This window comes from Pseudomonas sp. GM74, assembly GCF_000282455.1.
GTDB lineage: Bacteria > Pseudomonadota > Gammaproteobacteria > Pseudomonadales > Pseudomonadaceae > Aquipseudomonas.
Genome location: NZ_AKJG01000040.1, coordinates 1 through 56,387 on the forward strand (window position 1 = coordinate 1; position 56,387 = coordinate 56,387).

50 protein-coding genes and 1 pseudogene are annotated in these 56,387 nt (G+C 59.2%); 15 read left to right on the forward strand and 36 right to left on the reverse strand.

The features are described 5' to 3' along the window. Positions 1–245: 245 nt before the first annotated feature. Together PMI34_RS21350 and ptrR are read right to left on the reverse strand one after the other, a co-directional pair. The gene (locus tag PMI34_RS21350; protein ID WP_008047597.1) at positions 246–2,450 is read right to left on the reverse strand and encodes an OsmC domain/YcaO domain-containing protein; all 2,205 of its coding nucleotides are present in this window, start codon (positions 2,448–2,450) and stop codon (positions 246–248) included. Between the two features lie 77 nt (positions 2,451–2,527). Beyond that, positions 2,528–3,406, reverse strand: a complete 879-nt coding sequence (gene ptrR, locus PMI34_RS21345; RefSeq protein ID WP_008047600.1) for a putrescine utilization regulator PtrR — start codon at positions 3,404–3,406, stop codon at positions 2,528–2,530. A 100-nt stretch (positions 3,407–3,506) separates the two neighbouring features. On the opposite strand from ptrR, the gene PMI34_RS21340 reads away from it, so the two are divergent. Both PMI34_RS21340 and PMI34_RS21335 read left to right on the forward strand, forming a co-directional pair. Then, positions 3,507–4,898 carry an aldehyde dehydrogenase family protein gene (locus tag PMI34_RS21340; protein ID WP_008047602.1) on the forward strand — a complete coding sequence of 464 codons (1,392 nt, stop codon included), beginning with the start codon at positions 3,507–3,509 and terminating at the stop codon, positions 4,896–4,898. A gap of 632 nt (positions 4,899–5,530) precedes the next feature. Next, positions 5,531–5,737, forward strand: a complete 207-nt coding sequence (locus PMI34_RS21335; RefSeq protein WP_008047604.1) for a hypothetical protein — start codon at positions 5,531–5,533, stop codon at positions 5,735–5,737. On the opposite strand, the gene PMI34_RS21330 is transcribed toward PMI34_RS21335, so the two are convergent. Further along, positions 5,724–6,095, reverse strand: a complete 372-nt coding sequence (locus PMI34_RS21330; RefSeq protein WP_008047606.1) for a hypothetical protein — start codon at positions 6,093–6,095, stop codon at positions 5,724–5,726. The two genes, PMI34_RS21335 and PMI34_RS21330, sit on opposite strands and share 14 nt — an antisense overlap. 56 nt (positions 6,096–6,151) lie before the next feature. Between PMI34_RS21330 and PMI34_RS21325 the strand changes: the two genes are divergently transcribed. Then, entirely contained in the window at positions 6,152–6,493 is a 342-nt protein-coding gene (locus tag PMI34_RS21325) for a hypothetical protein (RefSeq protein WP_008047607.1), read from the forward strand. Positions 6,494–6,560: 67 nt separating this feature from the next. On the opposite strand, the gene PMI34_RS29520 is transcribed toward PMI34_RS21325, so the two are convergent. Further along, positions 6,561–6,899 (reverse strand): excalibur calcium-binding domain-containing protein, encoded by a 339-nt coding sequence (locus tag PMI34_RS29520; protein WP_338009875.1) that lies wholly within the window; start codon positions 6,897–6,899, stop codon positions 6,561–6,563. A gap of 439 nt (positions 6,900–7,338) precedes the next feature. On the opposite strand from PMI34_RS29520, the gene PMI34_RS21320 reads away from it, so the two are divergent. Next, on the forward strand, positions 7,339–7,971 hold the full coding sequence (locus PMI34_RS21320; RefSeq protein ID WP_008047613.1) for a sulfotransferase family 2 domain-containing protein: 633 nt from the start codon (positions 7,339–7,341) through the stop codon (positions 7,969–7,971). Positions 7,972–8,034: 63 nt separating this feature from the next. On the opposite strand, the gene PMI34_RS21315 is transcribed toward PMI34_RS21320, so the two are convergent. The 25 genes and pseudogenes from PMI34_RS21315 to gtdA form a co-directional block, all read right to left on the reverse strand. Further along, complete coding sequence (locus tag PMI34_RS21315) at positions 8,035–8,217, reverse strand: hypothetical protein (RefSeq protein WP_008047615.1); 183 nt, start codon at positions 8,215–8,217, stop codon at positions 8,035–8,037. 423 nt (positions 8,218–8,640) lie between these two features. Further along, positions 8,641–9,978 (reverse strand): hypothetical protein, encoded by a 1,338-nt coding sequence (locus PMI34_RS21310; RefSeq protein ID WP_008003685.1) that lies wholly within the window; start codon positions 9,976–9,978, stop codon positions 8,641–8,643. A 10-nt stretch (positions 9,979–9,988) separates the two neighbouring features. Further along, positions 9,989–11,014 carry a ring-hydroxylating dioxygenase ferredoxin reductase family protein gene (locus PMI34_RS21305; protein WP_008047617.1) on the reverse strand — a complete coding sequence of 342 codons (1,026 nt, stop codon included), beginning with the start codon at positions 11,012–11,014 and terminating at the stop codon, positions 9,989–9,991. 196 nt (positions 11,015–11,210) lie between these two features. Continuing rightward, positions 11,211–12,614, reverse strand: a complete 1,404-nt coding sequence (locus PMI34_RS21300) for an amidase (protein WP_008047619.1) — start codon at positions 12,612–12,614, stop codon at positions 11,211–11,213. Further along, complete coding sequence (locus tag PMI34_RS21295; protein WP_008047621.1) at positions 12,611–13,474, reverse strand: alpha/beta fold hydrolase; 864 nt, start codon at positions 13,472–13,474, stop codon at positions 12,611–12,613. Before PMI34_RS21295 ends, PMI34_RS21300 begins: the two co-directional genes overlap by 4 nt. A gap of 55 nt (positions 13,475–13,529) precedes the next feature. Next, a complete protein-coding gene (locus PMI34_RS21290; RefSeq protein ID WP_008047623.1) occupies positions 13,530–14,867 on the reverse strand; it encodes a Rieske 2Fe-2S domain-containing protein in 1,338 nt (445 codons plus the stop codon). Between the two features lie 170 nt (positions 14,868–15,037). Beyond that, entirely contained in the window at positions 15,038–16,039 is a 1,002-nt protein-coding gene (locus PMI34_RS21285; RefSeq protein ID WP_008047626.1) for an AraC family transcriptional regulator, read from the reverse strand. Between the two features lie 244 nt (positions 16,040–16,283). After that, entirely contained in the window at positions 16,284–16,826 is a 543-nt protein-coding gene (locus PMI34_RS21280) for a cupin domain-containing protein (protein WP_238538768.1), read from the reverse strand. Between the two features lie 71 nt (positions 16,827–16,897). Next, positions 16,898–18,004 (reverse strand): alcohol dehydrogenase catalytic domain-containing protein, encoded by a 1,107-nt coding sequence (locus PMI34_RS21275; RefSeq protein WP_008047629.1) that lies wholly within the window; start codon positions 18,002–18,004, stop codon positions 16,898–16,900. A gap of 128 nt (positions 18,005–18,132) precedes the next feature. Next, the gene (locus PMI34_RS21270) at positions 18,133–19,401 is read right to left on the reverse strand and encodes a DUF1329 domain-containing protein (RefSeq protein ID WP_008047631.1); all 1,269 of its coding nucleotides are present in this window, start codon (positions 19,399–19,401) and stop codon (positions 18,133–18,135) included. Positions 19,402–19,421: 20 nt separating this feature from the next. Beyond that, positions 19,422–21,029 (reverse strand): DUF1302 family protein, encoded by a 1,608-nt coding sequence (locus PMI34_RS21265; RefSeq protein WP_008047633.1) that lies wholly within the window; start codon positions 21,027–21,029, stop codon positions 19,422–19,424. A gap of 65 nt (positions 21,030–21,094) precedes the next feature. After that, a complete protein-coding gene (locus PMI34_RS21260) occupies positions 21,095–23,467 on the reverse strand; it encodes an efflux RND transporter permease subunit (RefSeq protein ID WP_008047634.1) in 2,373 nt (790 codons plus the stop codon). Between the two features lie 35 nt (positions 23,468–23,502). Beyond that, positions 23,503–24,552 (reverse strand): YCF48-related protein, encoded by a 1,050-nt coding sequence (locus PMI34_RS21255; protein WP_008047635.1) that lies wholly within the window; start codon positions 24,550–24,552, stop codon positions 23,503–23,505. A gap of 198 nt (positions 24,553–24,750) precedes the next feature. Next, positions 24,751–25,602: a methyl-accepting chemotaxis protein gene (locus tag PMI34_RS29665; RefSeq protein WP_443216119.1), complete on the reverse strand. Its 852-nt coding sequence runs from the start codon at positions 25,600–25,602 to the stop codon at positions 24,751–24,753. A gap of 15 nt (positions 25,603–25,617) precedes the next feature. Beyond that, a pseudogene (locus PMI34_RS29670) lies at positions 25,618–26,724 on the reverse strand (HAMP domain-containing protein); the annotation flags it as partial. Between the two features lie 102 nt (positions 26,725–26,826). Then, positions 26,827–27,846, reverse strand: coding sequence for a 4-hydroxy-2-oxovalerate aldolase (gene dmpG, locus PMI34_RS21245; RefSeq protein ID WP_008047637.1), 1,020 nt, complete (start codon positions 27,844–27,846; stop codon positions 26,827–26,829). A 10-nt stretch (positions 27,847–27,856) separates the two neighbouring features. Continuing rightward, complete coding sequence (locus PMI34_RS21240) at positions 27,857–28,792, reverse strand: acetaldehyde dehydrogenase (acetylating) (RefSeq protein ID WP_008047638.1); 936 nt, start codon at positions 28,790–28,792, stop codon at positions 27,857–27,859. 32 nt (positions 28,793–28,824) lie between these two features. Then, on the reverse strand, positions 28,825–29,631 hold the full coding sequence (gene mhpD, locus PMI34_RS21235) for a 2-keto-4-pentenoate hydratase (RefSeq protein WP_008047639.1): 807 nt from the start codon (positions 29,629–29,631) through the stop codon (positions 28,825–28,827). 118 nt (positions 29,632–29,749) lie between these two features. Next, positions 29,750–30,619 (reverse strand): alpha/beta fold hydrolase, encoded by an 870-nt coding sequence (locus PMI34_RS21230; protein WP_008047642.1) that lies wholly within the window; start codon positions 30,617–30,619, stop codon positions 29,750–29,752. Positions 30,620–30,662: 43 nt separating this feature from the next. After that, on the reverse strand, positions 30,663–31,607 hold the full coding sequence (gene mhpB / locus PMI34_RS21225; protein ID WP_008047644.1) for a 3-carboxyethylcatechol 2,3-dioxygenase: 945 nt from the start codon (positions 31,605–31,607) through the stop codon (positions 30,663–30,665). Positions 31,608–31,989: 382 nt separating this feature from the next. Beyond that, entirely contained in the window at positions 31,990–33,189 is a 1,200-nt protein-coding gene (locus tag PMI34_RS21220) for a 3-hydroxybenzoate 6-monooxygenase (RefSeq protein ID WP_008047645.1), read from the reverse strand. A gap of 65 nt (positions 33,190–33,254) precedes the next feature. Beyond that, the gene (gene maiA / locus PMI34_RS21215) at positions 33,255–33,893 is read right to left on the reverse strand and encodes a maleylacetoacetate isomerase (RefSeq protein ID WP_008047646.1); all 639 of its coding nucleotides are present in this window, start codon (positions 33,891–33,893) and stop codon (positions 33,255–33,257) included. Between the two features lie 21 nt (positions 33,894–33,914). Next, the gene (locus tag PMI34_RS21210; RefSeq protein ID WP_008047648.1) at positions 33,915–35,282 is read right to left on the reverse strand and encodes an MFS transporter; all 1,368 of its coding nucleotides are present in this window, start codon (positions 35,280–35,282) and stop codon (positions 33,915–33,917) included. An 86-nt stretch (positions 35,283–35,368) separates the two neighbouring features. After that, a complete protein-coding gene (locus tag PMI34_RS21205; protein WP_008047650.1) occupies positions 35,369–36,067 on the reverse strand; it encodes a fumarylacetoacetate hydrolase family protein in 699 nt (232 codons plus the stop codon). Between the two features lie 30 nt (positions 36,068–36,097). Next, complete coding sequence (gene gtdA, locus PMI34_RS21200; RefSeq protein ID WP_008047651.1) at positions 36,098–37,147, reverse strand: gentisate 1,2-dioxygenase; 1,050 nt, start codon at positions 37,145–37,147, stop codon at positions 36,098–36,100. 174 nt (positions 37,148–37,321) lie between these two features. On the opposite strand from gtdA, the gene PMI34_RS21195 reads away from it, so the two are divergent. Beyond that, entirely contained in the window at positions 37,322–38,257 is a 936-nt protein-coding gene (locus PMI34_RS21195; RefSeq protein ID WP_007992557.1) for a LysR substrate-binding domain-containing protein, read from the forward strand. A gap of 706 nt (positions 38,258–38,963) precedes the next feature. Here the strand turns inward: PMI34_RS21195 and PMI34_RS21190 are convergent. From PMI34_RS21190 to PMI34_RS21180, 3 genes are all read right to left on the reverse strand, one after another. Beyond that, on the reverse strand, positions 38,964–40,073 hold the full coding sequence (locus tag PMI34_RS21190; protein WP_008047653.1) for an MFS transporter: 1,110 nt from the start codon (positions 40,071–40,073) through the stop codon (positions 38,964–38,966). A gap of 104 nt (positions 40,074–40,177) precedes the next feature. After that, positions 40,178–40,897 (reverse strand): alpha/beta fold hydrolase, encoded by a 720-nt coding sequence (locus PMI34_RS21185; RefSeq protein WP_008047656.1) that lies wholly within the window; start codon positions 40,895–40,897, stop codon positions 40,178–40,180. Between the two features lie 86 nt (positions 40,898–40,983). Then, positions 40,984–41,925, reverse strand: a complete 942-nt coding sequence (locus PMI34_RS21180; protein WP_008047657.1) for a LysR family transcriptional regulator — start codon at positions 41,923–41,925, stop codon at positions 40,984–40,986. Positions 41,926–42,422: 497 nt separating this feature from the next. On the opposite strand from PMI34_RS21180, the gene PMI34_RS21175 reads away from it, so the two are divergent. Continuing rightward, complete coding sequence (locus PMI34_RS21175) at positions 42,423–43,799, forward strand: MFS family transporter (RefSeq protein ID WP_008047662.1); 1,377 nt, start codon at positions 42,423–42,425, stop codon at positions 43,797–43,799. A 61-nt stretch (positions 43,800–43,860) separates the two neighbouring features. On the opposite strand, the gene PMI34_RS21170 is transcribed toward PMI34_RS21175, so the two are convergent. The 3 genes from PMI34_RS21170 to PMI34_RS21160 all read right to left on the reverse strand — a co-directional run bounded on the left by PMI34_RS21170 (position 43,861) and on the right by PMI34_RS21160 (position 47,336). Continuing rightward, a complete protein-coding gene (locus PMI34_RS21170; protein WP_008047664.1) occupies positions 43,861–45,315 on the reverse strand; it encodes an alanine/glycine:cation symporter family protein in 1,455 nt (484 codons plus the stop codon). A 152-nt stretch (positions 45,316–45,467) separates the two neighbouring features. Continuing rightward, positions 45,468–46,286 carry an alpha/beta fold hydrolase gene (locus PMI34_RS21165; protein WP_008047666.1) on the reverse strand — a complete coding sequence of 273 codons (819 nt, stop codon included), beginning with the start codon at positions 46,284–46,286 and terminating at the stop codon, positions 45,468–45,470. Positions 46,287–46,442: 156 nt separating this feature from the next. Further along, positions 46,443–47,336: a LysR family transcriptional regulator gene (locus PMI34_RS21160; RefSeq protein ID WP_008047670.1), complete on the reverse strand. Its 894-nt coding sequence runs from the start codon at positions 47,334–47,336 to the stop codon at positions 46,443–46,445. A gap of 105 nt (positions 47,337–47,441) precedes the next feature. On the opposite strand from PMI34_RS21160, the gene PMI34_RS21155 reads away from it, so the two are divergent. From PMI34_RS21155 to PMI34_RS21140, 4 genes are read left to right on the forward strand one after another with little or no spacing between them, the layout of a single operon-like run. Then, positions 47,442–48,110 (forward strand): RraA family protein, encoded by a 669-nt coding sequence (locus PMI34_RS21155; protein WP_008047671.1) that lies wholly within the window; start codon positions 47,442–47,444, stop codon positions 48,108–48,110. Further along, complete coding sequence (locus tag PMI34_RS21150) at positions 48,107–48,769, forward strand: RraA family protein (RefSeq protein ID WP_008047672.1); 663 nt, start codon at positions 48,107–48,109, stop codon at positions 48,767–48,769. Before PMI34_RS21155 ends, PMI34_RS21150 begins: the two co-directional genes overlap by 4 nt. After that, positions 48,769–49,407, forward strand: coding sequence for an RraA family protein (locus PMI34_RS21145; RefSeq protein WP_008047673.1), 639 nt, complete (start codon positions 48,769–48,771; stop codon positions 49,405–49,407). The genes PMI34_RS21150 and PMI34_RS21145 overlap by 1 nt, the downstream gene beginning before the upstream one ends. Next, positions 49,404–50,618, forward strand: a complete 1,215-nt coding sequence (locus PMI34_RS21140) for a pyridoxal phosphate-dependent aminotransferase (RefSeq protein ID WP_008047674.1) — start codon at positions 49,404–49,406, stop codon at positions 50,616–50,618. The genes PMI34_RS21145 and PMI34_RS21140 overlap by 4 nt, the downstream gene beginning before the upstream one ends. A gap of 56 nt (positions 50,619–50,674) precedes the next feature. On the opposite strand, the gene PMI34_RS21135 is transcribed toward PMI34_RS21140, so the two are convergent. Next, positions 50,675–51,979: a dicarboxylate/amino acid:cation symporter gene (locus PMI34_RS21135; RefSeq protein ID WP_008047675.1), complete on the reverse strand. Its 1,305-nt coding sequence runs from the start codon at positions 51,977–51,979 to the stop codon at positions 50,675–50,677. A 565-nt stretch (positions 51,980–52,544) separates the two neighbouring features. Here PMI34_RS21135 and PMI34_RS21130 point away from each other — a divergent pair. The 5 genes from PMI34_RS21130 to PMI34_RS21110 all read left to right on the forward strand — a co-directional run. Further along, on the forward strand, positions 52,545–53,084 hold the full coding sequence (locus PMI34_RS21130) for a thiamine pyrophosphate-binding protein (RefSeq protein ID WP_003174430.1): 540 nt from the start codon (positions 52,545–52,547) through the stop codon (positions 53,082–53,084). Continuing rightward, positions 53,072–53,668, forward strand: coding sequence for a thiamine pyrophosphate-dependent enzyme (locus PMI34_RS21125; RefSeq protein ID WP_008047681.1), 597 nt, complete (start codon positions 53,072–53,074; stop codon positions 53,666–53,668). Before PMI34_RS21130 ends, PMI34_RS21125 begins: the two co-directional genes overlap by 13 nt. Positions 53,669–53,734: 66 nt before the next feature. Continuing rightward, the gene (locus PMI34_RS21120) at positions 53,735–54,898 is read left to right on the forward strand and encodes an acyl-CoA dehydrogenase family protein (RefSeq protein ID WP_008047692.1); all 1,164 of its coding nucleotides are present in this window, start codon (positions 53,735–53,737) and stop codon (positions 54,896–54,898) included. 20 nt (positions 54,899–54,918) lie between these two features. Beyond that, the gene (locus PMI34_RS21115; RefSeq protein ID WP_008047694.1) at positions 54,919–56,121 is read left to right on the forward strand and encodes a CaiB/BaiF CoA transferase family protein; all 1,203 of its coding nucleotides are present in this window, start codon (positions 54,919–54,921) and stop codon (positions 56,119–56,121) included. Between the two features lie 37 nt (positions 56,122–56,158). Next, on the forward strand, positions 56,159–56,387 hold a 229-nt coding region (locus tag PMI34_RS21110; protein ID WP_008047697.1), incomplete at its 3' end, for an electron transfer flavoprotein subunit beta/FixA family protein.

A 56,387-nucleotide genomic window follows, 5' to 3' on the forward strand; every position in this document is an offset into this window, starting at 1 on the left:
TACCGCAATGACTGATTTTACGACTGCTTCGCAGCCGAACGCAGCCTCGCGGGCTCGGCAGCTGCTACAGATCGCATTACCGCTTGACTGACTGACATTAGCCCAAACGCCCTTCTATATAGAAGGGCCTCCTCATAGGCAGCAACAGCCCATGACAGAGCCAAAAAACGAGACCACCGCGTACAGGCGATTTGCCTGCCTCCAAAAAACAAAAAAGCACCCGAGGTGCTTTTTTGTTATCGCCATCAGCTGGATAAGGCCGTCACCCTCGCCCGCGCCATGTGCAGCTTTTTGTAGCTGTCGATCAGGCGAAGGTGCCTGTCGAGTCCTTCGAGATTCATGCTCGTCGGCGTCAGACCGTAGAAACGTACGCTGCCATCCACGGACCCTATCGCCGCGTCCATCCGTTCGTTGCCGAACATCCGGCGGAAGTTGACCTCGTAGTCGCTCAGTTCCAGATCATCGTCCAGCTGCATTTCCAGCACGACGTTCACGGCCTGGTAAAACAAGCCGCGCTCGACGGTGTTGTCGTTGTATTGCAAGAAGGCTTCCACCAGATCCTTTGCCTGGTCAAACTTCTGCAAAGCGAGATAAATCAGCAGCCTCAGCTCCAGGATCGTCAACTTGCCCCACGGCGTGTTGTCGTCGAACTCGATGCCGATCAAGGTGGTGATGTCGGTGTAATCATCCAGCTCGCTGTTTTCCAGACCCTGGGCCAGCGTTCTCAGGCCGACTTTGCTCAGGCTGTGCAGATTGAGGATGTCGGCGCGAAACTGCAGCGCTTTGTTGGTGTTATCCCAGATCAAATCTTCTACCGGATAAATTTCCGAGTAGTCCGGCACCAGAATGCGGCAGGCCTTGGCGCCGATGTGCTCATAGACCGCCATGTACACTTCTTTGCCCATGTCTTCGAGAATGCCGAACAAGGTCGCGGCCTCTTCGGCATTGGAGTTTTCGCCTTGACCGGAGAAATCCCACTCAACGAATTCGAAATCCGGCCTGGCGCTGAAAAAGCGCCACGAGACCACACCGCTGGAATCGATAAAGTGCTCGACGAAGTTGTTCGGCTCAGTCACCGCCTGACCTTCGAAGGTCGGCTGGGGCAGATCGTTCAGGCCCTCGAAACTGCGGCCTTGCAGCAGCTCCGTCAGGCTGCGTTCCAGCGCCACTTCCAGGCTTGGGTGCGCGCCGAACGAGGCAAACACGCCACCGGTACGCGGGTTCATCAAGGTCACGCACATCACCGGGAACTCCCCGCCCAGCGATGCATCCTTGACCAGCACCGGGAAGCCCTGCTCTTCCAGGGCCTGGATCCCCGCCAGGATGCCCGGGTATTTCGCCAGCACTTCCTGCGGCACATCCGGCAGGGCCATTTCACCTTCGAGGATTTCGCGCTTGACCGCGCGTTCGAAGATCTCCGACAGGCACTGCACCTGGGCTTCGGCCAGCGTGTTGCCGGCGCTCATGCCATTGCTCAGGAACAGGTTTTCGATCAGGTTGGACGGGAAGTACACCACCTCATTGTCCGACTGGCGCACAAACGGCAGTGAACAAATGCCACGCTGGGTGTTGCCGGAGTTGGTGTCGTACAGATGCGAGCCACGCAACTCGCCATCCCGGTCGTAGACCTTCAGGCAGTACTCGTCGAGGATTTCAGTCGGCAGTTCGTCCTTCGGGCCAGGCTTGAACCAGCGCTCGTCCGGGTAATGCACAAACGCCGCGTTGGCGATGTCCTCGCCCCAGAATTGATCGTTGTAGAAGAAGTTGCAGTTGAGTCGCTCGATGAACTCGCCAAGCGCCGATGCCAGCGCGCCTTCCTTGGTCGCGCCTTTGCCGTTGGTAAAACACATGGGCGAGTGCGCATCGCGGATGTGCAGCGACCACACATTGGGAACGATATTGCGCCACGAAGCGATTTCAATCTTCATGCCCAGGTCGGCCAGGATGCCCGACATGTTGGCGATGGTTTGCTCCAGCGGCAGGTCCTTGCCCACAATGTAGGTGCCCGCTTCGCCAGTCGAGTGCGGCATCAGCAACGCCTGGGCATCGGCGTCGAGGTTTTCGACCTCTTCAATCACGAACTCGGGCCCGGTTTGCACCACCTTCTTTACCGTACAACGGTCGATGGAGCGCAAGATCCCCTGCCGGTCCTTGGCGGAAATGTCCGACGGCAATTCGACCTGAATCTTGAAAATCTGGTTGTAGCGGTTTTCCGGATCAACAATATTGTTCTGCGACAGGCGGATATTTTCGGTGGGGATATTGCGGGTTTCGCAATACAACTTCACGAAGTACGCCGCGCACAACGCCGACGAAGCCAGGAAGTAATCGAACGGCCCCGGTGCCGAACCATCGCCCTTGTAGCGAATGGGTTGATCGGCAATCACCGTGAAGTCGTCGAACTTGGCCTCAAGTCGAAGGTTGTCGAGAAAGTTGACCTTGATTTCCATGCGTGCTTACCAGAATAACGAGCTATACGATTTGGCGGCCATTATCCGGTTTTTCAGCACAGACCGTTAACTTTCCACTATTTTTCGACCAACACCACCCCGCGCTCCTCAAGCAAGCGCACAAACATCGTCAGGCTCTGCGACACCGTCCCCCTGCGCCACACCAGCCAGGTGCGCAGATAGCGGAACGACTCCGACAACGGCCAGACGCTGACCGTCGTGCACCCGGGCATGCTTTCGAGCATGCTGCGGGGCATCAGCGCCAGGCCGGCACCGGCGCTGACGCAGGCCAGCATGCCGTGATAGGACTCCATTTCGAAAATCTTGCCGGGCACCGCCGCGCCGTTGGCAAACCAGCTTTCGAAATGATGGCGATAGGAGCAGTTGGAGCGGAAGGCATAGATGTTTTCGCCGTTCACATCCTTCGCTCGATGAATCGGCTCATGGTTGAGCGGTGCGATCAGGACCATTTCCTCCTCGAATGCGGGCACGCCCTCCAGTGCCGGATGCAACACCGGACCATCGACAAATGCAGCGGCCAGCCGCCCCGACAGCACCCCGTCGATCATGGTCCCGGAGGGGCCGGTGGACAGGTCCAGTTCGACCTTGGCGTGCTTCTGGTTATAGGCGGCCAATAGCTCTGGAATACGTACCGCCGCAGTACTTTCCAGCGAACCCAGGGCGAAGGCCCCCTGCGGTTCCTCACCCGCCACTGTCGCGCGCGCCTCCTGAACCAGATCGAGAATGCGTCGCGCGTAATCCAGGAAACTCCAGCCGGCCGGTGACAAACGCAAGCGACTCTTCTCGCGAATAAACAGGTCCACACCCAGGTCCAGCTCAAGCTGCTTGATTCGCGTCGTGAGATTCGATGGCACCCGGTGGATATGCTGGGCAGCCACGCTGATGCTGCCGTGCTCGGCGACAGCCTTGAAGATTTCGAGCTGAACCAGATCCAAGTCATTCTCCAAACGTGAACGTTATGCTCAGTATTATTCAGTTTCCAGAAAACATATAGCCCCATAACCTGAGCACATTCCTACCTCGCAGGACGGTGCCATGACCCACGTATCCAGCCTTACCCATGCCATTTCGATCAACCCGACCACGGGCGAGCAGATCGGCCAATACCCTTTCGAATCCGATTCGGCACTGCAGGCCGCGCTGACGCGGGCCGCTACCGGGTTTCGCGCCTGGCGCGGCAAACCGGTTGAACAGCGCGCGCAGCTGTTGATCAACCTCGGCCAGGCCTTGCGCAACAATGCGCAGGCCATGGCGAACATGATCACCCTGGAAATGGGCAAGCCGATTGCTCAAGCCTGCGGCGAAATTGTAAAATGCGCACAGCTCTGTGAGTGGTACGCCGAACACGGCCCCGCCATGCTGAGCCCGGAACCGACCCTGGTGGAAGGCGGCAAAGCACGCATCGAATATCGCCCCCTGGGCCCGATTCTCGCCGTCATGCCGTGGAACTTCCCCATCTGGCAAGTCTTGCGCGGCGCGGTCCCCACGCTGCTCGCCGGCAATACCTTCGTGCTCAAGCACGCGCCAAACGTCATGGGCAGCGCCTACCTGCTGCTGGAGGCCTTCAAGCAAGCGGACTTCCCCGAAGGTGTTTTCGAGGTCATCAACGTCACCCCGGAAGGTGTATCCCGGGCAATCGCCGATCCACGCATCGCTGCCGTCACCCTCACCGGCAGCGTGCGAGCAGGCATGGCCATCGGTGCTCAGGCCGGAGCCGCACTGAAGAAATGCGTATTGGAACTGGGGGGCTCCGACCCATTTATCGTGCTCGACGACGCCGACCTCGATGAGGCGGTGAAAGCCGCCGTGATCGGGCGCTATCAAAACACCGGGCAAGTCTGCGCCGCCGCCAAACGCCTGATTGTCGAGCAAGGTATTGCCCGGGAATTTACCCGCAAGTTCGTCGAGGCCACCCAACAACTGGTTGTCGGTGATCCACTGGTTACCACCACCTATATCGGCCCGATGGCTCGCTTCGATCTGCGCGACGAACTGGATCAGCAGGTGCGCGACACACTGGAAGAAGGCGCGACGTTGCTACTGGGTGGAAAGAAGGCGCAAGGCCCAGGTAACTACTATGAGCCCACCGTACTCGGCGACGTGACCAATCAGATGACATCATTCAAACAGGAGCTGTTTGGTCCTGTGGCTTCAATCATCACGGCCCGAGATGCCGCCCATGCACTGGAGCTGGCCAACGACAGCGAGTTTGGCCTCACCGCCACTATCTTCACGCGCAATGTCGAACTCGCCCGGCAGATGGCCGACGAACTTGAAACCGGCGGGGTGTTTATCAACGGCTATAGCGCCAGCGATCCGCGCGTCAGTTTTGGTGGCGTGAAAAAGAGTGGCTTTGGCCGGGAGCTCTCCCACTTCGGGGTGCGCGAATTCTGTAATGCACAGACGGTTTGGCTGGATCGGCGTTAAGGGCAGCGTGGAAGATCAGCTCGCAGTTCCTGCATGGTCAGCAATCCCTGTTTTCTGGGGTTACCGCACATCCAGCAGGAACATACCTTCCCATGATTTGCAAAAAGCCCGGCGTTTTTCTCGCTGGTTGACCAGCATTCGTAAGCGCGTTGCTTTGAATAAAATCGAGCCTTTATGCGGCGCGTATCGTGTCGTCGTTGAGCTCTAGACATATTTTTCTCCTAAGCCGAATGCGACGAAGCCCCGGCAGATTTCTCTGGCGAGGCTTTGTTCGGCTCATTCCTAAACATATAGAAATGAAAGGACTTAATTAAATTCTCTCATCCGCTCATTGATGTCAACAGGCATTCACGAGACCCGTTCGATCAATAACCCTCGACCTCCAGAGTCTCCCCTGACGTCCGAGCAAGGCCCGTGGAGATGAGGCCAGGCTCGTTTTTCCCTTTGCCCAACCAGCAATCATCAGTACCACACCCGCAATCCAATAACCCGGCCCGTCAGGCTCGCTGGATCGCCTCCCAATCGGGTTGCCTTGTTGTCATAAGTTGTCTCTGTAACCTAAAATAATGGCTGATTGCCGGTATCGGTGAGATTCCCCCATAAACACCGATTTGATTTTACAGGGAAGAACAATGCACAAGTACCAATTGAGCTATGAGCACATCAACGCACCAAAAACCAGAACCGGCGAAGCGCCTGAGCGAATAGATGCCCATGAGTTGCTGCTGGAAGTGCTGGGAGTGGGCGGTAAAGATGGCCCAGTTATCTTCGGAAAAAAGTCGCTCAAGGAATCGCTCGAACTCATGAAATTCAAAAACGTCCGAGTTACCTGGCTGTAGCACGATCGGCCACGAAGAGCGTCCGAACCACGCCGCCAGTTGAAGTATCCCGCTTCTGCGCCATCTCGCCTGACTCAGCCGCGGTGGCGCCCATCTCCATCGCGGTCATCGCGTGATCCTGACCGCTACCAATGACGTACGGCCTTTCGAGCCAGACTGGCGTTTTGCAAAGGCCATCCTTCTCGCCGTAAGCGGCATAGCAATGTTTCTCGCCGTCGAACACTAAGGCCGAACACTCAACCGTTCCAGCGACGGGCTCGCCGAACCGGGCACCGATCAGCTTCGAGTAATCGCATACATATCCAGTCAGGACGAAATCGACGCCCATCTCCTCAAGGAATTTGTCGTAAATAAGCACCGGGAACCCGCCTACACTGAGATGTACAGCGATTGAGAGAACATGGAGCTCCACGCATGCGGACCAGCGCCCTTGTGATACTCATTCTCAGCTATGCCGTGTTGGCGGTGGTTTTTTTCAAGCTAAATGCTCGAAACAATCGACGCCGCCGAGAAGGTCTTTACGAAGCCTTCGAAACTACAATGCGAGAGCATGGGATCAAGTCTTTCGAGATCCTCAAGGAGAGTATTTTTATCGGCAACAACTTTCGGTCGTCCGAACTGCACCGGATATTGCTAGACGATTCCGGGCACTACTTTCTTTATTTCCAGGCCAGTGGAACACAGCCAATTTTCATGCCATTGACCGAAGAGCGAGCGTTACAAGCTGCAGAGGGTGACATCGGAATTCAGGCATAGATCATCGCAACCGCTGATGCTGACCCGTGCCAGGGACACATGTAGCCTGCCGATGAGCGACGAGCAGTCACCGACACCACTGCTTCTCACAAGGTATCCCGTCGTAGTCGCCATCCATTTCCACTCCTGGGCAATTTTGCAGAAAGTCTGTGGCCTCTGCGCACGAGGTCATCTGCGAGCAATATTTGCGCCCATCGCATTTGACTGGAGCCGAAACAGGCTTTGGCGCAATCAAGACCGCAGAGATTATTGGGGGACTCGATGGCCGAGCCTCAACCCAGGACTGTAATTCAGGGGAAAACTTCCAAACCAACAGACCAACAACAAGCACAACCAAAATGAGTTTCATCTTGATCCATCCATGATGAGAGACCGTTTGTGTTCTCACGTTGCCTGCTTCCAGCATAACCCACTAATCCATGTACAGCCTGCCAGTGAGACCTCCCGTGTGGGCTGACCGCTCGCGATCAGGTCGGCGCGGATGCCATTTGCTGTGAGACCAAGTCGCCCTGGACGAACGGGCGCTTTGCCATCAGCACGCATATATGATAAAAATCACTGGGTCCAAAGCAGACAAGGATGTGTTACTGAGTACGATAGTGAGTCAGCTGTAACTTCTATTTCTACGCGAAAGCAATGCGCGCTGACTGCAAACAAACTATTTAAGCAAATAGCATTGATGTAGCTTACAAACAGACAATCACCAAGAAGGCAATATCACCCACGTCAACCCCCACAGAATCATATAAATAATACCCACTATTTTCACATCTAAATTCGTGTAAACCCCAGTCACGAATTGAGACTCCATCCGCGCAAGCAAAACATAATCAAGCCAAAACCATATGCTTTCAGAAAAAAACAATATTATTTTTGTGCACATACCAAAGTGCGGTGGAACATCAGTCGAGTCGGCAATTTGGGAAGATCATGAAAAGACCGAAGAAAACCTCTGGATGGGCTTTCTAGACAAATACCACAACAAATACCAAACCGGCGGCTTGCAGCACCTCAAAGCAATTCAAATCAGGCAACACATTGGGCGCTCAAAGTTTGATAACTTCTTCAAATTTTCCATCGTAAGAAACCCATTTGCCAGAATCGTGTCGCAATTCCTGTACATGGAGTCCAGGCCTGACCTCAGAGACTACATAGACATGAACGCCGATGACAGCCTCATAACATACCTACATAAAATTCAAAAAAGAAGCCATGTCCAATGGGAACAGCAAGTCTCATTTCTTTATGATTACAAAGGCAACCTACTCGTTGACAAAGTCATCCAGCTAGAACAAATAAACAGCTTGCCAGAAATACTAAAGAACAACACTCCAATCAGCATTGAAAGAATACCCCGAACCAACACAAACAAATTCAAGTATCACTACAAAGACTACCTGTGCACTGATTCAATCAGCATGATCACTGATCTTTACTTCGAGGATTTTGAGGCTTTTGGATACTCGACCTCTCCTTAAAATTTCGACAATTCAAACCTGACGACATTTGGTTTTCCCACGGTAGGGAGCAGGCTCACTAGATCACTGACACGCCATGTTTGCAGCCACCAGCTGTTTCTCGTAGCCCTGTCGCTGCTTGATCTCAGCCAGCAGCGCCCGGACCTTCGCCTCCAGCGGGTCCGGCTTCTTGAGCCCCGCAGTTAAAAAGGCCGGTACCGCCACCGGCGTTACCTTGCAGCGCACCGGCGCAGCGACCTCACCCATGGCAAGAAACTAGGCCACCATGTCTACCTCTCCCCCTTCGCCCCGCATTTCTTTCAGGAATTCAATGCAGCGGTCAACTAATTCCGGGTAGTTTTGCGCCAGTTTTGCGCGGGTTTTGCGCAGGCACAAAAAGGCCGATCTATCTGATCGGCTTAAGTGTCTGATTTTACTCAGTAAATATGGTCGTGACGGAGTGATTCGAACACTCGCCCCCTAGCCCCCCATCTCCTTTTGCATACTTCTTGAAAGACTCCAAAATTTCACCCTGGATTCTTCGAATCTAGTATTTACTTGAGCTCCAGCGGTGTTCAGCTCTACGAGTGTCCAGGAACACCCATCAAGAGCCGACGTTTTTTGTGGGGGGAAAAGTAGGGGGAGCCCATTTCATGGCCAAAATTACCATCAAAGAACTCGAGTCGCTGACTACAGGCCCAACTCGCTACGAGGCCGGGTCAGGGTGTCGATCAGTGCGTACATGATTTTCTTGGCGCACGGCAGCAGATCCGGAATGTAGGTCGCGCCCATGCCCCCAAGCCCCTCGGCGACCGGCAGCGGTGCACCTTCGGCCGGCCATGGCCAGCCGATGCGCGCAGTGGGGATGCCGAGACGACGCAGCGCGGCACCGTCGGTCTGCCCACCGAGCAGGTCGGCCTCGCCATGGGGACGCCGCTCGATATGCTCCCAGCCACGCCGGGCGGACTGCACGATCCAGTTCTGTGCGTCGGTGCTACCGCCGGCCACCGAGCCATACATCTCCCAGTCGAGGACCAGTTCCGGGCGTCGCGCCTGCAGATCGCGGACGAACTCGGCAAACTGCGTCTTGACCTCGGCGGGGCTGGTGCGCGGGTTGATCCGCACGTCGAAGAAGATCTCGGTAACCGCCGATGGAAAGGCCGGGCGTTCCGGATTGCCACCGCGCACCCCGGCGATCCAGCCATGCGGCTTGATCTGCCCGGACGTGTTGCGCTCGGCATACTCAATGATCCACTGCTCAAGGTCCTGGATCACCGTCGCCGCCGGCACCACCGAACTACGGAAGCCCGGCGTGCCACGGGGAACGCCGGCATAGCCGAGGGTTCCGTGCACGCGCAGCTTGAACCAGCCCATGCCAGGTTCCTCGTGATACACCCAGTTCCAAGGCTTCATCACGATAGCGAAGTCAGGCGCGCCGCCACGGTTGATCAGGTGGGTCACGCCATTGGACATACCGGCATGTTGGCGAGCGGAAATGTCCACCGGCATGCCGCCATCGGCCAGGCCGACCAGCAGGTCGCCAACCAGCGGTACTTCGGCCTCGATCAGTGCAGTGGCCACCTCGGTGAGGGTCGCGATCATGCCTTTGGGATTGGAAGCGCCAAGGCCGAAAACCCAGTCATCGATCTGCTGCGCCGATGGCTGCATGTCCGCTTCGTCGGCGGGACCGGTGAGGATCTTCTCGGCTTCGTCCAGCTCCAGATGGGTATCGATCGGTGAATACAAGAGAACGCTGGCGCCGCCGCCGCTGCCGCGCAGTTCGGCCAACACATTGCCACTGGTGAAACTCATTGGCTGGTAACGTGCGGCCATGCCAATGCTTTCGAGGTAGCCCTTCATGTGCTCGCTGGCTGCACGGGCCGCACCAGTAGGGCTATGGATGTTGGTGATGGTGTACAACAAGCTCTGCAGGCGTTTGGGGTCGATCCTGGCGCAGGCCTGTTCATACCACTTCATTTGCTCGGTGGAGAAGTTGACGGCCGCAGTGGATTGCATGGTGGATTGCATGGCGGGTTCCTTAGTGGCTGGCCACAAACTGTTCGGCGAAGATGTTCGCGGGATTGGCGCCCAGCTCGATCAGCCGCGTTGTAGCGGCATCGATCATCGGCTGCGGGCCACAGAGATAGGCGACCGTGTCGGCACTCACATCGCCCTCGCGCAGCGCGCTGACCGGGCTGCCCTGGTGCAGGCCGTCACGCGGCTCGCGATCGACACAGATCCGCGCCTCAAGGCTTGGCAGCCATTGCTGGCGCAGTTCAATGTCCTCGAGACAGAACAGCGCGTCCGGGACCGCGCAACCGAAGCTGAGCAGCATCGGCGGCTTGCGTCCGCTGCCTTGGCGCAAGGCATCGATCATCGACAGAATCGGCGCCAGGCCGGTGCCACCGGCGACGAAAATATGTGGCGCGCGACGTTTCTCCTCGCGCAGAAAAAACGCGCCATAAGGGCCGCTCAGCGTCAGCACGTCCTCATTCGTAGCCTTCTCTTCCAGGTAACCGGACATCGCGCCGCCTGGTAACAGGCGGACCAGGAACTCCAGCTTCGGCAGCTGCGCCGCGGTGCTCGAGGGTGAGTAGCTGCGCACCACGCCGTAACCGGGCACTTCAATCTGCATGAACTGGCCGGGTCGGAATTCCAGCCAGTCGCCATCGGCCAGCTCCAGGGTCAGGCGCATCACATTGCTGGCAATACGCTCGACAGCGTTGACGAAGACGTGCACTTGCTGCGCCGTGCTGGAGCCGACTTCGCTGCTGTAAGCGACATCGAAAGTGCAGTCGGACTGCGCTTGGCAAAGGCACAGCAGGCGCTGTCCGGCGCTGTACTCGCTGGCCAGCAGCGTCGAGCTGGCGCCCGGGCGGGTGCGCGCATCGCCGCCTGCGAGTTGGGCGATACAGCTTGAACAGCTGCCGGAACGGCATTGATAGAGCAATGGAATTTCCGCTGCGAGCGCGGCATCAAGAATGTTGGTTTGTTCGCCGACGCTAAAGCTACGGCTGACGCCATCGGAGAAATTGACAGTGACTTGGTGCTGTTTATCGTTCATGAGAGTTCGGCTCCCTGGCAGGCATCGGGCTACGGCCGTAAGCGGCCGGATTATTGACATGGGCCGATCATAGAAAGCCTTGGTGGGTGTCGGCGCTCCATTGGGCTACAGGCTTATCCCGAAAGCGCAAAATCCTGCTGGCACAACGCAGGAAAAAAAAACCCGTACCAAGTGGTACGGGCAAACCAAGGAGTCATCAGAGACCGGCAGGACGCCGTCGGTGCCAGTCGGTAACCTTTTGCACAGCCATACCTGCGCGACACAACACGGCCTCGCCGCCCCGGCCGGCAATGAACTGGCAGCCGATCGGCAGGCCATCGTCGGTGAAGCCGCAAGGCAGGCTGATACAGGGGTGTCCGCTGACGTTAAACGGTGCCGTGAACTGGATCAGCCGGCGATTGGCCTCCGGGTCCAGAGCCAGGCTGGCCAGCTGTTCGTGAGTCGGCGCAGCGTAGGGCTGTACCGGGGCGAGCAGCAGGTCGACGTCGTTCAGCACGTAGTCCAACTCACCGCTGAAACGCTGCGCGTCGAGCAATACGCGCTGGTAGTCCATGCCACTGAGCGCTCGCCCACCGTCAATCAGGCGGCTCAGTGCCGGTCCGTATAGCGCTGCACGTTGCGGGTAAGTGGCGGCGTGTGCAACGGCAGTCTGCACGCCGCAGTGAGCCTCCCAGTTGCCGCTCACCGCACGGGTGTCCGGCATACACACGCGCTGAAGCGTGCCACCGCCATCACGGACAATCGCCATGATCCGTTCCAGTGCTTGCTGAATCACCGGGTCGACACCATCGCTCAACCAGGCCTCGTCAATGCCGACGCGCAGGCCGCGGAACGAATCCTCGATGCCGGGCACCTCCAGGCAAACGCTGGGCAACGAAGTGGGGTCCTTGGGATCGTGGCCGGCGATGGTCGATAGCAGGAACAAGGCATCGCGTGCGCTGCGGGTGATGGGACCGATGTGGTCAAGGCTGGCGGCCAGCTCGAAGCAACCATGACGGCTGACCCGACCCCAGGTCGGCTTGAGCCCTGTGAGGCCATTGGCTGCGCAAGGGAAACGGATGGAGCCACCGGTGTCACTACCAATCGAGGCATAACACAGGCCCGCGGCGGTGGCCACTGCACTTCCACTGGAAGAAGCGCCGGCCCAATGGCCCGGATGCCAAGGATTGATCGGCGTGGGCAGGTCCGGGTGATGGATGGCGAAAGCACCCTCCGTCATCTGCAGCTTTCCAAGCAGCACACTCCCCGCCTCGCGCAAGCGGGTGACGACGGTGGCATCTTCCTGCGGGATGAATGCCTGGTGAATCGGCATGCCCGCTGCCGTGGGCACGCCGGCCGTGTGCAGCAAGTCCTTTACTGCCAACGGGATGCCATGCAGCGGGCTACGGCATTCGCCACGCGACAGTTCGCGTTCCGCCTCGCGTGCCTGGTCGAGCGCCAGCTGCGCAGTGACCGTGGCAAAGGCGTGCAACGTCCCGTCGAGCCGTTCGATTCGCGCTAACTGCGCCTCGGTGACTTCCACCGGAGAGAGCTTGCCGGTGCGAATCAGCAGTGACAGTTCGTGCAGCTCAAGATAGTGCAGATCGCTACTGCCGATCATCGGTAGCCTCCAAGGAAATTCAGTGCCAACGCGTTGAATTCGGCTGGCTGTTCGCTCTGCAGGTGGTGGGCAGCGTTGCCCATCACATGCAGGCGAGCATCGGCAAACTGGTTGACCATCAGCATCGGCACATCGATGCCACCAAACCAGTCATGCAGCCCCCAGAGGATCAAGGTCGGTGCCTGCACTCGAGCAAACAGCGGCATCAGGTCTTCCGGTTCACCGAAGGCACCGGACTGCTCGAACAGCGCACGCAAACCCGGGTTGCAACTCGCTTCATAGCGCAGGCGCAGGTTCTCCTCGTCGATTGCAGCGTCGTCGTGCAGCTCGTAGCGCTGGATCAGCGTGCGCATCTTGTCCTGACTCGGCCCGCCATTGGCGAAGAAGTAATCGCTCATCAGCATCGCGGCATGCTTGCTGGATAGCGCCAGCGGTTGCATCACACCGCGTGCTACTGGCTGCGAGCCGATCAGGACCAGGCGTGCGACCCGCTCTGGATGATCGGCCGCCAGGCGGATCGCCACGCAGCCACCGAACGACTGATTGACCAGGTGCGCCTGAGTGATGCCCAAGGCATCCATGAATCCCAGCAGCTTGCACGCATGCCAGCTGAATACCGGGCCGTCGACCACCACCATGTCCGAGCCACCGAACTGCGCAAAGTCGAGAAAATAACAGCGGTGACGCATCGCGAATGGCGTGGCGCTGAGGCGGAAATTGCTCCAGGCAGTACTGCCCGGGCCTCCGCCATGGGTAAAGATCACCGGCAGGCTGTCGTCCGGTCCGTCGACCTGACGGTAGTGCAGACGCACGCCGTCGACGGTGACCCAGCGGCAGGTGGAAGCGAATTCATTGTCCATCGAAAATACCCTCGCCTGAGGCTGTCCGGCAGCAGGCGCCGGACAGCTGAGCACATCACTCTTCGGCAATCTGCCGGACCTTGTAGCCCGGACGGTGACCGTCGGCGGTTTCCTTGAAGATCAGGCTGGTGTCCTTCACGGCGCCCTTCACACCACGTCCCGGCTTGGCGATACCGCGGTTCCAGCGCGAAGCCAGCTTGCGCCAGGTGATCGGAGAAATGTCGGTGGCCACCAGCTGCTCGTCGTCCCAGCCCGTACCGTCGGCATAGAAGTTCTGCATCGCCTCGCGGGCATAGATGTCGCAGTCGTTGAAGCCGTGCAGGCACAACGGCTTGTACACATGGTCAAAGCGGTGCTGGTGCTTCTGGCGCTCTTCAGGGGTGTCGCACACGCGTACGATGATTTCCCAGTACTCATGGGTATCATCGGTGATCGGCACATACCATTCGTATTGGGTCATGTGCTCGCCGGGCCAGTTTTCCACCATCAAGACACCGGGCAGCACCACCGAAGTGCGGTATGGGCGACCATTGAGCCCTTCCACTTTCAGGCCCAGTTCCTGGTTTTCCAGCACCGGCGCCCACTTGTCGGTGAACAGCCATTGCATCATGCCTTTCGGACCGTTCTCCTCCTCGATCACTTCAATGCAGTCATCGCTGGTCGGCAGCAGGCCGAGCGGAAGCACCCAGTCCATGGCGTGGACGATGGTGTTATCTTTGTGCACCAGGATGTGAGCGTTGTCGAAGCCGTTTTCGCAGGCGATCCGCCAGTTGCCGAAACCGGTGCGGTGCATGCCGAGCGCCACCGCATTGTCATCGAGCACGCCCGGCGAAGCCGGCCACATCGGATGCGGGAACTGCTCGCTGCGTTCTGGAAAACGGAACGGCAGGTCGTCAGCCAGCGGTGGTACATCCTCGTCGGGGAAGCTGTCCTCGCGGACGAAGACGAAGATCATGCCGTTGACCTCGTGCACCGGGTAGGTGGTGATACCGGTGGTGCCGATCAGCTTGTCGTCCGGGTTGGCGACGATGGTCACCAGCTTGCCGCTTTCGAGGTCGAAGGTGAAACCGTGATACCAGCAAGAGATGGTGCTCTTGCTAAAGCAGGTCGGTTTCTCCGACAGGCGCACACCACGGTGCAGACACTGGTCCTTGAGGGCATAAACCTGACCATTGACCCGGCGTAAAACGATCGGGATGCCGCAGATCTGGATGCCCTCGACCTGGTCTTCAGCCAGCTCGTTGCTGAACAGCCCCGGATACCAGTGGTTGACGAAGCCCCAGGCAGCATCCTTGTACGGCTGGTACTGGCTCTGGGTCTTGGCGTTGTTGGCGCGGGCATCGCTGATGCCGGTTTTAACCACGCGACGGCGAATGATGGGTTGCTCGGACATGTGGGGACTCCCAAAAGGCTGACAGGACATTGGCGTCGCACTACGGCACGCTTGACGGTCATCCTAGGAAGTAGAGACGCAGCTGACGCTCCCGAGACTGTGCGGCTTATCCCGCCAGCGCAGAAAATGCGCAGAGAGGTCAGAGGGGCGGACATCCCTGTCCATTGAAATCAGCGGGACAACGTCTCCGACGGGCTCTCGCCGAAGCGACGCTTGTAGTCGGTGGTGAAATGGCCGAGATGACTGAAACCCCAGCGGAAAGCCACAGTGGTCACTGTGACGGAACCAGGGCTCTGGCGCTGCAGCTCCTCGTGGACGTGGCGTAGGCGCACCTCCTTGAGGTAGAGCATCGGCGAGGTGTTGCGGTAACGGCGAAAGCCGGTGAACAGAGAACGGCTGCTGACCCCGACATGCTCGGCCATCTCGACGATCGAAATCGGCTCATGGGCATGATCTTCGATGAAGCGCTCCACGCGCTTGACGAACGATGGGGTGACAGAGGTTCGCGGGTCACTGCACAGCTCAGCGCTGTAGGTGTGCGGCTGGCACGTCAACAGCGTGTCGACCAGGATATTTTCGAACTGTGCGGTGAGCAGCGCCGGCATGTCCTCATCGACCGACAGGCTGTCGTAGAGCCAGCCGACCATGCGCATCCAGCGCCGACCCTCGGCGGTGTCCAGCGGCATCGACGGTTGAAACTCGATGGTGTTGCGTAACGTGCGGCCCAGGTGCTGCTGACAATGCCGCTCAAGCAAACTGCGCTCGACGCGAATGATCAGCTTCTCGGTACCGGGACAATGATGAATCTTGAACGGTGCATGGGTATTGAGAATCGACCCGAGCTGCGGTGTGGAATGCACCCGCTGATTGCCGTACTCAATCATTTCCTGACCACGGATGGGCATCTGAATAAGCGCGAAAGAATCGAGGACGCCAGGCTCGATGGTGATATCACCACCGTAGCTCATGCGACCGATACCGATGCCCCCCAATCGGCGATAGTAGATGCTGGTATTGACCGCCCCCTTGCTACTCATACTGCGCAGGCGATTCGCGCAGAAAATGCGCTCCCCCCATTGAGTGGCTTCTTCTATGTCCTGAGTGCGACATACTTCGAATCGGGACAGGACTGTTTCGGGCGGCGTTGTTGCCGCAAAAACCAGATTTTCCATTGCTTTTACCCTCCGCCCGATGCTGTGGGCAGACAACTTTGCTACTGCAAGACAAACACGCTTAATTGTTTTTTTCGGCTAATCTCGGGCGTGCAATGTGGTGTACTCCTGCTGGATCGCTGCGCATTTTCGCAAGGCCAGTTCGACGTGATGAAAAGGCAAGAAGCATGCCCTGAAAGCCAAGCGCCCCGCTGTTTCTGACAAACGCCACAAAAGCGTCCGAAACTCCGTGTTTTACGCCCTTTCAGACCGGGTTTGGCGACCGTGTACCCCCCACCAGAACGAACAGCAGGCGAGCCGGAGTGTTACCGGGGTTACGCCACGCATGACGAGTACCCATTTGCACCACGATATCGCCCTGGCGCAATCGGTTAGTGCACCCGTTATCGAGCTCCAGATCGACTTCACCTTCGAGCACTACGCCGTAGTCGATGGTGTCGGTGCAATGGAAACCCGGATGGTCCGCTTCGAAGCGTTCACCGAGTCCTGGTAGTCGGGCACAGAGCTCCAGCCCGGCGGCTACTGGATCGAAGTCGGCGATTCCGATGAGATTGTCTGGTGCAAAGGTGACCAGCAGCGCGCTGGTACCGCCCGGCCCCGGCACTACCGATACCACCTGCGGCGTCGGGTCGACCGGCCAATCGACGATGCGCGCCTGCGGTTCGGTCTGCCATATCAGTGCGGCAGAAAATCCGGGGGAATGGGTGAAGGATTCGGCGCCTGCGAGCGGGCCGTTGCTGATGATGACTGAACTGCCGGAACTGTCTCGGCCAGTCACGATGCGCATTGTTGTCATTGTCTGAATGCTTCCGAGTAAGTGTGAGGCCCACGCCGGTCTTCGCGGCGCGGGCAGGATATTCAAGCGTGAACAATATGGAAGTTGGTGAAGCCGTTGGCCTGGGTCTGGATATCCTCGAGTGCTTCGTTGAGCTGTTCGAGCGGATAGCGGCGCTCCTCCAGTAACGACAGGTCGACACTGCCGGCTTCGATCATGCGGGCCATCTCGTCACCCTCGGCGGTGGTGAACCACAGCGAGCCGATGTACTGCAACTGAGCGCACATGAACGGGTGCGGATCAATCGGAACGGGACCCGCGACGCCGCCGATCTGGATGATCCGGCCACCCCGTGCGACGGCTTGCATGGCATTCACCGACAGCGTCGCCGGCGCCTTGGCGCCCAAGGTATCGAGCATCACATCGACGCCCCCGGGAACCAGTTCACGCACGTGTTCCTGGATGTCGCTGACACCGATGCATACCGTGACGATGCGCTCAGGTGACAATTGCTTGAGCCTGGCCAGAGCGTCCTCGTCACGCGCCGCGACCACGATGCGTGCCGCGCCGAACGCCAGCGCGAGCAATGTGGCACCGACCCCGAGCGTACCGGACGCGCCGAGAATCAGGATGCTCTGCCCCGGCCGCAATGCTGACTTACGGATCGCCGAATAGGCCGTGCCCAGGTAGCCCAAGCGAGTCGCCTGGGCGAAGCTCAGCTTCTGCGGCAGACGCACCAGACTGGTCGACGGCGCAGTCATGTACTGGCTATAGCCGGCATGGGGATAGAGCTTGAAGATCGCCTGCGAGCCGGGGCCGAAACCGAAATAGCCCAGGAAGGTATAAGCGTCGCAGCGCGGCGCCTCACCCTGCCGGCAATAACAACACTCGCCGCAGCCGACGCCAGGATTGACGTAGACGCGGTCTCCGGGCTTGAACGCCGAGACCTTCGCGCCTACCGCGCTAACGGTTCCGGCACTGTCCAGACCGAAGACCGCCGGCAGCGTTGGCAGCGGCAGAAACGGGTACCACTCGGGGAAATGGGTGGTGACGTTCTTCAGATTGGGGATCACCCCGCTGGCCTCGACCTTGACCAGCACGTCGTGGTCACCGGGTATCGGCAGGGGGACTTCATCAAAGCTGAATCGACCGCCGATCTCGTGCAGGCGCGCGGCTTTCATCATCGACATGGTTAGGTTCCTCTGGTCGTGACACCCCGCATGGGGGGCATCCGACCGTTTGATCTGTGTGGGTTGGAGTGGGTGTGGAGCAATTCAGACGAGTGCCCGACCGCACGACGGCCGGGCGCGCAGGCGGACTAGCGCCCCGCCTTTTGCAGGGCCTGCAGGGAGAAGTCATTGGACTTGGCGTCGAAGTTGGTCTTCCAGGTCTTCGTGTCGATCAAGGACAGCGTGGCGTGATTGCGCTGGAAGTCGATCACGGCGCTGCCGGTGGTGCGCATGTCGCCGTCGGCCGCGTTGTAGGCGGTGTGCCACTCCATGAACTTCCAGAACTCGCCCTTGCGGTTGTAGGCTTCGGCGAAATGGACGCGTGGGTATTTGGTTTCCATGTACAGCACTTTCTTGCTGTACGGGTGGGTCGACGGCGTGATGGCCTCGACCACATAAACCTCACGCGGCTCGTACAGGTCGTTGTTCATGTTCCAGTACGGCGGCTGGTTCTCCAGCACCGCATATTTTTCCTGGGCAGACGTGCCCTGGGTGTTCCACAAGTCGACCTTGCCATTCGCGGCCGCCAACACCCAGCGCTTGCCCAGCAGTTTGTATTGCGAATACCAGCAAGGCCGGGCGTTGAAGCCCTCCAGGTCATCCTGCAATTGGTCGGAAGCGCCGACCGGATCCATCCAGGCCCCGCCGGACAGGCGACGTACCCGGCGTACCGCGGGGATGTAGGCCCACACGTCGTTGACCTTCGCGTCGTCGTACATGACGGTGTAAGTACCGAGCCCTTTCATATCGGACGGCGACTTGAAGTACAGCAACTGCCGACCGCGCTCGCTACCATCGCCTTCCACTGAACTCCCCCCGGTCAGACGACCTTTCATGGTGTACCGGGAAAACTCGGCGACCGGCTCGGCATGAATGCCGCGCCCGCCGTCGATCAGCAGCTGGGTGAAGTTCTGCACCTGGGACACGTCACCGATGAGTTGGCCGAGGTGGAAGTTCCAGACAATTTTTTCTGCCGACTGAGGGTCCTTCTCATCAATGTTCGGGAAGGGAGCGCCGGCACCCCAGCCATCGATCCGGCAGGCTTCCTTGTTGATCGAGGTCTTGCCGGCGTTGGCCGCTGTCGCCGCAACCCAGCGAGGATCGAGCGCAACGTTCTTCGACTTGGCCAGCGGCAATTTCCAGCCGCTGTTGCGGATGCGCCACTCCATCTTCTCGGTGAGCAGACTGGCAATGGTGTGCCCTTCAAATGTGTCGTTCTTGATCTGGTCGAGGTTGGCAGCGGAAATCACCGTGCCGACCGGCAGCTCGGCAGCGCCGGCGAGGCACGACAGGCTGCTGGCAACGGCGATGAGGCTCAGGGCCAGGGACTGGCGCAGGATAAAACGGGATACGGTCATGACAAAATCTCCGGTGTGGCTCAGAAGAGGTAGGTCAGGCTGGTGTACAGCTGATCGCGGTTGTGGAAGTAACCGAACATGGTGGTGCTGTCACAGGTCGCGGCGTTCGGCGCAGTGCACTTGTCACTGTTGCGCGACGCGTCGTCCCAAAAGGCGTCGTACTCGACCTTCCAGCGCCATTTGCTGGTCAGTTCGAATGTCACCGACGGCACGGCGAAGCCGCCGCCGTTGCTCAGGTCGGCGCCCAGTACCAGGTTCGGGTGGATGCGGCCGCTGCCGTAGCTGAGGTCGAAGATGGTAGTGGCGAGGACCGAGTGTTCCTTGACCTTGCCGCCCCAGCCGACGCTGTAGAGCAGCTGATCGTCCTTGTCGAAGTTCTGTACCCATTTGTCGAACAACTGCACCGAGAAGAACATTGGCTTTTCCGTGCCCAGCAGGGTCTGGGTGGCAGCGATGTTCTTGTCCATGCGAAGCATCATGGCAACCACGTCCTTGCGGGTGAAACCGTCGAAGCCGGGCGCAACGATCTGGCTGATCAGCGTTGGCGTGGAGAGTTCGATCTGGTAAGGCGCATCCTTGATGTAGGCCACCTCGGTGCTGAGCACCGCATCGGCCAGTTCTGAGTAGCGGCTGGCGCTGAAACCGAAGATATCGACGATCGGATAGATCACTTCGCCGGCGACGCCACGCGTCTGGTCGGTGCCATGGGTGACCGCGCCGGACGGCGTGTTCGGCTGGCCGATGATGGCGAGGTTGTTCGACGCATTGAGGATCGGCGAGTTGTAGAAGGTCTTCAGGTACGACAACGAGTAGTTGGTGTCGCCAACCATACCGCTCCAGCGCAAGCCACCGGTGAAATCGCGGTAGTCGCCCTCGTCGTTTTCAAAGTTGTACGGGTCAATGTTGCGAAAATCGACACCGGCATAGGGTTGGCTCGACCAGCGTCCGCCATAGATGTCGATCTCGGTGCCGATGTCCTCTTTGCGATCCAGGCCAGGGCGGACGAAGACTTCCAGGCCACCGTCCAGCTCGGGCACATCGACATTCATCTTGATGATGTTGTTGGTCTTGCGCAGCTCCTCGTTGGCTGGCTCGAGGAAGCTGCGCCAGGTGTAGTCGAAGCCATGCACCAGATCGTTGGCGGCGAAGAAATCGGTTTCGCCCCAGGCGATCTGCTGCTTGCCGATACGGAACGAGGTGCGCTCGCCAACCGGGAAGTCGACGTACAGCTCACGGATCTCCTGCTTGTTGTAGAGATCCATGATGTCGCCTTGGCCATCGGCGTGGTGGTAGTTGTTCGCGCCCATGTCCTCCAGATGTTCGAGGAAGCCGGTCTTGACCTCACGCGAGGCACGCAGCTTGGCGACGACCGAGACCTTGTCGGTGGCCTGCCAATCCAGATTGAGCCGCGCGGTGCTGCGCGCCATCGACAGTTTGCCCTTGTCGTTGTAGTTCGGTGTGTCCTCCCAGTTCTTGGCGTTCCACGACAGCTCTTCGCGCAGATAACCATCGTATTTGAAGCTGTCCTCAGCCAGCAGTGGCATGGCCAGCGTACTCAGCGCGATCGCTAAAGCGAGTTTGTCGATCGGTGCGCGCATGTGTGCGCCCGGGTTGCGGTGTTTACTCATGATGTCTCCCCAAGAGATGGTGGCAGCGAGGAACCGTTGGTTGTTGTTGTTTTGGGAATCTCGTCTCAGCTCAGCTGACACGCCGAAGCGGGTGCAGCGACCGATGCCTGTGACCGCTCGCCAAAGATGAAGCGCGGGCGGCACACATAGATCAGCGATGGCATGACGAATAACGCGCAGAACGCCGAGGCACTCAGCCAGATGGCCATGAGCAGGCCCATTTCCGCCTGGAAGCGCAGCGACGACATCCACCACAGCAGCGTGCTGAGAATCAGCACGCTGGCTGTGACGATCACACCCATACCGGCCGAATGCAGAGCTCTGCGGACCGCCTCCTCGGCACTGGCGCCAGCGGCGACTTCTTCCTTGATCCGGTCGGCGATGTAGAACGCGTAGTCCACACCCAGACCAATGCCGAGCGCAGCCACCGGTACGGTGTTGATGTTCATGCCGATGCCCTTCCAGGTCATGAAGGCGAAGGTCAGCATGTTGGAGATGATCACCGGGACCATGAACAGCATGCCGGCCATGCTGGAGCGGTAGACCAAGGTGCAGAGAACGGCGAGTACCAGCAGGGCAAGGGCGATGGCCTCGATCTGGCTGGACAGGATGATTTCGTTGATCGCCGCCATCACACCGACCAGGCCGCCCGCGAGTTGCCAGTGACCTTCACTGAGCGGATGGCTGGCGATGAACTCCTTGATCCGCTCCACGGCGGTCCGGATGGTCTCGCCCTGACGATCGCGGAACATCAGTGTCACTGAGCCGTTTGCGTACTGGTCATCGGCAAATCGCGAGGTATCGCCCGGCTCGGAAATCGAGTCGAGCATGGCCATCAGGCTGCCGTTGATGCCCTCGCTATCGGCCAATTCGAGGTAGCGTGGGTTGCCTTCGCGCAGGCTGCTGTTGACCAGCGGCAGCACGTCGGAGATCGAGACCGAGCCGCCGATCTCCGGTTGCGCTTCCATGAAACGCTGGAAGCTGTTCATCGCCTTCAGCGCGTCATTGCGCTTGACCAGACCGGCATGGCCGTCCTCGCCGAGCACCACGAACATCCGGTCGACCCCATCAAAGCGGGCGTTGATCGCAGCAGAGTCGAGGTTGTATGGCGAGTTCGGCCAGAGGATCGGCGAACCGGGGTTGGCGTCGCCGATCTTCAGGTTCAGCGAGTACACGCCGGCACTGAGCACCACCAGCAGGCTGCCACCGAGCACCCAGTAACGGGCTTTCGACAGGCTGACCCAAACACTCAGGTCGAGCACCTTGCGTAGTACCGGCAAGCAGTTGATCGGGTGCGCGGTGCCGTGCGGCTTGCGGATGAAAGACAGCAGCACCGGGGTGAGGATCACCGCGCTGATGGTCAGCGTCGACACCCAGACCACCGACAGCACAGTGAGTTTCTGCAGCATCGGAATCGGACTGAGTGCGACCACCGCCATACAGGCAGCATCGGCAATCACCCCGAGCATGCCAGGGCGGAACAGATCCGCCAGAGCGACCCGGGCGGCGATGCGGGAGATATCGGCACCGGGTGCAAGCAGCTCGATTTCGTCGTCGAAACGGTTGACGATCTGCACCGAGTGCGACACCGCCCGCGAGGTGATCAGCATCGCCACGACAATGACCAGCGGCTCGAAGTTGATGCCCAGCAGACGACAGATGCCCAGCGCCCACAGCGCACTGACCGCGCCGGCGAGCAACGGCAGGCTGACGCCACGCCAGGTACGCAGGAGAACGAAGAGCAGGATCAGGGTCAGCGTCAGGGCGCCGATCACCAATTGCAGGGTTTGCGGCAAGTAATGGCCAACCCACCCGTAAAGGATCGGGTCGCCGGCCACGCGAATTTTCACGCTGCCATCGTCGACCTTGGCGATCAGACCGCGGATTTCGCTGAACACCTTGGCGTAGTCGACCTGTTGGTCGATGAAGTCGACGGTGATCAGGGTCGCCTGCAGGTCCTTGGACACATACGGGCCATACACCAGCGGGTTACGCAGTACCGCCTGCTTCAGCTCGGCCATCGCCCCGGCGTTGGCCGGCAGGTCCGGCCACATCAGCGGGCGACTCTCGATGCCAACGGTGGAGGCACGTACCTCTTTGAGCTTCTTCGAGGCCAGAGAGGTGATCTGGTAGGGGTTGACCGCTGAGACTTCGCGCAGTCCAAGGGTGACATTGCGCACCTTATCGAGCACGTCGGTGCGGAAGATATCGCCCTGCTCGACCTCAAACATGATGGTGACCATGTTCGAGCCGCCGAAGGTGTCTTTGAATTTCTCGTGGGTCTGCACGTATTCGTGACGCGACGGCAGCATGTCCTCGAATACCGTGCGGACTTCGATGTGCAGGGCGAACCAGCCCAGCGTCAGGGTCAGTGCGAGCAGCACACCAGCCACCCAGGCGCGCCGGCGGATACAGAATTCGGCAATATGTTCGATCATGCTGTTTTCTCGGATGAAGTGGGCCATGACAGGGATCAGGGTTTCAGAGGCGACCAGCGCCGGCCGTTCCAGCGACCAAGGTCGGCGCCGGCCAGCCAGAGATCGTTGCCGACGGCCAGGGCACGGGTGTGCCAGGACAGGTTGCGGTCATCCAGAACGCCGACCTTCCAGCTGTCGGCCTCGCCGCTGCCGCTTACCCAACGCCCCAGCGAGCCGGTGGCGAACCAGCGAGCCTGGGTTGAGTTCCACAGCACGTCGAACAGGTGATCGCCTATGCCCAGGTCGATGTTCTGCCAATGCCGACCAGCATCGCTGGTCACCAGCAGCGCACCTTCCAGGCCGACCGCCACGCCATTCTGTGCATCGCGAAACTGCACCGACATAAGCGAGCTGGGCAGCGGCGCTTCGATTGCTTCCCAGTGCTGACCGAGGTCATCGCTGCGCAGGATGCGGCCGAACTCGCCGACCACCACCAGCCGACCGCCATCGAGGATGGCCACATCGTTCCAGGCCACGTCTTCTTCATCGCGCAAGCGCAGCCAGCTCTGGCCATAGTCATGGCTGATCAGCAATGCACCCATCTCGCCGGTGGCAATGGCCAGGCCGCCCGCAGCGATACGCACGCGGTTGAGCTTGTTGGCGATCTGCGAACGCGGCACATTGGCCACCGCTTGCCAGAGACGACCGCCATCCAGGCTGAACAGCACAACACCGTCGTTGCCGACCGCCACTGCATGGCTGCTGTCCCATACGGCGATGTCCTGCAGAGTGCGCTCGGTTGGCGTGGCCAGGTGGCGTAACTGGCCGTCCGCAGCGAAGGCGAGGATCTTGCCATTCGAGCCGCTGGCCCAGACTTCACCGTCCGGGGTCAGGGCCAGACCGTAGAAATGGTCCCGTCGCTCGAGCAGCGGCGGCGTCACCGTGGCGCCCACCGGCTGCGGTTTGATGAACAGACCGGCCCACAGCAGGCCGCCGATGATCGCCCACGGAAGCACCGCCATCAGGGCATGCAGGGCACGTTGACCGAGGGTCGCGGGCGACACCGGCAAGGCCGTGGTTTGATCGATTTTTATAAGTTTTGACATGGGTCGATTCCGCCGGGTTAGCGTCGTCTATGGCTGACGACTGAGGCAGTTCGACTCTAAAGTCATGGCCGAACAGGGGACTATCCCGGCACTGCCTGACTTGTCCCTTGGGCGCCGATTAATGTCGATGCGGGCATTTTTCGGAGCGACGGGCGCGCTGCGAACCGTTACCGGTCCGCCATACACCGCAGACGCGAATCACAGTCGAAAACGGCTCACCAAACCGTCAAGGCGGCCCGCCAAGGTCTGCAGGTGGTGACTGCGCTGGTGAACCTGGCCAGCACTCTGTGAAGCGCTTTGCGCGGAACTGGCGATGCTCACCAGGCTTTTCGACAGCTGTTCACTGGTGGTGGCCTGCTGCTCGGTAGCCGTGGCAATCTGTCGGCTCATGTCGCGCACCTGGCCAATCATTTCGGTGATGCGCTGCAGTGCCATGCCGGCCTCACGCGCGTTGACAACATTTGCCTGCGAGGTGTCGCGGCTCTTCTGGACCATCGCCACCACACTGCGCGTGCTGTCCTGGATCATGCCGATGCTCTTGCCGACTTCCTCGGTCGAGCTGTGCGTGCGCCGCGCCAGGGCGCGCACTTCGTCGGCAACGACGGCGAAACCACGGCCCTGCTCGCCGGCCCGCGCCGACTCGATCGCCGCATTGAGTGCCAGCAGGTTGGTTTGCTCGGCTATATCACGGATCACCGCCACCACTACGCCAATGGCCTGGCTGGCTTGGTCCAGTTGTCCGGTCAGCCGGGAAATCTGTCCGAGCATCTGCGCATCCTCGACGATGGCGCTGCTTAACCGGGCCACCGTGGCCTGCCCCTGCGCCACCGCCATATCGCCCTCTTGGGTGGCCTGCGCCGCCTGAACAGCATTGGCGGCCACCTCCTCTACGGTCACGGCCATCTGCTGCATAGCGGTGGCCAGCTGACCGATCTCATCTCGCTGGGTATCGACCACGACGCCGGTGGACTGGCTTTCCTGCTGCAGGCTGGTGGAGGTCTGTTGCAGGGACTCGCTGTTGCCTTTGATCTCTCCCACCAGGTCGGCCATGGTGCCAAGGAAGCCATTGAGTTCACGCGCCAGGGTTGCCAGCTCGTCGCGCCCCTTGACCGGCAGGCGCGACCGCAGGTCCGCCTCGCCCGAGGCCAACTGCGCAATGGCCTGCACCACTGCATTCAGCGGTCGCGCCATGGCTTGGCCAAGCAACAGGATCAGACCACCGACCAGCAGCACGGCGACGCTGCCGAGAATGAGCATCTCGATCGCGAGGGTCTTGACGCCACCGAGCACCGCCGCACTGGGCAGGGCGACTCCGAACGACCAGGGTGTAGCGGTATTGCCAATGACGACCGGCACCGCGAGCATGAAGACTTCTTCGCGCATCGCTGGCGAGACGAAGCGCAGGGACAGGGACTTGCCATTGCGCACCGCGTCGATCATCGACTGCAAGTGGTCGCCCAGAAAATCCGCTTCGGTATCGGCCGAACGGCGGCCCACACGCGTCGGATCAGGATGAGCGACCAGCGTCGTATCAAAGGCAGTCAGCGCCGCCAGACCTACATCCAAAGGGCGCAGTCGGGCGACTCGCCGCTGCAGTTGATCGGCATCCAGGCCCAAACCCAGTATGCCGATCAACTGCCCGTTCACGCGCACCGGCACTTGCGCGAGGATCACCGGTCGCGATGCAGAAAGGCCAGGTAACGCACGCGGCGGCGCGACACTTTCGCGCTCGCCACCCATAGTTCCCAGCGCCTCGCGTACCGCCTCACGCGAGGCGCCCGGGGCCGGCTGCACGCCCTGCTCGCCACGCAGCCAATACAGCGTGTCGCCGGTTTGCGCTGGTAACCACCAGGCGGCGCTTGCCTGCGGGCTGTTCTGCAACAACGATTCGAGCAACTGATCAGCGATGCGGCTGTCCACCAGCTTGCCGTCGACTATTTCCCGCGACAGCAGGTCAGCACTGGTCCGCACGCCTTGCAGCGCGCTGTCAAACCAGGCGGCAATCTCGGCGGCTTGTTGATGGACGATGGCGTCCACCGCGACTTCTGCCAGTGCCTCGGTAGAGGTGCGACTCGACTGGTAGACCAACAGTATCGTCGCCAGATAGATCAGCAGCGTCAGCGGCAGGATGGTGAACAGTAGTTTGTTCTTCAGGGACAGGTTGGCCAGCATGACGAACTCCTGTAGAGGGCGGCCAGGCCGAGAGTCCCTGGCCAACACGCTTGCGATGACCCACCGGCGAGCGACTGCCCGCCGGGGGAACCAGTACCCGGATCAGGACCTGGTGGTGGTCAGCAAGTCCAGCGCAACATCGACGATCATGTCTTCCTGACCGCCGACCATGCGCCGCTTGCCCAGCTCGACGAGGATGTCGAGGGTCTTGAGGCCGTACTTGGCGGCGGCGATTTCAGCGTGGCGCAGGAAGCTCGAATAGACCCCGGCGTAACCCAGCGCCAGGGTTTCGCGATCCACCCGCACCGGCCGGTCCTGCAGCGGGCGAACGATGTCGTCGGCGGCATCAAGCAAGGTGTAGAGGTCGGTGCCGAGGTTCCAGCCGAGGCGCTCGGCAGCGGCGATGAACACCTCCAGCGGCGCGTTGCCGGCACCGGCGCCCATCCCGGCCAGGCTGGCATCGATACGGTCGCAGCCCTCCTCCACCGCTGTGATCGAGTTGGCCACACCGAGGCTCAGGTTATGGTGCGCGTGCATGCCGGTTTCGGTTTCCGGCTTGAGCACCGCCTTGAACGCACGGAAACGCTCGCGCACGTCCTGCATGTTCATCGCACCACCGGAATCGGCCATGTACACGCACGTCGCGCCGTAGCTCTCCATCAGCTTTGCCTGGGCGGCCAACTGCTCGGCCGGGATCATGTGGCTCATCATCAGGAAACCGACGGTATCCATGCCCAGCTCGCGGGCGTATTCGATGTGCTGTTTCGAGACATCGGCCTCGGTGCAATGGGTGGCGATGCGCACCACCCGGGCACCGGCGTTGTAGGCTGCTTTCAGGTCATGCACGGTGCCGATACCGGGCAACAACAGGGTGGTGATTTTGGCGTGACTGATCACGTCGGCGGCGGCCTCGATCCATTCCAGATCGGTGTGCGCCGCGAAGCCGTAGTTGAAGCTCGAGCCTTGCAGACCGTCACCGTGGGCGACTTCGATCGAGTCGACCCTGGCCTTGTCCAGGGCACGGGCGATGTCTTGAACGTTCTGAATCGAGTACTGGTGACGGATGGCGTGGCTGCCATCGCGCAGGGTGACGTCGGAGATGTAGAGTTTTTTACCGTTCATGAAATTCTCCTCAGGCCTGTTGCATCGACTGCGCCATGCGCTCGGCAGTGGCCAAGGCAGCGGAGGTCATGATGTCGAGATTGCCGGCGTAGGCCGGCAGGTAATGGGCGGCACCTTCGACTTCGAGGAACACCGAGGTCTTGAGGCCCGAGAATTTGCCGAGGCCAGGAATGTTCAGTGGTGCGTCTTCAGGGATGACGTCGAACTGGACCTTCTGCTTCAAACGATAGCCCGGCACATAGGCCTGCACGGCGGCGGCCATCTCTTCGATGGAGGTCTCGACCTTGGCTTGGTCGGCCGCCTCGGACAGCACGAACACCGTGTCGCGCATCATCAGTGGCGGCTCGGCCGGGTTCATGATGATGATCGCCTTACCCTTGGCCGCGCCGCCGATCAATTCAATGGCCCTGGAGGTGGTCTCGGTGAACTCGTCAATATTGGCGCGGGTGCCGGGGCCGGCGGATTTGCTGGCGATCGAGGCGATGATCTCGGCGTAATGCACCTTGGCCACGCGCGATACCGCCGCGACCATCGGGATGGTTGCCTGACCGCCGCAGGTGACCATGTTGACGTTGAACTGGTAGAGGTTCTGTTCCAGGTTGACCACTGGCACACAGTACGGGCCGATGGCGGCGGGTGTCAGGTCGATCAGGCGGATGCCGGGTTTGATCGAGCGCAGAAACGCATCGTTCTTCACGTGAGCGCCGGCCGAGGTGGCATCGAAAACGAAGTCGATGTCCTTGAACACGTCCATGCGGGTCAGGCCCTCAACGCCTTCATGGGTCGTGGCCACACCCATACGTTGAGCACGGGCCAAGCCGTCGGAGGCCGGGTCGATACCGACCATGACCGCCATTTCCAGATACCTGGCGTTACGCAGGATTTTGATCATCAGATCGGTGCCGATGTTGCCGGAGCCGACGATGGCGACTTTGAGTTTTTTCATGGTGTTTACCTTTTGTGCACGCAAGTCGCCGATCACTCGGCGCTACTCTCTACCTTGAAGTCCACACCGACACGGCCGATACCTTCGATCTCGGCCTCGAATCGATCACCCGCTACTACCGGTACCATCGGCCCCAGCGCGCCAGTGAGAATGATGTCGCCGGCCTTGAGCGGTTCACCCAAACGCGCCATGGTCCGAGCCAGCCAGACCGCGGCATTGAGCGGATGGCCCAGACACTCGGCGCCGCTGCCGCTGGAAACCTCTTCACCGTTGCGGGTCATGCGCATGCTTGCCAGACGCAGGTCGAGGCCTTCCAGGCGACGGGCTGGACCGCCGAGCACGAAGCAGCCACTGGAGGCGTTGTCAGCCACGGTATCGACGAAGCGGATGTTCCAGCCCTGGACCCGACTGCCAACGATTTCCAGTGCCGGGATGACCCAGCCGGTGGCCGTCATCACGTCGGCAAACGTGGTGTCGAGGCTTGGCAGGTCGCGCTCCAGGATCAGCGCGATCTCGGCTTCGATCTTCGGTTGCAGCACACTGGCGAACGGCACCACCTGGTTGTCGCCGTAGCACATGTCGGCGAACAAAGTGCCGAAGTCCGGCTGATCCACACCCAATTGACGTTGCACCTTGGGATTAGTCAGGCCGATCTTGCGGCCGACCACACGCCGACCGCTGGCCACGGCATGGGCGACGTTGAGTCGCTGGATGGTGTAGGCGGCCTCGGCGTTGTTTTCGCCAATCTGCTCGCGCAGCGGTTCGATCGCTTCACCGCTGGCCTGGGCCTGGCGCAAGGCGCTGGCCAGTTGATCCAGGGTCTGTTGGGTAACACTCATAACTCACCTCAGAGATTGCGCGCTGCTCAAGCTTCGCCCGATACCCTGCCAAGAGGGCATCGAGCATGCCTGGCGCTGGAGTGGGAGGAACCGAAGTCCGCCAGCGCCAGGTGCCCGATCAGCGGCTCAGGAAATCCAGCACCATGCGGTTGAAGGTGTCGGCGTGCTCCCATTGCGCCCAGTGGCCGCAGCTGTTGAACACGTGCAGTTCGGAATTGGGGATGCCGGCGATCAGGCGCAGGCCGGTGTCCATCGGCACGAAGCGATCGTTACGCCCCCAGATAACCAACGTCTGCGCCTTGATTTCGCCCAGGCGCGGACCGAAGTCAGGGAACTGTTTCGGATTGATGGAATGGCTCTCGACGAAATTTTCCAGGTGGTCCCGACGTGACAGCATGTTGTCCAGGCGAGTCTGGAACAGCTCTTCAGTGAGGTCGCTGGTGTCGAAGACAAAGACGTTCATCATCTTCTTCAGGTTCTCGACGGTCGGCTCGCGGTACAGCCCCTGCAGCAACTTGATGCCTTCAGTCGGCATTGGCACAAACGAACTCGCACCACCGGTACCGCCGCCCATCAGCACCAGTTTGCCGACCCGCTTCGGGTTGGCCAGAGCGAAGGCGACAGCGCTGTGCCCCCCCATGGAGTTGCCGAGAATATGCACTCGCTCAAGGCCCAGCACATCGAGCAGGCCTTCCAGCACACGGGCATTAAGATCCGAGCGTGAGCCGGTGCAAACGATGGAGTCGCTCTTGCTCCAGCCAGGGCAATCCATGAGGATCACCCGGTAGCCGGCCTCGACCAATGGCTCGATGTTGCGGTTGAAGTTGGCCCAGCCGCTGGCGCCCGGACCAGAACCGTGCAGCATCACTACTGTCTCGGCGCCTTGGCCGCAGTCGTTGTAATGGATGTTCAGCTCAAGATCGCCTTCGTTGATACGAGCGAACTTGCTGCTGGACGCTTCGGTCAGGGCTTGGGATGTTTCTCTCATTGGCTAACTCCTTGAGTTCAGAGAATGGCATTACGAAGTCGCTTCAGACCGACGGTTTGGCACTGAGCGAGCCGAAGCCTGCGATCCATTCGGGAATCGGGCGGTAGTAACGGTCGTTTGCCTGATAGGGACCAAAGGCGGAGAGCGCGGCGAAAGCCGCCACCCAGGTTTTCACTTCGTGAGTGGATTTACCGGCGAGCGCAGACAGCTCGGCATTGCCCAATCCGTCCAGTTCGGCAAGGCGCCCTTCGGCCAGAATGTCGAGGAACTGCTGATCCCATTCCGGGTTGAGCGGGTGCAGCGAGCTCGGGTCTTCGATGAAGCGTTGAGCCGCGAGGATGACCCGCTGCTGGCGCGCTTCACGTTCATCGGCCGGCAGGTTTCGGCCGCTGCCCATCAGCCGGTCGGCCATGCGGGCATCCACTTTGGCCAGCTCCGGTACCGGTGGCTGATGCGACAGACCGCCGGATGCAAGGAACAGGACCCGTTTATTCAGCGTTCGGGCAAAAGTCCCGATGGCCTCGCCGAACAGGCGGGCCCGCTGGAAACCCGGCAGCGGGATGGCCACCGAGTTGACGAAGACCGGGATTACCGGGCAACGCTCGAGCCCACCAAGCAACAACTCCAGCGGTTGGGCAAAGCCATGATCGACCTGCATGCAGTAGGAAACGGCCGTGTCCACACCCGCATCGAGTACCGCCGTGGCGCAGGCCTCGGCCAGATCTCTGGGTACACTGAGCGGACCGGCAGCGGTGCCGAAGTCACCGATGGCATGGGCGGCCATGCCAATGCAGAACGATGGCATCACGTCATAGAAAAAGCCGTTGTAGTGATCCGGTGCGAACAGGATCACCAGCTCCGGATCGAACTGTGTGATCCGCTGCCGGGCGTCGCCCACCACGCCATCGACCTCGGCCAGAACCGCTGGAAGCGGGTCGACATGACCGACCAGTGGGGTATGCGACAGGCATTGCAGATAGGCACTCACTTCAGGCCACCTTGCTTACACGAAAGGGTGACTCGGTACGTCGCATCATTCATGAGCGATCAACTCCGTAGCAGACATCAGTAACCAACCTTGATTGGCGCTCTGGTTTCGTCGGTTGGCATCTCACGCAAAAACTTCGTCCGGCAAGACACCTGGTCGTCTGTGCTCATTTCCAACTGCGATCCCAATACGTCGCCATAGACATGACCCGATCATAGGAAGCTCTCCCGGCATCGGCGCTCCAATGGGTTACGCCGTTATCCCGACAGCGCAAAAAACTGCGCCAAAGAACGACTTTTCTTTGGACGAAAAAAATGGACCTCTTTTCAGAGATCCATTTTTTAATGGACCGCGCTTGCGTTAGGCGAAGTCGATAAGCGGATCAGTGCTTCATGCAGTTATCGAGGCTCCAGCCGTACAGCCACTGTATGGCGTCGTAGAACTGCTCCTGCGTACGTCCTTCCCATAGCTGGTTGCGCACCTGACGCTCGACACCTTTGGCGTGGTAGAGGCGTCCCATCTCACGGGCTGACCAGAGGATGCGGGCGGTGCGTGGGATACGGATGGTTTCGTACAGACGGAAAGCAGCTTGCAGGTCGAAGTTGCATTGCTTGACGGCCTGCCCCAGTACCACGGCGTCCTCCAGTGCACTGCAGGCGCCTTGGGCCAGGTATTGGGTCATGGGATGCGCGGCATCGCCGAGGATGGTCACACGACCTTCGCCCCAGTTTTCCACCGGGTCGCGGTCAGCCGTGGCCCAGCGCCGCCAGGAGGACGGACGGTCAAGCATTTGCCGTGGACGCGGGTGAATACCCTCGAAGTAGCTCAGTACTTCCTCTTTGCTGCCTTCGGTAACGCCCCACTCTTCCTGTTCCTTGCTGTGGAAGGTGACGACCAGGTTGTATTGCTTGCCACCACGCAGCGGGTAATGCACCAGGTGGCAACGCGGGCCTGCCCAGAGCATCGGCGCGTTGACGCGCAAGTCCTCAGGCATATCCTTTTCCTCGACCACCGCGCGGTACACCACGTGCCCGGTCACACGCGGCGGCTCGCCATGCAGCGCATCGCGAACCACCGAGCGCACTCCGTCGCAGCCGATCACGGCATCGGCGCGGTAGGTATTGCCGTGACTGTCGGTCAGCGTTACGCCATCGGCGTCCTGCTCTAGGTTTTTAATGCAGACCGAAGTTTTGAACTGAATCAGCGGGTTGTTTTGCACCACTTCAAGAATCGACAGATGAATGTCGACACGGTGGATTACTCCATAGGGGTTGCCAAAGCGATTGCGGAACGCTTCACCGACATCGATGCGAGCGACTTCGTGGGCATCGATTGCATCCATCATGATCAGATGATCAGTGAACACCGAGCGACTCCGTGCGGCCTCGCCCGCTCCCAGAGCGTCGAGCGCCGCATAGGCATTCGGGCCAAGCTGGATGCCGGCACCGATCTCGCCGATATGGTCAGCCTGCTCCAGTAGCAGTACCGCAATACCCTGCTGGGTCAATGCCTGGGCAGCGGCGAGGCCACCGATGCCTCCACCGACGACGATAACCGACTGTTTTTTATCTTGTGCAGTCATGATTCCGGTCTCCAAATATGTTGCTGAGCAGGCTGCATGGATGGGCAGCGAAGCCTGCCGATTAGTTATGCAATGAAGTCGGGCTGCCGTGCAGGTGCAGCAGCCAGAAATGCAGGCAGCTCCAGGCAATGGCGATACACCGCCATCACCCGCGGGTAAGAGGAAAGGTCACAGCCCATGCGCTCGGCATTGGCCACTTGCGGTATCAGGCAGCAGTCGGCGAGGCCAGGCTCGTCACCCATGCAGTAGTTGCCGCTGCCATGGCGTTGCAGCAGTGCTTCGACGGCGGCCAGACCTTCGGCCACCCAATGTTTGTACCAGGCAGCCTTTTGTTCAGCGGTGACGGCCAATACGTTCTGCAGATAATTGAGCACCCGTACGTTGTTGATCGGATGGATATCGCAGCCGATCAGGTTGGCGATTTCCAGCACGAGGGCACGCTGCAGAGCATCGGCCGGGATCAGCCGTGGGTCGGGGTACTGGCTGTCGAGGTAGTCGATGATGGCCAGGGATTGGGTCAACAGAGCGCCATCGGCATCGAGCACCGGCACACCGCCAATCGGACTGCGCTCGCGATGTTCGCAACTGTACTGTTGACCGACCCGCAGGTTGATGCCCTGGTAGTCGTAGGGCAGCTCCTTCAACGCAAGCGCGATACGCACCCGGTAAGAGGTGGAGCTATTGAAGAAACTGTAGAGCTTCATAGTGACTGTACCTATGGCAGATCAATGAACGACGATTGAGGTCTGCTGCAGCGAGCGGCTGTAGCGTAGGCCCATCAGAAATATCGCCGCGCTTGCCAGCACGGCGGGCACCATCAGGAGGGTGAAGACGCCGCTAAAACCCATGCCCATGCCTAGCATCCAGCCACCGCCGAGGGTGCCGAGAACCGCGCCGATGCGGCCGACACCATGGGCCCAGCTGACCCCGGTGGCACGCATGGTGGTCGGGTAGAAGCCGGCAGCCAGCGCATTGGCCCCGACTTGCGATCCACTGATGCAAAAGCCCATGCCGAACACCCCGAGAACCAACAGGATGTACCGATCATGGAAGAGACCGATCGACATCAGGCAGAAGGCGCCTGCGATGTAGGCGCAGACCAACACCCAGAATGGGTTGCAGCGATCCATGGCCCCACCCAGGACAATAGCGCCCACGGTGCCGCCAACCTGAAACATGGCGCTGATCAGCGCTGCCTGGCTGAGCTGCAGGCCGGTATCCTTGATCAGGATCGGCAGCCAACTGGTCATCATGTAAATGATCAGCAAGCTCATGGAGAATGAACTCCACAGCAGCAGGGTTCCCATGCGATGGCTACCGCTGAGAATCTGGTGGATCGGCGACTGGCGAGTGTTGGATTCACCGATTCCATCGTGAATCTCATAGCTGAGGTTGCTTGCCAGCGGTTGTGCCGAGATACGTTGCAAAATGGCGCTGATCCGCGCCGCAGGCGCCGAGCGCTGCACCAGGAATCGCACCGACTCAGGCAACAGTACAAACAGAAATGGCAAACACAACAGCGGTAACAAGCCGCCAAGAAACAGCATGCTGCGCCAACCGAACACTGGGACCATCTGAGCGGCTACTACCCCCCCGAGCGCTGACCCCAGGGTGAAGCCGCAGAACATGGTGGTGACCATCAACGAGCGACGGCGTTGCGGGCAGTATTCGGAGGTCAGGGTGATCGCATTGGGCATGGCGCCACCCAAGCCAAGTCCGGTAAGAAAGCGCATGGCGGTCAGGCTCAGGACATCTTGTGACGCACAAGCGGCCAGGCTCCACCCACCGAAGAATAAAACGGAAATCAGCAATATGGTTTTGCGACCGAAACGGTCAGCCAAGGGGCCTGCGATGAAAGCCCCCAGCATCAGGCCGAGCAAAGAAGCGCCCAGTACCGGGTTGAGTTGCGCAGGCGTCAAACCCCATTCGTCGCGCAAGGCCGGGGCGATGAAACCGACGGCGGCAGTGTCCAGACCATCGATGGCCGTCACCAGAAAGCACAAGCCCAGAACCAACCACTGAAAGGGGCTGACCGGCCTGGTGTCGATGAAGTCCTGTACATCCACACTATTATTTTTATCCGTGGAAGACATAAGCGAATCCTCCGGGCCCGCGCAATGCGGGCCACGTATTGGCCTTCAATCCGGGGCCGGCGGCGTGGAGCCGGCCCCGGAGCGGGTTAAACGACGTCGACCTGGATCTCGCCCAAGCCTTCTACGCCACCGGTCATGCGCTCGCCGACCACCACCGGGCCCACACCTTCCGGTGTACCCGTCATGATCAAGTCGCCAGGCTGCAGTTCGAAGAAGCGCGAGAGATAGCTAATGGTTTCCGGGACAGACCAGATCAGCTTGTCGATATCGCTGCGTTGCTTGTCAGTGCCATTGACCTGCAGCCACAGACCGGCCTTGCTCGGGTGGCCAATCTGGCTGGCCGGGTGCAATGGACCGATCGGAGCCGAGGCATCGAACGCCTTGCCGATTTCCCAAGGGCGGCCCATTTCGCGCATTTTCATCTGCAGGTCACGGCGGGTCATGTCCAGGCCAACGGCGTAGCCATAGACATAGTCGTTGGCCTGCTCCAGCGGAATATCGCGACCTGCCTTGCCAATGGCCACAACGAGCTCGATTTCGTAGTGATAGTTGCTGGTTTCAGCCGGATAAGGCAGTTCCAAGGGCTGGTAATAAGCCACCGGCACCACGGAGTCGGCCGGTTTGCAGAAAAAGAACGGCGGCTCGCGGTCGGGATCAAAACCCATTTCCCGCGCATGAGCGGCGTAGTTACGGCCGACGCAATACACCCGGCGCACCGGAAAAGTGTCAGTGCTGCCATTGATCGACAGTGCAGTAACCGCTTGAGGCTCGACAACGTAAGTCATGCTCGACTCCTGATAGAAACGAATTCGGGATTAACGGGTTTCACGGGATTCGCGAAGAATGCCCAGCGCTTCCTGGACCGGTCGGTCAGAGAAGCTGAACAGCACGCAGTCTTCATCGGTCTGAAAATTCACCGCCGCCCAACTCGGCACAACGAAGATGTCGCGGGCTTCGAACTCATGGCGCTGTCCGGCGATATTGACGCTGCCCCGGCCTTCCACGACCGAAAAAACCGTGGCATCGGTATTGCGGTAAGTCTGACCACGGAAACCTCGCGGCAGAATTTGCATGAAGGTCGCAATGGTCGGCATCGGCCAGCCGCCGGTAAGCGGATTCACGTAGCGCAGCTTCACCCCATCCCACGGATCGACCTGATCCTGGCGCAGCAGGATGTCGAGCGCCTCGCGAGTACGGGCATAGGGGTAGTTGAATACAGGCGAAGTTCGCGAACTGGATTCATGGCGCATCGGCAGTAAATTCATGCCATAGCGCGCGTAGCTGTTGCCTTCGGGGCGGGTCAGTGGCTGAACCGGCTCCTCGTAGTTTTCGGCGAATCCAGCGCCAAAAAAACGCACCATGGGAATGTCCAGACCGTCGAGCCAGATCACCGGCTCGCCGCCTTCGGCTTCAGTCGGGTTGCCATGGTCATGCCAGGTCCAGGAGGGTGTGATGATGAAGTCGCCGGGCTCCATGGTCGTGCGTTCGCCGTCGACTGCCGTAAACGCCCCGCGACCTTCGACGACAAAGCGCAGCGCTGATTGACTGTGGCGGTGACTTGGGGCGATCTCACCCGGCAGGATCATTTGCAGTCCGGCGTACAGGCTCGAGGTAATCGAAGCCGAGCCACGGATGGCAGGATTCTCCAGGACCAGAACGCGACGAACCGCTTCTTCTGCCGAGATCAAACGACCCGCTTCAGTCAGATAAGGACGCAATTCCCGATAACGCCATAACGCACCGACACAGGCATCGGCAGGCTCTTTGGGAACCAGATTGTGCAGTTGCTCCCAAAGCGGGAAGAGATGATGCTTGTCGATGCGCTGGTAAAAATCGGCACGCACATCGTTGATTTTGTTATTCATCAGGACACCCTGGCGAGTTAGCCGAAGGTCAAACCCTTTAGTCGGGTAAACGCTTCGAAGAGCGGTTTCCATGCGAGGTAGAAACCGTTGCCCGACGAATTATCCTGCAGCATCACATATCCTAATAATGCTATTTTACGATCAATCCATGCTAATAAATGTATAGGTAAAAAGATGGACTGGACCCGCCGACTACGACTCAGTCACCTGCAATTGCTGATCAGCCTGGCTGAGACCGGAAGTATCAGTGAGGCTGCACGGGTGACTTTCACGACTCAGCCGGCCCTTTCGAAATGGCTGAAGGAACTGGAGGATAGCGTTGGCGCGCCCTTATTCGAACGCCATGCCCGCGGGCTCAAACCGACCTCTCAAGGGCACATGTTGTTGGGTCATGCACGGCGGGTCTTGAGTGAAATGGACCGGGCCCAGCAGAATCTGGCCGCCATGCAGGAAGGCAGTTCGTATCGTGTTGCCATCGGCACATCACCCGCTTCTGCGCCTAACCTGGTGCCAGCGGCGATCATCCAGTTTCTGCGTTTACATCCCAATGCACAGGTGGAGCTTCAGGAAAACACCATGAATGTGCTGCTCGAGCGACTGGAGCAAGGGCAACTGGACCTGGTGGTTGGCCGCTTCGACAATTTCGCCCCTCGTCACAGTCTGTGCAGCGAACTGCTGTATGAAGAGACCATGCGGGTGATCAGCAGGCCGGGGCACCCGTTGACCAGCCAACCTTCACTGGACTGGGAGGCATTGCATGCCTTCGACTGGATTATGTGGCCGGTGGGCACGCCGATTCGCAGCAAGCTGGACATCACCCTGACCAACGCCGGTCAACGGCCTTTGCCCTATCGGGTGGAATCATCCTCGCTGATTGCAAACCTGTGGCTGCTGCAATTGAGCGACATGCTCTCGATCGCCTCGGACCGCGTGGCCGACCACTTCACCCAGCGCGGCCTGATCGTCCCGCTGGAATTTGAACTCGATGCCCTGGGCACATTAGGAATGTGCTGGCGCAAAGGTACAGAGAGCGACCAGGGGATCGCCGATCTGCTCGATAGCCTGCGCTACGCGTCAGCCAATCAGATCGAGTTTCCGGATGCTCGCTGAATAAGGTGCTGTAGTGTCCTGTTAGCCACCACGTCATAGCTCGAGTTGCAGACACAAGCGTCGCGCTTGCGTGCGTACTGAGCAAAAAGTCCTTGAACCGCTGCACCAGGCTTTCCAGGATTCCGGGGCTGTAATGCTGACGATCCCACGCACCGTGCAGGGTAGTCGCCACAAGCTAACCCCAATGGACAAGAGTTGGAGAAGACTGCCTGTCGAGCCGACAACCAGGTCCATCCCCGCCCTCCATCGCCAAATTTCCTGCGGGGGACATTGGCACCCAGAAATCTTGCGTCCATCTCCTCCGGAAGAGGTGAGGATTCCACCCAGAGCCAGTCGTTTTGTAGGGGTAAAAACGCCTAAAAACAAAAAGGGGTCGCGAGATAAAATCTCGCAACCCCTTGAATTATATGGTCGGGACGGAGTGATTCGAACACTCGACCCCTAGCACCCCATCTCCTTTTTGATACTTCTTGAAAGCTTCCAAAATTTTACTCTGGATTTTTCCAAGCTCGGATTCACTTGAGCTCCAGCGGTGTTCTGCTCTACGAGAGTTCAGTAACGTCCATCAAGAGCCGACGTTTTTGTGGGGGTAAAAGTAGGGGGAGTCCATTTCATGACCAAAAACTGCCATCAAAGAACTCGAGTCGCTGACCGCTGAAGATGCCAGCCGGATCCTTAGGGAAGATGGCAATCAGAGCTGTTCTTTTCATACCAGTCGAATGAGCAGCAAGACCAAGAGCACGTTCAATACGGCCAGCGAACTCAGGCCTGCAAGCACACCGCCAGCGCCCCAGGTCTGCAACAGATAACCGCCTGCAAGGGGGGTCAAGGCTTGTCCTATGAGCGAAGGCCGAGCCATGCGCCCCATCAGCAAAACATAATGGGTGGGCGACATGAGGGCCAATGGCAGTAGTCCTCGAACGATCGCCCGCAAGCCATTACCCGCTCCATAGATCACCAGACCCAGCGCGGTCATTGCCGGAGAGATGGTCACAAACAGCAGACCAATTGCCACGAACACCACAGAGATCAACGTCGTCCAGATAGGATGTCGCTTTCGCGAAAACACTTGTAGAACACGTGATCCTACCTGGCTCGGCCCCAGTAACACGCTGAGTCCGATGGCGGCTGCAAGTGAGTAACCCTGCCCCTGCAACAATGAAATCAGCTGGACCGACATCGCCGTCATGATCACCGCGCCCAACGCAAAAATCAGCGTAAGCAACAGGTAGGTCCGCCGGTCGATTGAGTGACTTTCGCCACCCACTGCCTGGCTTTTCATGAGTGGTCCCGCGCCCCGCGCCAGCACCCAGAGATAAAGCGGCGCCACGGCAATGACCAATAACACTCCATAAGCCACGCACGTCGTGCGCCAACCAACGTGTTCGATGACCAGCGCAACCGCGGGCCATGACAGCGTTGTCGCAAACCCTGAAATAAGCGTGATGCCGGTAATCGCACTGCCCGCTCGCTCCCCGTAGAGAGAACCTAAAGCGGCGAATAGCGCTTCATACAGCCCTAGCGCCATACCGATGCCAATTACAGCCCAAGACAAAAGAAACATCGGCAACGAGGTCGAGTTGGCCATCAGAAACAACCCGATGGCAACGCCTACGCCACTACTGGCCAGAATGGGACGGCCACCGTACCGAGCGATAAGGCGGCTGGTCAACGGCGCCAGCACCGCGGAAACCAGAATACTCAGAGATAGCGCGCCATATACCCATTGGCTGGCCCAACCGGTCTCTTTCATGATCGGATCGGCCATGACGGCCATCAGGAAGAACGAACCTCCCCAGACCAGAACTTGCAGCATCCCCAAAATAAAAATGCCGAATACACCAGGCAGTCGCGTTTGTTGTTTCAAGACAGTGTCATCAGCGGTGAGAAAAAAAGCGGAAGTAGTGAGCCGTTACCCAACTACGATCCAGTGGGTAATTCATCAGCAAGCCATCGGGTCAGCAGCTGCGTCGTCAACTGCGGATGCTCGAGCGGTGGCAGATGTCCACATTCAACCAGCACAACCAGACGTGAATGTGGTATGCCCCGATGAATTTCTTCGGACTCTGCCGGAGGGGTGATTTCGTCGTTTTGCCCCACAACAATCAACGTAGGCACTGCAATCGTTTCGAGCATAGGTCGATAGTCCGCACGCTCGATGATCGCCTGTTGCTGACGAACGAAACCTTCTTTGCCAATCGCTTGCGCCATCGCCTGAACGGTATCCGCAATGGGTGTACCGATGCAGCGTGGATGCATGAGCCTGGGTAGCAATTGCGGCGTCACGCCTTTGAACCTGCCCATTTGAGCAAGTGCCAGCAAACCACGTCGTGCCTTGGCTCTGGCTTCATCGTCGGGGCGCACCATGGTGTCCCACAGGGCCAGTTTCATCACCCGTTCAGGCGCTTGCCGCATGATTTCCATGGCCACATACCCGCCCATGGACAAGGCTGCGAGTGCAAAGAACGGTGGCGCCTCATCCAGTGTTCGTTCCGCCATCTGCGCAATGCTGGCATCGAGAGAAACATCTGGAATGTAGATGGCTGTCGAGTGTTCCAAGGCCGACTTTTGGTGTGCCCACAGACGCTCATCGCAGAGCAATCCGGGTATCAGCACAAGCGGCATGTTGTTGAAAGCCAACAGGGGTCTCCCTCGAAAGGTTTGGTCAAGGATGGGCAGCTAATGCACAGGGACGGGGCACACGGGCTAACAGAATGGCCTTTGGCTCAAAGCATGTGTCCGGCCCAGATATTGCGATTGACCAGATCAGTGGCAATCTCGATGAAGGCATCCCCGACAAATTTGGCAGCCGGACTGACACGCCTGTCGGCAGGAAAAACCTGAACAAGTTTGCGCATGGGAATGGGGTCGACCAAAGGGGCTGCACTGAGCACACCAGCTTCGATTTGCGCGTAAATTGATGCCAAAGGCAAAGCGGTCAAACCGAAGCCATTACGGACCAGGTCGATCATGGCGCCGAAGGAGTCTGCTTCAACGCTGGTCTTGAGCTTGATCCTGACCTCTCGCGCGCAATTATCCAGAATCACGCGAAGGCTATGTCGAGCGCTTGGCAATACCAATTGCTGCTCAGCCAATGACTCGAAGGACACCGGCGTATCAAGACGCAGGTTGGCGCTGGCGGGACCCACCAGCAGCAAATTTTCCATCATCACCGGCACGATACGCAGCGTATGCAACGGTTGGGGATCGTAAGAAATCGCCAGTTCCAATTCGCCACGCTGAACCCAATCCAGCAGATAGCCGCTGAAGGCTGAGGAAAACCTGACGGCGAGATTCGGATGCGCCTCTTTGATCTTGCGTACCAATGGAACGGTGACAATTTCCGCTACCGTCGGCGTCGTACCGATGACGACCGTTCCCCGAAAGGAGGACTTTCCGCCCACAACAGAACTTCGAATGGACTCCATTTCTTCCATGATTCGGGTGGCATGTGCCAGCACTTCACGGCCGGCATCGGTGATCTCCATGCCTCGCCCATGTCGATCAAACAGGTAGGTGCCGAGTTCCTTCTCCAACAATCGAATTTGCCGGCTAAGGGCCGGTTGCGCGATGTGAAGACGATCCGAGGCCTTGCTGAGACTACCCAGTTCGGCAACATGAATCAGGGTTTTGAGTTGAACGACATCCATTACCAGGCCAGTCAGCATCGGGCTCGGCGCGATATGCGTCGAAAGTGCTGTGAGTGTAATCGCATTTGCGCACCTTGGAATGCCCCGCAAACCGCGTGTCGTGAGGCCTCAAGGCTTTCGAGCCGGCTGCATCCCCCAGCCCGCAGGGGCTGCACGCCAAGCTATAAAATTTAGGTATATCAGTTAGGCCTGCCTCACGACTTATTCGCCTCCTGACTCTGCGGTAGCGTGCAATCAACGTCGGCGCCAAAGAGCGCTTGACTCACTACAAGAATAAGATTCGAGGGCTCGCGCCATGATGTTCAATGTTTCGTCTTACCTGACCTGTTTGATTTCCCCGGGCTACGTACAGCTCTCCACACTCGTGCATCCTCCCTCTCCCCTCCCTTCAGAAAACCCGGCCGTGAGCGGGCTCACGCCTCTTCGTTAAGCCCAACAACCCATCGAGCCAGTCACGTCGGACACGCATCAGCGTGCTCCTCGTCTCTCCTCGCCTTGAAGAAAGGGTGAATAGCATGTCCGCATCAATCACAGACGCCAAAGACCACGCTGCCGAAGCCGCTCCGATGAGAGCGCCGAACCGCGTCAAAGCCATCATGGGTGCCTGCTCGGGCAATCTGGTGGAGTGGTACGACTTTTTCATTTACGCCTACACCGCCATTTACTTTGCCGCTTCGTTTTTCCCCAAGGGAGACACCACTGGCCAACTACTGGCAACCGCGGGCGTCTTCGCCGTCGGCTTTTTCATGCGGCCGCTCGGTGGCTGGATATTCGGCTGGATCGCTGACACTCGCGGCCGCAAGGTCTCAATGATTATCTCGGTGTTCATGATGTGCGCCGGCTCGCTGCTGATCGCGGTCATGCCGACCTACGCAACCATAGGGGTCGCGGCGCCGATTCTACTCGTGGTTGCCAGGCTGATTCAGGGCCTGTCGGTCGGTGCGGAATATGGCACCGGCGCCACCTACATCAGCGAAATCGCGACACCGGGCCGGCGCTGTTTCTATGGCTCGTTTCAGTACTTCACCATCATTGCCGGTCAGTTGCTGGCCTTGATGACCGTAGTCATTCTCCAGCAAACCCTGACCGGCGAAGAGTTGCGCGAGTGGGGTTGGAGAATTCCGTTCTTCATCGGCGCGCTGAGCTCGATCGTGGTGGTGTATCTGCGCCGCGCCATGCATGAAACCGCCAACAAGAAAGACATGAACCGCAAAGATGCCGGCTCACTGCGCGGCATGTTCAAACACAAACGCGCGGTTGCCCTGGTGGTGGCGTTCACCATCGGCGGTTCGCTGTATTTCTATACCTTCACTACCTACATGCAGAAGTTCCTGGTGATCTCCGCCGGTTTTAGCCCGGAAACGGTCAGCTTCATCATGACGGCGGCCCTGATCGGCTTCATGCTTTGCCAACCGCTGTTCGGCTTGCTCGCCGACCGTATCGGTATCAAGGCGCACATGCTGATGTTTTCCGGGCTGGCCATGTTGCTGGTGATCCCCCTGCTCTACTCGCTGCAATCGGTCAGCAACCCGTTCATGGCATTCGTGCTGGTGTTTGGCGGCCTGGCCATTGCGTCGCTCTACACGCCGATTGCCGGGATCGTCAAAGCCGAGCTGTTCCCGCCTGCTGTCCGTGCATTGGGGGTTGGATTTCCCTACGCGGTGGGCAACGCGGCATTTGGCGGCACCGCCGAATACGTGGCCTTGTCGCTGCGTTCACAGGGCATCGAGGAGTATTTTTTCTTCTACGTAGCGGCGGTCGTGACCATCACCTTCGTCGCCGCGATGCTGATGCCAAACCTGTCGCGTTACGGCTATATCAGCGGCTCAGGGGAGATTGAAGAACGTACCGGTTTGAAGGGATGTGTTAAGCCGCATGCTGCGCGAGTCTGATTGACGGAGGATCTCCAGACTTCCTTCAAGGGCCCATGATATGTCATGGGCCCTTTTTTCATCATCGTATGGCAGATGCAGGTGCTACCTGCGTTACAGATTCGGGGATGATGTTGCCCACCTTTTCCCGATGCGGCCATGCCTGCAAATCAAGATCAAGATCCTTGAATTGACTTGAGTCGAAGATCGGTGTCTTGATGCCGGCCTTACGCTGCTGGTCATAGTCGCGCAGCAAGCGCATGCCGACGTTGAACAACAGCGCCAGGGCGATCAGATTGACGAAGGCCAACAACGTCATGGTGATATCGGCAAAGGCGAAGACCGTGCCCAGATTTTGAACGGCGCCCCAAAGGATCAACAGCAACACCAAGCCACGATAAACAATCACCGCAGCACGCTTGTCCCCCAGTAGAAAACGCAGGTTGTTTTCGCCCAGATAGTAGTTGTAGAGGATCGACGTGAAGACAAACAGAGCCAACGCCACGCTGATGAAAGTTCGCCCCCAATCCCCAACCACTGCCGCCAGTGCGTTCTGTGTCAGTACCAGGCCATCACCCTCGAAACCCGGCGTGTAAAAGCCCGACAACAGGATCAACAGTGCTGTGCAGGTACAGATCACAAAGGTATCCAGGAAGACGCTGAAAGCTTGAACCACCCCTTGAGCCGCCGGGTGATCGACTTTCGCTACGGCGGCTACGTTGGGCGCACTGCCCAGGCCAGCCTCATTGGCAAACACCCCGCGCTTGACGCCCATGACGATAGCACTGCCAACCAGACCTGCGAATGCCTGGTCGAGACCAAAGGCACTTTTGAAAATGGTCATCAGCATGCCCGGTACATGGTCAAACTGAAGCACGATCACATAAACGGTCACGCCAATGTAAGCCAGTGTTTTGACCGGCACCAACAGGTCCGAGACGGCAGCGATGCGCTTGATGCCACCCATGAATACCAAACCGAGCAATACAGCAATCGCAATGCCGGACCAGGTCGTAGAGAAACCGAACGCATTGTTCAGCGAGTGAGTCACGGCATGGGATTGCAGCCCGTTGAAGGCAAAACCGAAAGTCACCAAGAGCAACACGGCCATGACCCTGCCCAGCCACGCCTGTTTCAGTCCGTACTGGATGTAGTACGACGGCCCACCACGAAACTGTCCCTTGGCGTCGCATCGTTTATACAACTGCCCCAGGCTACATTCAAAGAAGCTGGTGGACATGCCTACCAGCGCGGTCACCCACATCCAGAACACCGCACCGGGCCCGCCCAACGTCACGGCCAACCCGACTCCGGCGATATTGCCAGCCCCAACGCGACCCGCCAGGCTAAGCATCAAGGCCTGGAATGAACTGATCTGACCGGCACTTTTCTGCACGCTATCGCGAAAGGCACCGAACATATGCAGGAAATGGCGGAACTGGACAAAGCGAGAGCGAATCGTGAAGTAGCCACCCAGGCCTACGATGAGCACGATCAGGAGCTTTCCGGAAAGAAAGCCGTTTATGACTTCGAGCATGATTTGAACCTCTTGTTGTTATGGATTACAGGCATGCACGCGCCCTCACACATCGCCGCGGCAGGCATGTGAGATGAAACGCGTTGAATGGCAACCGCGGGGCCCCTGTCAGGCTCCCGCCAAAAAACGGGGAGCGCTCAGGGCGATCGGACTTACCCGGTTCGACTGCTGGTCTGGAAATCAGTGATCTGTTTCCACATCGCGATGGGGTTGGAGTACATGGGGAAGTGGCCGCAGGCCGGAATCGGCGCCAAACGCACGCCTTGGGCCTCAATGTGCGAAAGGTAGGACAGTGAAGCGTTCTGCTCGCCGTACATGAACATTCGCGGGCACTTCAAGCCGAGAAACTTGCTCATCAGGTCGGCGTTATCGGAAAGGTCGACCATCGACTGGAAAATCCCCCGCACGGCCCCGGCACGCACCTTGTGCCTGAGGCTCGCCGAATAGAGTGCGCTGGCGTATGCCGGAGCCTGCCGGGCACGCTCGATGAATGCCGTTAAAAACTTCTCTGGATCATCGCTTGGAAAATCGACGATCTGCCGACTGAGAAAGCAGTCTTCCGGGGCAATATTGCCCTCTATATCGACGAAAGTGATTATCCGTTCCGGGAATTGATGGGCCAGCATCAGCGCGGTCAGTCCGCCCATGGAGTGGCCGACCAGATGGAAGCGCTCGATCCCGAAATGCTCCAGCATCTGCAGCGCAGTCTGCAGCAGAAATGGAATCGAAATACTGGAAAGGTCGCTGCACTGGCTCTCACCACAACCCGGTGCGTCGTAGGCGAGGAAGGGATGCCCGGTGAATTCTGCGTGCTGCACGATGTCGGCGTAGTCCTCCTTGGTTGAACCAAAACCATGCAGGAACACAATCGGCGTCAGGTTGCCACTGCGATGAATGGCGGCGACGTTCAGCTGGACACCCTCTACCGTCAGAGGGAGTTGCGTGTGAGTGAACGTTTCGGATGCGGTCACGAAAATGACTCCTTGGACGATAAGACTGCCACCGAAACAGGTCATCGGCGACAAGCCCAATTTCAGCCGGCTCGAGTCTTATGTAAATTCCTAATTGTGGAACGTTTCCATACGCCAAACCTATCATTCATCGCTCACTCACAGCCCTTGCCCGTCTCAGGCCTTTTTCCGCAGTCGGGCAATGACTTCTGCTATAAGCGGATTGGGCCGATCCGCATTCCAGGCAACCGCCGTCGTCACCACGTTAAGCTTCTGACTCAATGATCGAAATACCACATTATCCGGTGCCATTTTTTTCAAGGACGCCGGCACCAGAGCGATGCCCTGCCCATAGCTGACAAAGGCAATTTGCGAAGCGACAGAACGCACTTCATGCAGTACGCGAGGGGAAAAACCGCTGGCTCGACATGTCGCGATCAAGTAGTCGAAATAGACCGGGCTGACCTTTCGCGAAAACATCACCAAAGGTTCGTTGGCCAGGCTGGACAAACTGATACGTGTTCGCGCAGCCAATGGGTGGTCACTGGGTAACGCCACGACCAGACGATCCTCCAGCAACGGCAGTGACTGGATCGAGGTGCCCAGATCACCGTCCAGACGGGCGAAGGCCAGGTCGATATCACCGGCTTCCAGTGCCGGAACGGCCTCTACGCTGTCGATTTCCCGCACGGAAACGGTCAGGTGAGGATATTCGTCTTTCATCTGTTCGATCAAACCGGGCAGTACGTCGAACATGGCCGTGGAGATGGCCCCGATGGTCAACATCCCCGACTGCCCCGCTACCGCCTCCTCCACCGCCAGTTCCAGGCGCTCGAGTTGCTCGGCGAATTTACGCACCGCCGGCAGTATCGCCGCCCCCACGGGGGTCAGTTTCGCCCCGCGCCGCGAGCGCTCGAACAGTTGGACCTTGAGTGCCTGCTCCAGCACCTGTATCTGCTCGCTCAGGGGAGGCTGAGACATGCCAAGCCGCTTGGCCGCACGGCCGAAATTCTGTTCTTCGGCGACGGCCAGGAACAGCCAGAGGTGACGGATCAGACGGAAATTGATCATGATTAATCCATAGGTTTAGCGTATCTAACGCTTCTGTGATTAGTAATATACCTATCAAACCTCCTCGTCGACACTGGCCGCCTCCGTCACCACAGGGGCTACCCCATGAACAACAAGAGTTTATTGGACCGCTTGGCGGCACTGGACACCAACACGGTATCCGACGCCCTCGACTTCCTCGGCCTGACTGGTGCCACCGTGGGGCTACGCCCACTGTGGAACTGCCCGAAGATCGTTGGTCGCGCCAGCACCGTGCTGCTGGCGCCAAAGTCCGGCAACGTGCCCACCGTGCATCTGATCACCCCAGTAGTTGAACAGATCGACAGCGACGATCGAGTGCTGGTGATCGCCGGTGGTATCGAAGGAATTTCCTGCTGGGGCGACATTCTTGCCAACGCCGCGGCCGGCAAGCACGTGCGCGGTACGGTCATCGACGGATTCAGTCGCGACATCGACGGCAGCGAGTCGATTGGCTACCCGGTATACGGCCGTGGCGTCACCATGATCAGCGCGCGCAATCGGGTGGTGCAGATCGATGCCGCCGTGACGATCAATGTTGCCGGCGTCGACGTCAGCGAAGACGACTATGTCATCGCCGATAACTGCGGCACGGTGTTCGTGCCCCAGGCCTATATCGAGAAGGTAGTCGATCTTGGCGAGCGGATTACCCGCCGTCAGGACGGCATGGCGGAAGCTGTACGCAGCGGCCGCTCAGTGGCCAAAGTGATGCATGACTCCCAGTTCGAAGCTATCCAGGTGGAGTACGCCCGATGAATCTTGAAGACCAAGCACTTGTCGCCCTGTTTGAGGGCCTGGACACCCCTGGCGTCTCCGATGCCCTGGACAAACTCGGCCTGCCCGGCCAATGCCTCGGCGTGGCGCCGCTGGACAACTACAGCAAGGTTATCGTCGGACCGGCGTTCACCGTGCAGTACGTTTCGGCCTGTGTGCCTCCCGGTACCGTGGGCGACTTCATCGAAGACGTGCTCCCTGGGGACGTCGTGGTGATCGACAACGGTGGCCGCACCGACTGCACCGTCTGGGGCGACATCATGACCCAGTACGCCGGCAGCCGGCAGATCGCGGCCACCGTCATCGACGGTGTTTGCCGAGACGTGAACAAGGCGCTGGGCGACGGCTATCCGATCTTCAGCAAGGGCCGCTTCATGCGCACCGGCAAGGACCGCGTGCAGGTTCAGTCGGTCAATCAACCCGTGTCTGTCGGCACGGCCCGCGTCTGCGCCCGGGACATCGTGGTGGCCGACGCCAACGGCGTGGTGATTGTGCCTCGCGCCCGTGCGGCTGAAGTGGCGGCATGCGCCCGCCAGATCGAGTCGGTCGAAGCCGAAATTCGTGCACTGATCGCTCAAGGCAAAACCCTTAAAGAAGCCCGGGCCGTACTGGGATACCACAGCCTGCAGAGGAAAGACTGATGACCACGCTCCCCCTCCCCCTGAATTTCCACGAGCGTGCAAAAGTTTTGGGCAGTTCGACGCTGTATGAAGCGTCTCATCTGCCCTGTGCGGTCGACAGTGAGATCCGCCCGATCTGGGATGGCGCCTTCATTGCCGCGCCGGCCTACCCACTGGAGTGCTCGCCGGGTGACAACCTGTCGTTGCATCTGGCCATGGAGCGCGTGCCTCGCGGTAGCGTGCTGGTGGTGGGCACCGGAAGTTTCATCGCCGGTTACTGGGGCGAAGTACTCACTGTGGCGGCCGAAGCAGCGGGTGTTGTCGGCTTGGTCATAGATGGTGGCGTACGCGATATTGCAGCCCTGAAAAAACGCCAGTTTCCGGTGTTCGCGCGCGGCATCTCGGTCAAAGGCACCGTCAAGGTCAGCGCTCCCTCGGTCGGACAGGCGTTCAACTTCAACGGTGCACACGTCTCGCCAGGTGATCTGGTAGTGGCAGACGATGATGGCGTGATCATCATCCCCAAGGCGGATGCAGCACGTACCCTCGCTGAAGGCGAAGCTCGCGCGAACAAGGAAGCGCTGATGATGCAGGCATTGACCGAAGGTCGCTCAACCCTGGAACTGATGAACCTTACCGAATGGAGAACCCGTGCATGAGTGCCGATATCCAACGTCTGAACCAGCGCCTGGCCTGTGCGCAACCTTCCGCGACTTATCGAATAATCGATCGGGTGGCAGAACGCCGGGCGCAAGGTGCGAAAATCATTTCGCTGTGCGCTGGCGAGCCTGACTTTGATACCCCCAACCATGTACGTGAAGCGGCCATTCACGCCATTGAACACGGCCACACGCGCTACACCCAAGTCGCCGGTGTGCGCTCACTGCGAGAAGCGGTGGCCGCCAAGTTCCGTCGCGAAAACGGCCTGGACGTCACCTGGCAAGACACCCTCGTCTGCAACGGTGGCAAGCAGGTGATCTACAACGCCCTGGCTGCGACTCTCAATGAGGGTGACGAAGTCATCGTGCCGGCACCCTACTGGGTCAGTTATCCGGAGATGGTGCAACTGTGCGGTGGTGAAAGCAGAATAGTCACTTGCGAGGCCGATACCGGATTCAAGCTGACGCCCGCGGCACTGACCGCGGCGATCACACCGCAGACCCGCTGGCTGATCCTCAACTCGCCGTCCAACCCGACGGGCGCCGTGTACAGCCGAGACGAACTTCAAGCCCTGGCTGAAGTGTTGTTGGCCAATCCTCACGTGTTGATTCTGGCCGATGATATCTACGAACACCTGATCTTCGATGATCAAGCGTTCCATACCCTCGCCCAGGTTGAACCACGGCTCGCCACACGAACCCTGACCATGAACGGTGTTTCCAAGGCCTATGCCATGACCGGCTGGCGCATCGGTTTTGCCACCGGGCCACGCTGGCTGCTGGAAGCCATGGAAAAACTGCAAGGTCAGCAGACCTCAGGTGCAAGCTCGATCTCGCAGCAGGCTGCACTCGCCGCACTGGAGGGCCCAAAGGACTTCATCCGTGAAAGCCGTGCCGCTTTTCAGGGGCGTCGCGATTTGATGGTGGAGCTTTTGAACGCCACACCCGGTCTTGAATGCGTCAGCCCAGCCGGTGCGTTTTATGCGTTCGCCTCCTGCGCGGGGCTGATCGGTCGCACCTCCGCGGGCGGTCGAGCGCTGCTCACCGATGAAGATGTCGCCCACGCATTGCTCGACGAAGCGAATGTGGCAGTGGTACATGGCAGCGCCTTTGGCCTTGGCCCCTACATTCGCATCGCCTATGCCCTGGATGACGCTTCATTGCACAAAGCCTGCGAGGCCATCAGCACGTTCTGTAGCGCCCTGCGTTAACCCAAGTGTGTTTGAACGAACCCGGCCATCGCCGGGTTTCGTTTTTTCGGCACGGGTCAGACAGTCAGCGGTTTCTCCCCCACGCCCCCCGAAGCGTCCAGCGTGGCGGCGTCTCGTTCGGCCTCATCCTCACTTACCAACTCGCCCTCCCATTTCGCCACCACAGCCGTGGCGATGGAATTGCCCACCGCGTTAGTAGCCGAGCGGCCCATATCGAGGAAGGTGTCGATCCCCAGAATCAGCAGCAAACCGGCTTCAGGAATATCGAACTGGGTCAGCGTCGCGGCGATGACCACCAGTGAAGCGCGCGGCACGCCGGCCATGCCTTTGGAGGTCAGCATCAACGTCAACAACATAGTGATCTGCGTGCCGATGGACATTTCGATGCCATAGGCCTGAGCGATGAACAGTACGGCAAACGTGCAGTACATCATCGAGCCGTCCAAGTTGAAGGAGTAGCCCATCGGCATGACGAAACTCGAGATTCGGCGCTTGACCCCAAAGCGATCCAGCGCATGAAGAATCTTCGGGTAAGCCGACTCGGAGCTGGCCGTGGCGAAAGACAGAAGGAAAGCCTCTCTGATCAGCACCACCAGTTTGAACACCCGCCGCCCCAGGAACATCCAGCCGGCAAAAATCAACATCGCCCAGAGCACGATCAGGCCGAAATAGAAGTCGCGCATGAAGACGGCGAACTTGACCAGAATGGAGAGTCCGTTAATGGCCACGGTCGCGGCCATGGCTGCCATCACCGCCAGTGGTGCCAGCTTCATGACATAACCGGTGACCTTCAACATCGCGTGAGACAGGTCCTCAACGACATTGATCAGTCCCTCGGCTTTCTTACCCAGGGAAGCTAATGCCACGCCGAAAAAAAGCGAGAACACCACGATTTGCAGGATCTCGTTAGTGGCCATGGCCTCCGCGAAAGACTTGGGCACCAGATGCGTCATAAAGTCCTTGAGGGTGAACACCGACGTTTGCAGATTGGTGGCGCTAGTGACGTCTGGTAACGGCAACCCCAGGTTGTGCCCTGGCTGCAGGATGTTGGCCATGACCAACCCCACCGACAACGATATCAATGAAGCGGTGACGAACCAGCCCAGCGCTTTGCCAAATACACGACCGACAGCGGATGCATCCCCCATGTGTGCGATACCTACCACCAGCGTTGAAAACACCAAGGGGCCGATGAGCATTTTGATCAGGCGTAGAAAAATGTCAGAGATGATCGAGATGTACCCGGCGATCCGGGTCGCCGCTGCTTTGTCTGGAAAGTTCAGGAAAATCATGTAGCCGATAACGATCCCCAGCAGCATGGCGATCAGAATGCCTGCCGCAGCCGGTAGCCTGTTTTTCATAACGCACCTGTTGTCGTATTTTCTGGAAAGTAGCTTGGGCAAACGCCCGCGTAATCACGCGATAACGTTGAAAAGCGCAAGGGCCGCCGCAGTGCTACGGAATGAAAAAGGCAAGTGCAAAGTGCCTGTAATGGCAGGCCGAGGATGGATGCGGGTGGAACAGGTCATGGACAGAGGACAGGACGGGGCAAGCCAACTGCAGGAGGCTGTCATACATAGGTGCAACCCTCGATCTTATAGTTGTGGTTGCGTCGGTTACTTGCTGTACCGACGTGTCCCGAAAACTTCGCTAGTCATGCTCCCCCAATAAGAGCCGATCACGCTCTACCAGATATGCCCAAATGCTATGGCGGCGTGCTCAAACCCGACGCTTTCGTAAACGCCAACTTCTCGGTTTCCCTCCACCCATATTTTGTGGTTATCGCCGTTCACCACTGCGCCACGCATTTACCGTCCAGCTATATAAAACGGGCATATCTCAAAGACAAAAACGGTAGTCGTCGTTCTCCTTCAGCGCTCCCAGAATGTGTGAAAACACAAAAGCAGCACTGCTTGGGAGATGGGCATGTCAACAGAAGCTGAACAAACCGTGGGACAGGATTGGCAGGAGGACGTATTCCGCGTGCTCAAGGCCCACGACGTCAAACACGTGGTCTTCGTACCGGATGCAGGTCACTCGGCGGCCATCCGCATGTCGTATGCCGACCCGGACATCAAGGCCGTTGTCCTCACCACCGAAGAAGAAGGCATCGGCTACCTCGCCGGCGCCTGGCTTGGCGGTGAACGTGGCGCCCTCTTGATGCAGTCCAGTGGTGTCGGTAACTGCATCAACACCCTGGCACTTCAGGTGTGTGCCGGCTTCCCGCTGTTGATGGTGGTCACCATGCGAGGCGATTGGGCCGAATTCAACGCGTGGCAGAACCCGATGGGCCAGGCCACCGAAGCCTCCCTGAACTTGATGAAAGTCATGACATGGCGTGCGGACGTGCCTGCAGATGTCGCCCCGCTGCTGCACGGTGCCGCGACCATGGCCTTCAACGGTGATTCCGCCACTGCCCTGCTGCTCGGCCAGCGCCTGATTGGAGAAAAGAAATGGGTCAAGTAAGCGCAAACCATACCCTGTGCCGCCGCGAAGTGGTCAAGGCCTTGCTGGCCGACCGCAAAGATGTGCTGGTCGTGACAGGTCTGGGCTCGGCGTCCTATGACGTCATGGCCGCCGGTGACAATGATCTTAATTACTACCTCTGGGCCGCCATGGGCAGCGCCATCACAGTGGGACTGGGCCTGGCCAACGCTCAGCCGGACAAGTCTGTGGTGGTGGTCACCGGTGACGGTGAGTTGCTCATGGGCTTCGGCGCACTGGCCACCGTCGCGCTGCAAAAACCCGCCAACCTGACCATCGCCGTACTCGATAATGGCCACTTTGGCGAGACCGGCATGCAAGTCAGTCACGCCGGTTTCGGTATTTCCCTGGACCAGGTGGCGAAGACCTGCGGTTTCAGCTGGACCGACGAAATTCGCGACATGGAAGGCGTACACAACCTGCGCGAACGCTTCGCTACCCGCGAGGGCGTCAAGCTCGCAACGATCAAGATCAAGGCAGAGAACCCGCCACGTGTACTGCCACCGCGTGATGGTCACTACATCAAGAATCGCTTTCGTGCCGCGCTGGGTTTCAACACGATCTGATTGCGCCCTACCCGGACCCGGTCACGCAGGGCCGATGCCATGCGTGACGCGTTGAGGAGAATAATAATGACTGACCGCAACTCTGAAGAACTCAATGCCATCCGCGAGGGCGTGCGCGCCCTGTGTGCTGAATTCGATGCCGCTTACTGGCGCAAAATCGACGAAGAAAAAGGCTTTCCGGAAACCTTCGTCAAGGCCCTGACCGACGCCGGTTGGCTGGCCGCGATGATTCCTGTCGAATATGGCGGCTCCGGCCTCGGGCTGGCCGAAGCCTCGGTCATCCTCGAAGAAGTGAACCGCTGTGGCGGCAACTCCGGCACCGTTCACGGGCAGATGTACAACATGTTCACCTTGCTGCGTCATGGCAGCGAGGCACAGAAAAGCTACTACCTCCCGAAACTGGCCAACGGTGAACTGCGCCTGCAATCGATGGGTGTGACCGAGCCCACCACCGGCACCGACACCACCAAGATCAAGACCACCGCGATCAAACGCGGCGACAAGTACGTGATCAACGGACAAAAAGTGTGGATCTCGCGAATCCAGCATTCCGACCTGATGATCCTGCTGGCACGCACCACGCCGCTGGCCGAGGTGAAAAAGAAGTCCGAAGGCATGTCGATCTTCCTGGTCGACCTGCGCGAGGCCATCGGCAACGGCATGACCGTGCAGCCGATTGCCAACATGGTCAATCACGAAACCAACGAACTGTTCTTCGACAACCTGGAAATCCCCGCTGACAGCCTGATCGGCGAGGAAGGCAAAGGCTTCCGCTACATCCTCGACGGGCTGAATGCCGAACGCACCCTGATCGCCGCCGAATGCATCGGTGACGGTCGCTGGTTTATCGAAAAGGCCAGTGCCTACGCCCGAGATCGCGTGGTGTTCGGGCGCCCTATCGGGCAGAACCAGGGCGTGCAGTTCCCCATCGCCGAAGCCCACATCGAAATCGAAGCGGCTGACCTGATGCGCTGGCGTGCCTGCGAGGAATACGACAGCGGCATCAATGCCGGGGCCAGCGCCAACATGGCCAAGTACCTGGCGGCGAAAGCGTCCTGGGAAGCGGCCAACGCCTGCTTGCAAACCCACGGCGGTTTTGGTTTTGCCTGCGAATACGACGTCGAGCGCAAATTCCGCGAAACCCGTCTGTATCAGGTTGCTCCGATCTCTACCAACCTGATCCTGTCGTACGTTGCCGAACACCTGCTCGAGCTGCCGCGCTCTTTCTGATAACAAGAGAGATAAAAATCATGAGCCAGCCCAAAAGCATCCGTCCGCTCGATGGCCTTACCGTCGTCAGCCTTGAGCATGCCATTGCCGCGCCCTTCTGTACCCGACAACTGGCCGACCTCGGCGCCCGGGTGATCAAGGTCGAACGCCCAGGCACAGGCGATTTCGCCCGGGGCTACGACCAACGTGTCAACGGTCTGGCCTCGCACTTTGTCTGGACCAATCGTTCGAAAGAAAGCCTGACCCTCGACCTGAAGCAAGATTCGGCCGCCGACGTGCTGGACAGTTTGCTGGCCACCGCCGATGTGCTCGTGCAGAACCTGGCGCCTGGTGCGGCCGCGCGAATGGGGCTGTCATTTGAGGTGTTACATCATCGATTTCCGCGCCTGATCGTCTGCGATATTTCAGGCTATGGCGCCGGTGGCCCCTATGAGAAAAAGAAAGCCTACGACCTGCTGATTCAGAGTGAAGGCGGATTCCTGTCGGTCACCGGCGGCCAGGGCGAGGAAGAAATGGCCAAGGCCGGTTGTTCAATTGCCGATATCGCGGCCGGCATGTACGCCTACACCGGCATCCTGTCTGCGCTGTTGTTGCGTGAACGCACCGGTGAAGGCAGCCACCTCGACGTTTCGATGCTGGAAAGCCTGGTCGAGTGGATGAACTACCCGATGTACTACGCCTACGACGGTGCTCCTCCGCCCCCTCGCGCCGGTGCTGCGCACGCCACCATTTATCCCTACGGCCCCTTCCCTGTCGGTGACGGCACCACCGTGATGCTGGGTTTGCAGAACGAACGTGAATGGCAGTTGTTTTGCGAGAAGGTGCTGCTTGCGCCTGAGTTGGCCAAAGACCCACGTTTTTCGGCCAACTTCAAACGTGTCGAGAACCGCAACGCGCTACGGGAACTGATCATTGAATCGTTCTCCACGCTCGACTTCGATGCAGTGATAGATCGCCTGGACCATGCGCAAATCGCTAACGCTCGGGTGAACGATATGCAAGGTGTCTGGGACCATCCGCAACTTCAGGCCCGTGACCGTTGGCGAGAAGTCGAGACCTCTGCTGGCCCCATTCCAAGCCTGGTCCCCCCCGGCGGTAACAGTGCGTTCGAACCTCGTATGGATGCCGTGCCTGGACTTGGCCAACACACCGAACAGGTGCTCAAGGAACTGGGACTGGGGGCGGAGCGCATTGAAGAAATGCGTGCCGCCGGTGCCATCTGACTGCAACGATCAAAGATTTTCGAGAGAACACTGCCCAATGAAGATCCTGGTAACTGTGAAACGAGTGGTCGATTACAACGTGAAAGTTCGCGTGAAAGCGGACCATTCTGGCGTCGACCTCGCCAACGTCAAGATGTCGATGAACCCGTTCTGTGAAATCGCCGTGGAAGAAGTGGTGCGTCTGAAAGAACAGGGGGTTGCCACTGAAATTGTGGTCGTCAGCATTGGCAGCAGCGCGGCACAGGAGCAACTGCGCACCGCGCTGG

Coding starts and splice junctions, on each gene's coding strand:
- PMI34_RS21310 (WP_008003685.1), bottom strand. CDS start 9,978: ATGCAATCCACCATGCAATCCACTGCGGCCGTCAACTTCTCCACCGAG.
- PMI34_RS21160 (WP_008047670.1), bottom strand. CDS start 47,336: ATGATCAATTTCCGTCTGATCCGTCACCTCTGGCTGTTCCTGGCCGTC.
- PMI34_RS21155 (WP_008047671.1), top strand. CDS start 47,442: ATGAACAACAAGAGTTTATTGGACCGCTTGGCGGCACTGGACACCAAC.
- PMI34_RS21255 (WP_008047635.1), bottom strand. CDS start 24,552: ATGTCAAAACTTATAAAAATCGATCAAACCACGGCCTTGCCGGTGTCG.
- PMI34_RS21125 (WP_008047681.1), top strand. CDS start 53,072: ATGGGTCAAGTAAGCGCAAACCATACCCTGTGCCGCCGCGAAGTGGTC.
- PMI34_RS21240 (WP_008047638.1), bottom strand. CDS start 28,792: ATGAAAAAACTCAAAGTCGCCATCGTCGGCTCCGGCAACATCGGCACC.
- PMI34_RS21285 (WP_008047626.1), bottom strand. CDS start 16,039: ATGGAAAATCTGGTTTTTGCGGCAACAACGCCGCCCGAAACAGTCCTG.
- PMI34_RS21340 (WP_008047602.1), top strand. CDS start 3,507: ATGACCCACGTATCCAGCCTTACCCATGCCATTTCGATCAACCCGACC.
- PMI34_RS21230 (WP_008047642.1), bottom strand. CDS start 30,619: ATGAGAGAAACATCCCAAGCCCTGACCGAAGCGTCCAGCAGCAAGTTC.
- PMI34_RS21115 (WP_008047694.1), top strand. CDS start 54,919: ATGAGCCAGCCCAAAAGCATCCGTCCGCTCGATGGCCTTACCGTCGTC.
- PMI34_RS21335 (WP_008047604.1), top strand. CDS start 5,531: ATGCACAAGTACCAATTGAGCTATGAGCACATCAACGCACCAAAAACC.
- PMI34_RS21130 (WP_003174430.1), top strand. CDS start 52,545: ATGTCAACAGAAGCTGAACAAACCGTGGGACAGGATTGGCAGGAGGAC.
- PMI34_RS21315 (WP_008047615.1), bottom strand. CDS start 8,217: ATGGGTGAGGTCGCTGCGCCGGTGCGCTGCAAGGTAACGCCGGTGGCG.
- PMI34_RS21265 (WP_008047633.1), bottom strand. CDS start 21,029: ATGAGTAAACACCGCAACCCGGGCGCACACATGCGCGCACCGATCGAC.
- PMI34_RS21260 (WP_008047634.1), bottom strand. CDS start 23,467: ATGATCGAACATATTGCCGAATTCTGTATCCGCCGGCGCGCCTGGGTG.
- PMI34_RS21220 (WP_008047645.1), bottom strand. CDS start 33,189: ATGACTGCACAAGATAAAAAACAGTCGGTTATCGTCGTCGGTGGAGGC.
- PMI34_RS21305 (WP_008047617.1), bottom strand. CDS start 11,014: ATGAACGATAAACAGCACCAAGTCACTGTCAATTTCTCCGATGGCGTC.
- PMI34_RS21140 (WP_008047674.1), top strand. CDS start 49,404: ATGAGTGCCGATATCCAACGTCTGAACCAGCGCCTGGCCTGTGCGCAA.
- PMI34_RS21325 (WP_008047607.1), top strand. CDS start 6,152: ATGCGGACCAGCGCCCTTGTGATACTCATTCTCAGCTATGCCGTGTTG.
- PMI34_RS21295 (WP_008047621.1), bottom strand. CDS start 13,474: ATGGACAATGAATTCGCTTCCACCTGCCGCTGGGTCACCGTCGACGGC.
- PMI34_RS21150 (WP_008047672.1), top strand. CDS start 48,107: ATGAATCTTGAAGACCAAGCACTTGTCGCCCTGTTTGAGGGCCTGGAC.
- mhpD (WP_008047639.1), bottom strand. CDS start 29,631: ATGAGTGTTACCCAACAGACCCTGGATCAACTGGCCAGCGCCTTGCGC.
- PMI34_RS21170 (WP_008047664.1), bottom strand. CDS start 45,315: ATGCTCGAAGTCATAAACGGCTTTCTTTCCGGAAAGCTCCTGATCGTG.
- PMI34_RS21120 (WP_008047692.1), top strand. CDS start 53,735: ATGACTGACCGCAACTCTGAAGAACTCAATGCCATCCGCGAGGGCGTG.
- PMI34_RS21280 (WP_238538768.1), bottom strand. CDS start 16,826: ATGCGCATCGTGACTGGCCGAGACAGTTCCGGCAGTTCAGTCATCATC.
- PMI34_RS21350 (WP_008047597.1), bottom strand. CDS start 2,450: ATGGAAATCAAGGTCAACTTTCTCGACAACCTTCGACTTGAGGCCAAG.
- PMI34_RS21135 (WP_008047675.1), bottom strand. CDS start 51,979: ATGAAAAACAGGCTACCGGCTGCGGCAGGCATTCTGATCGCCATGCTG.
- PMI34_RS21300 (WP_008047619.1), bottom strand. CDS start 12,614: ATGATCGGCAGTAGCGATCTGCACTATCTTGAGCTGCACGAACTGTCA.
- PMI34_RS21210 (WP_008047648.1), bottom strand. CDS start 35,282: ATGTCTTCCACGGATAAAAATAATAGTGTGGATGTACAGGACTTCATC.
- PMI34_RS21270 (WP_008047631.1), bottom strand. CDS start 19,401: ATGACCGTATCCCGTTTTATCCTGCGCCAGTCCCTGGCCCTGAGCCTC.
- maiA (WP_008047646.1), bottom strand. CDS start 33,893: ATGAAGCTCTACAGTTTCTTCAATAGCTCCACCTCTTACCGGGTGCGT.
- PMI34_RS21275 (WP_008047629.1), bottom strand. CDS start 18,004: ATGTCGATGATGAAAGCCGCGCGCCTGCACGAGATCGGCGGTCGATTC.
- PMI34_RS29665 (WP_443216119.1), bottom strand. CDS start 25,602: ATGGCCGACCTGGTGGGAGAGATCAAAGGCAACAGCGAGTCCCTGCAA.
- dmpG (WP_008047637.1), bottom strand. CDS start 27,846: ATGAACGGTAAAAAACTCTACATCTCCGACGTCACCCTGCGCGATGGC.
- gtdA (WP_008047651.1), bottom strand. CDS start 37,147: ATGAATAACAAAATCAACGATGTGCGTGCCGATTTTTACCAGCGCATC.
- PMI34_RS29520 (WP_338009875.1), bottom strand. CDS start 6,899: ATGCTGGAAGCAGGCAACGTGAGAACACAAACGGTCTCTCATCATGGA.
- PMI34_RS21320 (WP_008047613.1), top strand. CDS start 7,339: ATGCTTTCAGAAAAAAACAATATTATTTTTGTGCACATACCAAAGTGC.
- PMI34_RS21205 (WP_008047650.1), bottom strand. CDS start 36,067: ATGACTTACGTTGTCGAGCCTCAAGCGGTTACTGCACTGTCGATCAAT.
- PMI34_RS21145 (WP_008047673.1), top strand. CDS start 48,769: ATGACCACGCTCCCCCTCCCCCTGAATTTCCACGAGCGTGCAAAAGTT.
- PMI34_RS21290 (WP_008047623.1), bottom strand. CDS start 14,867: ATGTCCGAGCAACCCATCATTCGCCGTCGCGTGGTTAAAACCGGCATC.
- PMI34_RS21190 (WP_008047653.1), bottom strand. CDS start 40,073: ATGCTGCAAGTTCTGGTCTGGGGAGGTTCGTTCTTCCTGATGGCCGTC.
- PMI34_RS21175 (WP_008047662.1), top strand. CDS start 42,423: ATGTCCGCATCAATCACAGACGCCAAAGACCACGCTGCCGAAGCCGCT.
- PMI34_RS21195 (WP_007992557.1), top strand. CDS start 37,322: ATGGACTGGACCCGCCGACTACGACTCAGTCACCTGCAATTGCTGATC.
- PMI34_RS21180 (WP_008047657.1), bottom strand. CDS start 41,925: ATGCTGACTGGCCTGGTAATGGATGTCGTTCAACTCAAAACCCTGATT.